The sequence below is a fragment of the Pseudarthrobacter woesei genome (genome assembly GCF_055412745.1).
The window spans coordinates 115,344-171,298 of record NZ_JBVAYU010000008.1 but is presented as its reverse complement, the minus strand read 5'-3'; the positions used below and the strand labels follow the sequence as shown (position 1 = coordinate 171,298).

Genomic DNA, 55,955 nt, shown 5'->3' with positions numbered 1-55,955 from the left:
GCTTCGGCCACTATTCCCTCCTGCACATGATCGAAGATACCTGGGGTCTGCCGCCGCTGACAGGCAATGACAGGGATGCCCCCGTTATGGGTGATCTGCTGAAATAGGGCGCCAAGTGCCGTCTAGGTGTTTCTTCACCGTCGGGCAAGTAGCGGCTACTCGTTCCATCCCGTCCCCAGCCCGCTACTCTGATCGCCAACAGCACCAGCAACGAGCGTTGCGCAAGCATGTCCAGGCAAAATCCGATGCTTCCGGGGAGAAAATACAATGAAGAGTATTGTGCGGGTGGCCGGTGCCGGTCTGGCTCTGGCACTGGGAATCGCAGGAAGCGTGGCCGGCACGGCCGGGGCCGCGACAATCTATAGCTTCGCGGTCATCGGTGACACGCCGTACGGCAGCTCGCAGCTGAGCCTGTTTCCGAAACGGATTGCCCAGATCAACGCAGACGCCGATGTCCGGATGGTGGGACACCTTGGCGACATCGGTGCGGGTAACTGCTCCACCACGTACTACGAGAAGATCAAAGCGAACTTCAACAAGTTTGCCGACCCGCTCGTCTACACCCCGGGTGACAACGAATGGGCGGACTGCCACCGGGCGAGCGTCGGCAAGGCCAATCCCCTGGAGCGGCTGTCTGCCATCCGGTCCGTCTTTTTCCCGACAGCCGGCCGGACCCTGGGCCAGAACCCGATCTCCGTAACCCCCCAGTCCGGTTACAAGGAGAACGTGAGGTTCGCCGCAGGCGGCCTGACCATCTCGACGCTGCACATTGTTGGTTCTGAGAACGACCTCAGGCCGTGGAGCGGACTGGGCTTTACTAAGGCCACTGCGGAACAGAAGTCCGAAGAGGCTGCCCGGGTGAACGCCGCCGTCGCGCAGGTCCGCGGCGCCTTCGCCGCGGCAACGGCAAACAACAGCAGGGCCGTGGTCCTGATGACCCAGGCGGACATGTTCGCCCCCGGAACCCAGAACACGGGCTACCGGAACGCCTTCCAGGCAATCGTTCGGACCATTGCCACTGAGAGCAAGGTCTTCAAGAAGCCGGTGTTCCTGTTCAACGGCGATTCCCACAGCTATGCCAAGGACACACCACTGACGCAATCGAAGTGGCTGTCCTTCTACGGTATCTCCGGCGGCGTATCCAACCTCACCCGGGTGACCGTCGAGGGCGAAGCCAGCGTGAATGAATATGTCAGGGTGAATGTCGTGTCGACCTCCGCGGTGCTGCAGATACAGCGGATCGCCTACAAGTAGGCAGGCCAGCACAATCGAAAGGCCCGGAAATCCGTGACGTGGATTTCCGGGCCTCTCTCTTGTTATTCCTTCGTTTCAACGCCTGCGGCTACTTGTACACGGGGGTTTCCGGGAAGTAGCTGTTGCAGCCCTGGAGCCCGCTGCTGTAACCGTTCAACAGTGAGTTGGCCCGCTCCTGCAGGGCTGACGGATCCGGTGCGGCCGGGGGCGCTCCCGGCTCGCCGGTGTCGACGGCGATGGCGGCCAGGACGGTTTTCACATCACCGAGATCGGCGGGGTACTCCAGCAGTCCGGCCGTGGCGGCATGGTTCACCCACGCGCCGGCGATGCAGTCAGCCTGGTTTTCCAGGAGGGTGTTCTGCTCTTCGGTCTCCGGCGCCGGAACCCCCATGATGCCCTGGATGTGGTGCCCCCACTCATGGGCGTAGCCGACAGCCGGGGCTGCGTCGCCGATGTTCGCGTAGAGATTCCAGAGGGCGTCCTGCCCGGTGTAGATCGCCCGGTCCTCCGTGCAGTAGGAGAAGTCCTGGCTGCTGTAGGGATCGGGCGTACCGTCATCCTTGAGGCATGCTGTGGGTCCCGTCAGTCCTGCTGCCACGTAATTGAGAGCGGCTGGGCGGTTCGCCACCCCATATTGTTCATCGAACACCGGCGCAACCAGCGCCAGCACGTGGCCGAGATAGCTCTGCATCTCGGCGTAGCTGTGGCAGCCCTCCTTGGACCCGGTCTGGCAGTAGATCCGCCCGCTGTTGGCTGCAAATTCCTCCGCCGTGGCCGGTGCGACCGCCACCAGCTGTGTCGGCGCCGGCACGGGAGCGGGGCTGGCGGGCGCCGTCGTGGGTGCCGGGGCCGGCGTCGACTCTGCCGAGGCGGTCCCCGGGGTGCCGGCCGTTGTTGCCGCGCCCGGCGGCGTACCGCCGGAACTGCAGGAGGCCAACAGCAATGCGGCTGCGAGCAATGCGATCGGTGCGGATGGTCGACGGTTCATGGGGCACTCCTTGGTCATCGATGAGACCACAGGCCATGCCGTGTCCGACGCGACTCGATTGAGTCATCCCCCTCAGGCCATAAGGATAGGAGTGTTGCCCTGTGGTGTCCACGCCTCGCGGGTCGGCGCCGGCGGCCAAAGTCGGCGCCCGGCAACCCGGCATGGCCCTGAGCCCGAGAGAAGACCAGTGGGAAGACCAGTGTGCGGGAAATCACGTCCCGCACCGCGGCCGCGCGCACAAAAAAGGCCCCGGAATCCGTGGATTCCGGGGCCTCTTTGTGTTGTGCGCGGAGGGGGACTTGAACCCCCACCCCCTTTCGAGGACTAGCACCTCAAGCTAGCGCGTCTGCCATTCCGCCACCCGCGCAGGTGGTGATTCGGGTAACCTTTTCGCCTTTCAGCGTTTCGGTTTTCTCCGAAGCAGCGAGAAAGACTCTAGCATGAGTTTTCACCAAACAAATAATCGGGGCTTGTGGGTAGGCTGAAGCCAGAAATTGAGCCGCCGCCACGAGGAGTGAAATATGACTGAAGTACGCCCCGAGGATGAAGTCGTCAGGATCTGCCAGGAACTGATCCGGATCGATACTTCCAACTACGGCGACGGCACGGGGCCGGGGGAGCGCGCGGCTGCCGAGTACACCGCGGGGCTGATGGCCGAGGTGGGCCTGGACGCCGAAATCTTCGAGTCGGCTCCCGGCCGGGCAAACGTTGTCACCAGGCTGGCGGGGGAGGACCCCTCCGCCAGCGCCCTCGTGGTCCACGGACACCTGGATGTGGTCCCGGCACTCCGCGATCAGTGGTCGGTTGACCCCTTCGGTGCCGAGCTCCGGGACGGCATGATTTGGGGCCGTGGAGCCGTGGATATGAAGGATATGGACGCGATGATCCTGTCCGTTCTGCGGAATTTCGCCCGGACCGGACGCAAACCCAAGCGGGACCTGATTTTTGCGTTCTTCGCCGACGAGGAAGCCGGCGGCACCTACGGCGCCCGCTACGCCGTCGAGAAACGGCCCGAGCTCTTCGATGGTGCCACTGAAGCGATCTCCGAAGTCGGCGGCTTCTCCGCCACCATCGGCGGCCAGCGCACCTACCTGCTCCAGACCGCCGAGAAGGGCCTCTCATGGCTCCGGCTCGTGGCCCATGGCCGCGCAGGCCACGGCTCCCAGATCAACACGGACAATGCAGTCACGCGGCTCGCCAGCGCCGTCTCCCGCATCGGGGACTACCGGTGGCCGGTGGAGCTCACCCCCACCACCCGGCAGTTCCTCGACGGCGTGACCGAACTTACGGGCGTCGAGTTCGATCCGGACGATCCGGACAAGATCCTCAAGGAGCTCGGCACGGTGGCCCGCTTCGTCGGTGCCACCCTGCAGAACACCACCAACCCGACCCTGCTCAAGGGCGGCTACAAGCACAACGTCATCCCCGAATCGGCCGAGGCCCTCATCGACTGCCGGACGCTGCCCGGCCAGGAAGAGCACGTCCTGGAAGTGGTCCGGGAACTGGCCGGCAAGGGTGTGGACGTCAGCTACGTCCACAATGACGTCTCGCTCGAGGTCCCCTTCGCCGGCAATCTGGTCGATTCGATGATCGATGCCCTGCACACCGAAGATCCGGGCGCCAAGGTCCTGCCGTACACCCTCTCCGGCGGCACCGACAACAAATCGCTGAGCCGGCTGGGCATCACCGGCTACGGCTTTGCCCCGCTGCAACTGCCTGACGAGCTGGACTTCACCGGCATGTTCCACGGCGTGGACGAACGCGTCCCCACCGATTCGCTGAAATTCGGTGCACGGGTGCTGGATACCCTCCTCACCAACTACTAAGACCGAAACGGCAACGACACGATGACCCCTGAAGACATCCTTCCCGATGCTTTGCTGGAGCGGATCCGCGGCCGTGCCGCCGGCTACGACCGCGACAACGCGTTTTGCCAGGAGGATCTGGCGGAGCTGGCGGCGGCCGGCTACCTCAAGGCCTTTGTGCCGGAGTCCGACGGCGGCCTGGGACTTGGGCTCGCGGCGGCAGCCCGGCTGCAGCGCAGGCTCGCGACGGCGGCCCCGGCAACCGCATTGGCCATCAACATGCACCTGGTGTGGACCGGCGTCGCGCATGTCCTCGGCGCCCGGGGCGATTCCTCGCTGGACTTCGTCCTCCGGGAGGCCGCGCAGGGGGAAATCTTCGCGTTCGGCAACTCGGAGGCCGGAAACGACTCGGTGCTCTTTGATTCCCGCACCACGGCCGATCCGCAGCCGGACGGCGGCTATTCCTTCACCGGCCGGAAGATCTTCACGAGTCTCTCCCCGGCGTGGACCCGGCTGGGAATCTTCGGCAAGGACTCCTCGGCCGGGGACGGCGAGGGGCAACTGGTGCACGGCTTCATCACCAGGGACACCCCCGGCTACGAGATCCTGGCCGACTGGGACACGCTGGGCATGCGGGCCAGCCAGTCAAACACCACGGTCCTGGCCGGCGCTGTCGTGCCGGCGGAGCGGATCTTCCGGAAGCTGCCGGTCGGCCCGAACTCGGACCCGCTGATCTTCGCCATCTTCGCCTGCTTCGAAACGCTGCTGGCCGCCGTGTACACGGGTATCGGCGAACGGGCCCTCGCCCTGGGCGTTGAGGCCGTGAAGCGGCGGACATCGTTCAAAAACGGCGGCCGTAGCTACGCCCAGGATCCCGACATCCGCTGGAAGGTGGCAGACGCGGCGATGGCGATGGACGCACTGTACCCCCAGCTGGCCAGCGTGGCCGCGGACGTCGACGGGCTGACTGAGCATGGCGGCCAGTGGTTCCCGAAGCTGGTCGGCCTGAAAGCCAGTGCGACCGAGACTGCCCGGACGGTGGTGGACCTGGCAATCCGGGTGTCCGGGGGATCAAGCTACTTCCGCGGCTCCGAACTGGAGCGGCTGTACCGGGATGTGCTGGCGGGAATGTTCCATCCCTCCGACGACGAATCGGCGCACAACACCGTGGCCAATGCCTGGCTGGGACCGCTGGAGACGCCCTGACGGCCGTGACCCGACGCCGGCTGGTGACGGCATGGTCCGCCGGCGCCTATATCTACACTGTCCGCTGGACCTGGGTGACTTTGCGGCGGAGCCAGAAGCGGCGGCCGCCGCCCAGATAAAGGATGCTGCGCTCCAGTTCCCACTTGCCGTACTCGGAATGTTCCACCAGGCGGCGGCGGGCATCGGGCAGGGAATCTTCAGGGCTCACCGTCAATACGAGGTACTCGTACTGCCTTAGGTAGTCCCGCTCCCGCCGGACTGAACTACTCAGAAAATGTTCCTTCATCGCTCTCCATTTTCGTCCTTTTCCGGCTAACGTGAAGTCATGAGCATCGATCCGCGTGTCGCGCTTCAGTCCCTAACTGCCGCCCTGGAAGAACACCTCTCTACCGTCGCCGCACGCAGGGGCGACGGGGACCCGGCGGTAGAAGCGGCGTTTTTTGCCGTTGCTGATGCCTTTGAAGTCTACGACGACTCGCTCTACGAAGCGTATGGGGAAGTGACACCGCTTCAGGTGATCGAGGACGACAGCGATGACGACGAGGACGAGGACGTCGACGACGAGGAAGACCTCGAGATCCTCCGGGACTGATCCCTCAAAAACTATGCACCCGCCGCAGCGGAGGATACTGCCCGCTCAGGCAGGGGCGGACACGTCCTCCAACGCCTGGGCAATCTCCGGCGGCAGCACTGCCAGCGTCGAATCCAAGACTTCCTTAAGCTGCACGGGCGTCCGTGCGCCCACAATCGCGGTGGCCACGCCGTGCTGGGACAGCAGCCAACTCAATGAAACGTCCAGGGCGGTCCGCCCGAGCCCCTTCGCTGCCATCGCCACGGCCTCGACAACGCTCGATGCGGCACCCTCAAGGTACGGCTCCACGTAGCTGGCCAGCCGCGAATGGGCGGCCCGGGAATCCGCCGGGATGTGCCCGCGGTACTTTCCGCTCAGCACTCCGCGGCCCACCGGCCCCCACGCCATCAGGCCCAGTCCAGCGTCCTCGACGGCAGGAATCAGCTCGGCTTCGGCCGTGCGGTTTACCAGGGAGTACTCAGACTGGTTCGCGACCAGCGGGAAACCCGCGGTCGCGGCGGCCTTGGCGGTCTGCCAGCCGTTGAAGTTGGAGACACCCGCATACCGTGCCCGGCCGGAACGGACCGCGTACTCTAGCGCGGACAGGGTTTCCTCCAGCGGCACGTTGGGATCCCAGGCGTGGGCGAGCCAGAGGTCCACATAGTCGGTGCCGAGCCTGGCCAGGCTCGCGTCCAGGCCCGAGAGCATCCCGCTCCGGGAGGTGTCGACGCTACGGCGGCCCTCCGACGTCGTCAGCCCCGCTTTCGTGGAAATCACCACTTCGGAGCGCGCGACGACGTCGCCGAGCATCCCGCCCAGCATCGCCTCGGCCTGGCCGTCGGCGTAGGACGCCGCGGTATCGATCAGGGTCCCGCCGCCATCCACGAAGAGGCGGAGCAGCCCGGAGGCATCCTGCTCATCGGTTTCCCGGGCCCAGGACATGGTGCCAAGGGAAAGGGCGGACACACGCAACCCACTGTTGCCGACATAACGCTGCTGCATGTCAGCAAGCTTACGGGGATTCGGAAAGCTTCATGACGTAGGGTCTATGAACGTGAACTGGTTTGAAGCGGCCCTGCTGGGCCTTGTGCAGGGACTGACCGAATTCCTCCCTATTTCCTCAAGCGCCCATCTGAGGATCGTCGGATCCTTCCTGCCGAACGCCGCCGACCCCGGCGCGGCGTTCACCGCCATCACGCAACTGGGCACCGAAACCGCGGTGATCGTGTACTTCTGGCACGACATCGTGCGGATCGTTAAGGCGTGGGCCGGTTCACTCACCGGCAAGGTCTCCCGGCAGGATCCGGACGCCCGGATGGGCTGGCTTGTGATCCTCGGCAGCCTCCCGATCATCGTCCTCGGCCTCCTCTTCCAGGACCAGATCGAGTCCGTGCTCCGCAACCTGTGGATCGTCGCCACCACCCTGATCGTCTTCGGCATGATCCTGGCAGTGGCCGACGCCGTCGGGCGCCAGGAGCGCGACCTCACGCAACTGACCTACAAACACGGCATCTTCTACGGGCTGGCCCAGGCCATGGCCCTCATTCCCGGCGTGTCCCGCTCCGGCGGCACGATCACGGCCGGCCTGCTGATGGGCTACACCAGGGAAGCGGCCGCCCGCTACTCGTTCCTGCTGGCCATCCCCGCGGTGTTCGGCAGCGGGCTGTACCAGCTCTACAAGGTCCTCTCCAAGGACGGCCTCACCGGCCCCTACGGCCTGCCGGAAACGGCCCTCGCCACGGTCATCGCGTTTGTCGTGGGCTACATCATCATCGGCTGGTTCCTGAAGTATGTCTCAACCCGCGGCTACAGCCTGTTCGTCTGGTACCGGATCTTCCTGGGTCTCGCCCTGTACCTGCTGCTCGGTTTCAATGTCATCAGCGCCTAGCGGGCATTGTCGTTAGCCGCCGGGGCCCAGGTCCAGGGCGTGGGATGGCCGGGCTCAAGGACATGCCCCGCGCCGGGGACAGCGGGCGGACATAGTCCGGATATGCCCGGTCCCGGGTGCGAAGAATGAGCATGTCCTCCCGCCCGGCAGCCCGGCTCCCCGCCGCCGGACCCACCCAACGCCTGATTCCCCGCCGCCGGACCCACCCAACGCCTGATTCCCCGCCGCCGGACCCACCCAACGCCTGATTCCCCGCCGCCGGACCCACCCAACGCCTGACCGGGCCAGCCCCACGCGCCCCTGCCGTCACGGTCCTCCCCGGTCGCTTCGGCGCCCGGCGCCAAACGCGCGCGGGATTCCGGGCTTTGCCCGGGCCGGCAGGTGGCCGGACGGCGGGCAACCGGGAAGGAGCGCGCCCGCTGGCTGCCTGCGCCCGGCCATGTAAACGAAACTGCCCACGGGACATGCCCCGCGCCGGGGCCGGCGGGTGGACATAGTCCGGTTATGCCCTGTCCCGGGTGCGGAGAATGGACATGTCCTTCCGGCGCGAAAAGGTCCTGGCCCCGCCCAAAACCCCGACGAATTAGCGAAAATGACCACTAGCACTAGGCTTGGGCTGTGAAATCCTGGATCTCCCGCCCCGTCCCCCAGCTCCCCGGCAGCATGCCTGCCCTCCGCCTCTTCGACACCGTCAAGGGCGCCGCCGTTTCGCTGGAGGCAACGGGCCAACAGTCCCTTTATGTCTGTGGAATCACCCCCTATGACGCCACCCACATGGGCCACGCAGCCAGTTACGTCGCCTTCGACCTGCTCAACCGCGCCTGGCGGGACGGCAGGCAGCAGGTCGCCTACGTGCAGAACGTGACCGACGTCGACGACCCCCTGCTGGAGCGGGCGACGGCGACCGGCGTGGACTGGCGCGAACTCGCGGCCAGCCAGATCGCACTGTTCCGGACCGATATGGAAGCACTCAATGTGCTGGCGCCGGATCACTACGTGGGCGCCGTCGAAGCCATCCCGATGATCGTGCCCGCGATCGAGCGGCTTGTGCAGCGAGGCCTGGCATACCGCGTGGCCGGCGGCGCCGGGGAGCCCGACGGCGATGTGTACTACGACGTCGAGGCCGCCGGCAAGCATTCCGCCGAGGCGCGTGACGCCTGGACGCTGGGTGCCGTCTCCGGCCTGTCCGACGCCGAGATGCTTGAGCTCTTTGCCGAGCGCGGCGGCGATCCGGGCCGCGCGGGCAAACGCCAGGCGCTGGATCCGCTGCTATGGCGCGTTGCCCGGGACGGTGAGCCCAGCTGGCCCGGCGGCGAATTAGGGGAGGGCCGGCCCGGCTGGCACATCGAATGTACCGTCATCGCCCAGAAGTACCTGCCCGCGCCGTTTACCGTGCAGGGCGGCGGCTCGGACCTGATCTTCCCCCATCATGAGATGGGCGCCGGCCATGCCTATTCGCTGTCCGGTGTGCCGCTGGCCCGTCATTTCGCCCACGCCGGAATGGTGGGGCTGGACGGCGAGAAGATGAGCAAGTCCAAGGGCAACCTGGTCCTGGTCTCCAGGCTCCGGGCCGCCGGCGAGGAACCGGCGGCGATCCGGCTGGCAATCCTGGCCCACCACTACCGCAGCGACTGGTCCTGGACCGACGCCGGCTTTGCCGAGGCCAACGAGCGGCTGCGTTCCTGGCGTGAGGCCCTCGCGGTTGCCCCGGAAGGCTCAGCCGCTCCGCTGGTGGCGCGGCTGCGTGCCGAACTCTGCAATGACCTGAATGCCCCCGGCGCCCTCACTGCCGTCGACGGCTGGGCCAAGGCTGCAATCGAAGCAGGCGGTACCGCAGCTGCCACTGATGCGGCGCTCGTGAGCGACGCCGTCAACGCGATCCTCGGCGTCGAGCTCTAGGGCTTTTCCTTTCCCCTGCGCTTGAGGTAGCGCTCAAACTCCCGTGCGATTGATTCGCCGCTGGCCTCGGGGAGGTCGGCGGTGTCCTTCGCTTCCTCCAGCTGGCGCACATACGCCGCGATCTCGGGGTCTTCGGTGGCGAGCTCGTCAACGCCGCGTTCCCATGCATCGGACTCCTCGACCAGATCCTGGGTGCTCAGCGGAACCTGCAGGAGCTCTTCGATCCGGTGCAGGAGCGCCAGCTGGGCCTTGGGGGAGGGAGCCTGCGCCACATAGTGCGGCACGGCGGCCCAGAGCGAAACCGTCGGCAACCCGGCCAGCATGGCAACTTCCGCGAGGACGCCGACGATTCCCACCGGCCCCTCGTACTGCGAGGCCTCCAGCTCCATCCGCTCACGCAGGGCAGGGTCGTCCGTGGACGCACTCACCGGAATAGGACGGCTGTGCGGAACATCGGCGAGCAAGGCGCCGACCAGGATCACATAGTCAACATGGAGCGCCTCCGCGTGGACCAGCAGTTCAGCGGTGTAGGCACGCCATTTGTAGGACGGCTCAGTGCCCTGGACGAAGATGGCGTCCACATTCGAGCCGGGCACGCTGGCCTTGAAAATGCGGGTGGACGGCCACTTGATCTTCCGCTCACCGGAGGAGGTGCGGCGGATCGTGGGCCGGGTGAACTGGAAGTCGTAGTACTCGTCGGCGTCGATCGAACCGACCTTCTTGCCGCCCCAGAGTTTGCTCAGGTAGCGCAGGGCATCGCTCGCAGCCTCCCCGGCATCGTTCCAGCCCTCGAAGGCGGCGAGCATCACGGTGATGCGCCGGCCCTCGGGCACGGGCTGCAGCAGCCGTTCCGGCTCGGGCACGGCGCCCGTTTCCGTGGGGTTTCCCTCGAAGCTATTCATCTGTTCACCCTACGTCCAAGCACCCGGCCCCCGCAGGGAATGAAGCGCCGGAAAGGGTCGACGCGCGGGCGATATTCGCCGTAGGCGTACTATGGGGCACCCTAACGGGGCTCCCCGTAGACTGGGAGGCATGCAATCCACAGCCTCCCACCCCCTGCTCAAGGCCGCGTTATGGGACATGGACGGCACCATCGTCGACACCGAGCCGTACTGGATTGAAGCCGAACACGCCCTGGTCGCGGCCCACGGCGGACAGTGGTCGCACGAAAAGGCCATGCAGCTCGTCGGCCAGTCCCTCGTCTTCTCCGCCGGGATCCTGCAGGAGGCCGGCGTCGAGCTGGAGCGCCGGGAGATCATCGACATCCTCACCGCCCATGTCATCAGCATGGTCCGGACCTCCGTGCCGTGGCGGCCCGGAGCGCGCGAGCTGCTGGATGAGCTGCACACCGCGGGCATCCGCTGCGCCCTCGTGACCATGTCCGAGGCCCCGCTGGCCCGGGAGATCGTGGCCAGCCTCCCGAAGCCCTACTTCGATTTCCTCGTTACCGGTGACACCGTCACGCAGGGAAAACCGCACCCCGAGGCCTACCTGAAGGCCGTGGAACTGCTCCGGCAGCAGGATCCGGAGCTGGGCGTCCGGCACTGTGTGGCCCTCGAAGACTCCATACCGGGCGTGGCCGCCGCCGTGGCCTCCGGCGTCGTGACCGTGGCCATCCCGCACATCATGCCGCTGCCGCACGATCCGCGCCGCGCCACCTGGGAGACCCTGGCGGGACGCACCGTGGCCGATCTTGAAGAGCTTGTGGCCCTGCGGCATGAGTTCCCGGACGCGACCTTCGGCCTGGACGGCGGGCCGGACAGCGCCGCCGCAAGGAGCCTGGCCAATGACTGACACCGAGACCCAGGGCCCCAAGGCCCAGACCCGCAAGGAAGGCATCCCGCTGGGGCGCATCGCCGGCATCCGGGTGATCCTCGCCTACTCGTGGTTCATCATCGCGGCATTCACCGTCGTCGTGTACGGACCGGTGCTTGAATCCAGGAACCCCGAGCTGGGCATCACCGCCTACTTCGTGGCGTTCGCCTATGCGGTCCTGCTGCTCATCTCGGTGCTGGTGCACGAGCTCGCCCACGCCCTGACGGCCAAGATCTATCACTGGCCCACCCAGAAGATCGTGCTCAACCTGTGGGGCGGCCACACCCAGTTCGAGAGCTTCACCGCGTCGCCGGGCCGTTCCGTCCTGGTCGCCCTGGCCGGTCCTGCTGCCAACTTCGTCCTGGCCGCCGCCGGCTGGCTCCTGCTGACCGGAGGCGAACTGACCGGAGTCGCCGGCATCCTCACCAACATCTTTGTCTGGGCCAACCTGCTGATCGGCATCTTCAACGTGCTGCCCGGCCTTCCGCTGGACGGCGGCCGGCTGGTGGAATCCGCAGTATGGAAGGCCACCGGAAGCCAGGAGAAGGGAACCGTAGCGGCCGGCTGGAGCGGCCGGATCATCGTGATCGCCCTCGTTGGCTGGTTTGTGGCCCTGCCCCTGCTCAGCGGCGGCCGCCCCGACTTCTCCCTCATGCTCATCACCCTCCTGGTCTGCGGTTTCCTCTGGATGGGCGCGACGGCCGCGATCCAGCAGGCACGGCTGCGGGGCCGCCTTCACCTGCTGAACGCCGGGACCCTCGCCGAGCCCGCCGTCGGCCTGCCGGAATCCGCCACAGTCGCCGAGGTGCTGCGCCTTCCACGGGACGTCGCCACCGGCGCAAGCCCCGCCGTGGTGCTGTGCCGCACGGACGGGCATCCGGTCGCCGTGGTCGACGCCGGCGCCGTCGCCACGGTCCCGCCACACGCGGCCGGGGCCACCCCGCTCACCGCCGTCTCCTACGCCCTCGGCGCCGGCGCCTATGTGCCCGAATGGTCCACGGGACAGGAGCTGATCCAGTACCTCGCCCAGCTCGACGGTCAGGAATACGCCGTCGTGGACCGTGACGGAGCCGTCACCGGACTGCTCCGGCAATCAGCCGTGCTGAATGCCCTCACGGGCAAGAATCCCGGCGGCGGCAGGCAGATGTAAGGCCAAAGCCGGTAGAGTTACCTGCCGGTCGTGTATTTCCGGCCCTGGGCGCAAGGCCCCGGGCACCAGCAGCCGGACCGCCGGCAACTCCGCGGCCACACAGCTTTACAGGAGCGAGGAACATTCTTATGAGCAGCGACACCGCCGCCAACACCAGCCCGGCCGATCTCACGGCCGGCAGCAGTACGCCTGCCAGCCCCACCACTGCCGCCCCCACCGCTGCCACCACGACGCCGGTCGGTGCCGCACGCCGCCGCGGACCGTTCCGTGAAGGTGAGCGCGTGCAGCTCACCGATGAGCGCGGCCGGATGAACACCATCAGCCTCGAAGTGGGCGGGGCTTTCCACACCCACCGCGGCTTCCTGAACCATGACGAGATCATCGGCCGGCCGGACGGCTCCGTCGTGGTCAACAACGTCGGCCAGCAGTACCAGACCCTGCGTCCGCTGCTCTCCGACTTCGTGCTCTCGATGCCCCGCGGCGCTGCCGTGGTCTATCCCAAGGATGCCGGCCAGATCGTTACCATGGCGGACATTTTCCCCGGCGCCCGCGTCGTCGAAGCCGGCGTCGGCTCGGGTGCGTTGTCCATCTCGCTGCTGCGCGCGGTGGGGGACAACGGCTACCTGCACTCCTTCGAGCGCCGGGAAGAATTCGCAGACATCGCCCGGGGCAACGTCGAGACCATCTTCGGCGGCCCGCACCCGGCCTGGCAGATTTCCCTCGGCGATTTCCAGGAGGAAGTGGTCCGCACCGAGGCACCCGGCTCCGTGGACCGCGTCGTCCTGGACATGCTGGCACCCTGGGAGTGCCTCGACGCCGTCGCCACCGTCCTGGCCCCGGGTGGTGTCTGGATCAGCTATGTCGCGACTGTGACGCAGCTGTCCAGGACCGCCGAAGCCATCCGCGCCGACGGACGGTTCACCGAACCCGATGCCTGGGAATCCATGGTCCGCGGCTGGCACCTGGAAGGGCTCGCCGTGCGCCCGGACCACCGGATGGTGGCCCACACCGGCTTCCTCCTGGTGACCCGCCGGCTGGCCGACGGCGTCACCGGCATCTCGGTGAAGCGCCGCCCGTCCAAGACGGATTTCAACGCAGAGGACGTTAATGCCTGGACGCCGGGCGCCGTGGGGGAGCGCGCCGTCTCGGACAAGAAGCTGCGCCGCGCGGCCCGCGACGCCATCGCGGGGACCAATGTCAAGGATGTGCCGGAGATAAAGAACTAGTCCGTATTTCGGAAGTCTTCAGCGGCGCCCGGCTTCTTGGGGCTAATGTCTTAATAGAAGCGCAGGAAGGGGCTGATGCACGATGGAGACTCCGAACACCGACCCGGGCCGTACCCCGGCAGACGACGCAGCAGCACATGCGGCACTGACCGCAGGACAACCGGCGGGCACCGACGGTGACCGCTACGCCGCCAACGAAGTGTCCGTCGCCGAGCGGCAGGTCAATATCCTCCGGGACAAGCTCCGGAACATTGACCGCCAGCTCGCCGCGGCGACACAGAACAACTCCAGGCTGGTGTCCATGCTGGAGGCGGCCAAGGCCGAAATCCTCCGGCTCAAGAATGCCCTCGATCAGGAGGGCCAGCCGCCGTACAGCTTCGGCACCGTCCTGCAGCTGAATCCGAAACGCCAGCCCTCGCCGGGCAACAGCGGCCAGGCCGCCACCGAGGAATCCGTGGATATCTTCAACGCCGGCCGCAAGATGCGGGTGGGGATCAGCCCGCTGGTGAACATGAACCAGCTGGCTGTCGGTCAGGAAGTGTTGCTCAACGAGGCGCTGCTGGTCGTCGCCGGACTCGGGTACGAACGGGCCGGCGACCTCGTCACGCTCAAGGAAATGCTGGGGCCGGACCGTGCCCTTGTGGTGGGCCGCGCGGACGAGGAACGCGTCATCCGGCTGTCCGGGGCCCTGCTCGCGCAAAAACTCCGGGTCGGGGACGCCCTCTCGATCGACTCCCGCACCGGTTACGCGCTGGAGAAGATTCCGCGTTCCGAAGTGGAAAACCTCGTTCTCGAGGAAGTCCCGGACATCACCTACCAGGACATCGGCGGGCTCGGCCCGCAGATCGAGCAGATCCGCGATGCCGTCGAGCTGCCCTTCCTGCACCCGGACCTGTACCGCGAGCACGGGCTCAAGGCGCCCAAGGGCATCCTGCTCTACGGCCCACCCGGCTGCGGCAAAACGCTTATCGCCAAGGCCGTCGCGAATTCCCTTGCCGCCCGCGCCGCCGAGCGCACCGGCAAGACGGATATGAAGAGCTACTTCCTGAACATCAAGGGCCCGGAGCTCCTCGACAAATACGTCGGCGAAACCGAGCGGCACATCCGGCTGATCTTCGCCCGCGCCCGGGAAAAAGCCTCCGAGGGCAGCCCGGTGGTGGTGTTCTTCGATGAAATGGACTCGCTGTTCCGTACCCGCGGCACCGGCATCTCCTCCGACGTCGAAACCACCATCGTGCCGCAGCTGCTCAGCGAGATCGACGGCGTGGAACGGCTCGACAACGTGATCGTGATCGGCGCCTCCAACCGCGAAGACATGATCGACCCGGCCATCCTGCGGCCGGGCCGCCTCGACGTGAAGGTCAAGATCCAGCGGCCCGACGCCGAGGCCGCGGCAGACATCTTCAACAAGTACATCACCACGGACCTGCCGTTCCACGCAACCGACCTCGCGGAGCACGACGGCGACGTCCAGGCCACCGTCGACGCCATGATCCAGCGCACCGTCGAGGCGATGTACTCGACCGCCAAGTCCAACGAATACCTCGAGGTGACGTACGCCAACGGCGACACCGAGATGCTCTACTTCAAGGACTTCAACTCCGGCGCCGTCGTGCAGAATGTGGTGGACCGGGCCAAGAAGTACGCCATCAAGGACCTGCTCACCGTCGGCCAGAAGGGCATCCGGATCGACCACCTGCTGCGCGCCGTCATCGACGAGTTCCGCGAGCACGAGGACATGCCCAACACCACCAATCCGGACGACTGGGCACGTATCTCCGGCAAGAAGGGCGAACGCATCACGTACATCCGCACCATCGTCCAGGGCAAGGCGGGCCAGGAGCCCGGCAAGTCCATTGAGACGATGCCCAGCACGGGCCAGTACCTGTGACGGGACCTGTGGCCGGCCGGCCGGCCGACGTTTCCGGCGGCCTGCCCGTGGGGGGTGCCATGCGGGTGATGGGCTCGGAAACCGAATACGGCATCCACGCGCCCTCCGCGCCGGGAGCCAATGCCACCATGATGTCGGCCCGCGTGATCCAGGCCTACGCCCAGGTGACGCGGCAGCGCGCCGCCGGCGGTGCCGAAACGCGCTGGGACTACACCGATGAGGAGCCGCTGCACGACGCCCGCGGCTGGACCCTGGAACGCAGCGCGGCGCACCCGGAACAGCTGACCGACCAGCCGCCGGTCCTGGACGCGGAGGCGGTGGCCCTCGCCTACGGCCGCGAAGAGCTGGAGCACGACGGCGAGGACGAGTCCGGCACGCTGCTGATGAACATGGTGCTGGGCAACGGGGCACGGCTCTACGTCGACCATGCCCACCCCGAGTACTCGAGCCCGGAAATCACGAACCCGCGCGACGTCGTCACCTGGGACGCTGCCGGTGACCTCGTGGCCCTCGCCGCTGTCCGCCGGCTGGCCGCCGATCCGGATCTGCCGCCGATCAACCTGTACAAGAACAACACGGACAACAAGTCCGTCTCCTATGGATCCCATGAGAACTACCTCATGCCCCGCTCCGTGCCGTTCGGCGATATCGTCCGCGGGCTGACCCCGTTCTTCGTCACGCGCCAGATCATCTGCGGCTCCGGACGGGTCGGCATGGGCCAGGACGCCTCCCGCCCGGGTTACCAGATCAGCCAGCGCGCGGATTTCTTCGAGACGGAGGTGGGCCTCGAGACCACCATCCGCCGCCCCATCATCAATACCCGTGACGAGCCGCACGCCACCGCGGACAAGTACCGCCGCCTCCATGTCATCATCGGCGACGCGAATCTCAGCCAGGCGTCGAACTACCTCAAGTTCGGCACCACAGCGATGGTGCTGAGCCTGATCGAGGCCGGGCTGGCGCCCAGGCTTGAAGTCCACGAACCGGTTGCGGCGCTGCAGGCGGTCAGCCATGACACGTCCCTCACCGCCACCCTGCGGCTGCTGGACGGGCGCCGGATCACCGCCCTGGACCTGCAATGGATCTACTTCGAGGCCGCCGCGAAGCACGCCCAGGACACCGGCGTCGCCGATGCCGTAGACGGCGACGGGCACACCCACGCCGTGCTGGAACACTGGTCCGCGACGCTGACGCAGCTGGGCGGCGACCGGGCCGCGGCCGCCTCCTCGGTGGAGTGGCTGGCCAAGCTTTCCCTGCTCGAGGGGTACCGGGAACGCGACGCACTCGACTGGGGCCACGCCCGCCTGGGCCTGGTGGACCTGCAGTGGGCGGACATCCGGCCGGAGAAGGGCCTCTACCATCGGCTGCTGGCCCGGGACCGGATGCAGCGGATCGTCGACGACGCCGCGATCGCCCGGGCGGTGACCGAACCGCCGTCGGACACCCGGGCCTTCTTCCGCGGCCGCTGCGTCAGCCGCTTCGGAACCGATGTGGTCGGTGCGAGCTGGGACTCCGTGATCTTCGATGTGCCGGGCCGGGGCAGGCTGCAGCGGGTCCCGACCCGGGAGCCGCTGCGCGGAACAGAGGCCCTCACCGGGGCCCTGTTTGCCCGGCACCGCGAGGCTGGAACGTTCCTCTCGGAACTCCTGGGGCTCAGCCCCGGTTCGTAGGGACAAAGCACCCCGTCAGCGCCGCCGGCATGGCAATATTGCTTACAGGATGTCCCATAGCAAACAGGGGACGGACAAAAGGAGAAGACAATGGCAGGCCAGGAGCAGCAGCAGCCGCAGTCACGCGACACCGAGGTTGACGAGGACGTCCCCGCCGCCCCGCCAGCACCCGCCGAGGCACAGGCGTCCGCCGCCACCCAGGGCGTCGATGACCTGCTCGATGAGATTGACGGCGTCCTCGAATCAAACGCCGAAGAGTTCGTCCGGGCGTTCGTCCAGAAGGGCGGCCAGTAGGGCCGCGGCACCGCCGCAGGTCGAAGGCGGCCCAGGCCTGGGACCGCCCGGGGCCGGGGGTCCGGAAGTCGTTGATCCACTACGTTGAGGGAGTGCACCAGTGCAGGAAACCACGGCCAACCAGGTAGCGGCAAACGCGACGTCCTCATTCACCGCGCACCTGCAGCGGGAACGCCCCGACTTAATGCCTTTCGGCCAGTTGCCGTTCCACCAGCTGCCCCCCGCACTCACAGGGCATGCCGCCGCTCAACTCCAGGTGCCCCACGGGACCACGATCGTCGCGCTGACGTACGCCGGGGGAGTGCTGATGGCGGGGGACCGCCGCGCCACCATGGGCAACGTCATTGCCAGCCGCCACATCGAAAAGGTGTTCCCCGCGGACCAATATTCCTTGCTCGGCATCGCCGGAACGGCCGGCATCGCCCTTGACATCACGAGGCTGTTCCAGGTGGAACTCGAACACTACGAAAAGATTGAAGGAACCCTGCTGAGCCTGGACGGCAAGGCCAACCGGCTCGGCGCCATGATCCGGGGCAACCTGCCGATGGCCATGCAGGGCCTGGCCGTGGTTCCGCTCTTTGCCGGCTTCGACCGCCCCGCCGGGCTCGGCCGGCTCTTCTCCTACGACGTCACCGGCGGCCGCTACGAGGAGCAGGAACACCACACGGTGGGCTCCGGCTCCATGTTCGCCCGCGGCGCCCTCAAGAAGCTCTGGCGGCCCAACCTTTCCGAACAGGACGCCGTCTCCGTCGCCGTCGAGGCGCTCTATGACGCCGCCGACGACGATTCCGCCACGGGCGGCCCGGATCCGGTCCGGCAGCTCTGGCCGGTGGTCTACCTCGTCAACCGCACCGGCGCCATCCGGGTCCCGGAACGCGAGCTCGCGGCGGTGGCCGGCACCATCATAGAATCCAGGGCCGTGGCCCAGCGGGAGGCCTGAAATGACCCAGCAGTTTTATGTTTCGCCCGAACAGCTGATGAAGGACCGTGCGGACTTCGCACGGAAAGGCATTGCGCGGGGGCGTTCGGTGGTGGTCATCAGCTGCCGGGAGGGGATAGCCCTCGTGGCGGAAAACCCCTCGCCGTCCCTGCACAAAATCGGCGAGATCTACGACAAGATCGCCTTCGCGGCCGTCGGGAAGTACAACGAATTCGAAAGCCTGCGCCAGGCCGGCGTGCGCTACGCGGATGTGCGCGGCTACTCCTACGACCGCGAGGACGTCACGGCCCGGGGACTGGCCAGCGTCTATGCACAGAGCCTCGGCGCCGTGTTCACGGCGGAGCAGAAACCGTTCGAAGTGGAACTGGCCGTGGCCGAGGTCGGCCCTGTCCCGGAAGCGGACCACCTCTACCGGCTGACCTTCGACGGATCCATCGCGGATGAGAAAGGGTTCATCGTGATGGGCGGCCAGGCGGACAAGGTGTCCGAGGCCGTCGCCGCAGGCTGGCAGGGCGAACTCGACTTCGCCGGTGCCATCCGGCTCGCCCTGGCCGGGCTCGTGGCGGACAAGGAAACCGCCACGCTGCCGCCGTCGGCCGTGGAAGTCGCGGTGCTGGACCGCGGCTCGGAAAGCAGCCGCGGTGCACGACGGGCCTTCCGCAGGCTCGAGGACGCGGACATCGTGGCATTGCTGGCTGAGGAGAACTGAGATGGACAAGCGCATTTTCGGCATCGAAACCGAATTCGGCATTTCCTATTCGAGTCCGGAGTCCCGGCCGCTGGCACCCGAGGAGGTGGCCCGTTACCTCTTCCGCAAGGTAGTCAGTTGGGGCCGGTCCTCCAATGTGTTCCTGACCAACGGTTCACGCCTCTACCTCGACGTCGGATCACACCCCGAGTACGCCACGGCCGAATGCGACGACCTCAGCCAGCTCATCGCGCACGACAAGGCCGGGGAGCTGATCCTGGACGACCTCGTGGACGAGGCGCAGGAACGGCTGGCGGCCGAAGGTTTCAACGGTACGGTGTACCTCTTCAAGAACAACACCGACTCCGCCGGCAACTCCTACGGCAGCCACGAGAACTACCTGATCCCGCGGCGCGGAGAGTTTTCCCGGCTCGCCGAAATCCTGATCCCGTTCCTCGTGACGCGCCAACTCATTGCCGGCGCCGGCAAGATCCTAAAGACCCCGCACGGCGCCACCTTCGCCTTCTCACAGCGGGCGGACCATATCTGGGAGGGTGTCTCGTCGGCCACCACGCGGTCCCGGCCCATCATCAACACCCGCGATGAGCCGCACGCCGACGCCGAGTTCTACCGCCGGCTGCACGTGATTGTCGGGGACTCCAACATGTCCGAAACCACCGCCCTTCTCAAGGTCGGAACGGTGGACCTGATCCTTCGGATGATCGAATCCGGCGTCATCATGCGCGACATGCGGATGGAGAACCCCATCCGCAGCATCCGTGAAATTTCCCACGACCTCACGGGCCGCGCCCTGGTCCGGCTCGCCAACGGCCGGCAGCTCACCGCGCTGGAGATCCAGCGCGAGTACCTGGGCAAGGTCACAGCCTTCGTGGCGGAGAACGGCGCCCACAACGCCCATGTTCCGCTGATCCTGGACCTGTGGGAGCGCACCCTGGACGCGATCGAAAGCGGCGACACGAGTACGATCGACACCGAGGTGGACTGGGCGATCAAGAAGAAGCTGATGGACAGCTACCGCGAACGCCACGGCCTGGGGCTCGATGCCCCGCGGATCGCGCAGCTGGACCTGACCTACCACGACATTTCGCGCACCCGGGGGCTCTACTACCTGCTGCAGAACCGCGGTGCGGTGCGCCGGCTGGTGGATGACACGGCGGTCAAGGATGCGGTGGACGCCCCGCCGCAAACCACCCGGGCCAAACTCCGCGGAGACTTTGTCCGCCGGGCCCAGGAACTCGGCCGCGATTACACCGTGGACTGGGTGCACCTGAAGCTCAACGACCGCGCGCACCAGACGCTGCTGTGCAAGGACCCGTTCCGCAGCGTTGACGAGCGGGTGGATGCACTGCTGGACTCTATGGGCTGATACCCAGCTTTCCGCGTTATTCTGGTAGAGGCCGCCCTGCGGCCACCGCTTTCCTTGCCGCGGGAAACCGCGCGCATTGCGTCCACCCTGCCTCGACGAAAGTTTCTACGTGCGCCGACTACTAGCAATTCTTCTTCCCGGGCTGCTGCTGCTGACCGCTTGCGGCGGTGGCGAGCCTGCCGCTCCGGAGCCCACCAGCCAGTCCGCCGGCGAGACCGCCAAACTGGACTCCCTCGAACTCACCGAGAACGGCGACAAGACGGCGCCCGGCGTGAAGTTCACCCAGCCCCTTGAGGTCAAGGAACCCACCATCAAGGTGATCAAGGAGGGCGGCGGCGACCGGGTCAAGGCCAACCAGATCGCGTCGATCTCGATCATTGCCTTCAATGGCAAGGACGGTGCCACTCTGGAAGACACCTTCCCGAAGGACCCGGAGCAGCTTGAGCTGAACGAGGAACTCAAGACCAGCAGCGGTGCCATCTACAACGCCTTCGTCGGCGCCAAGATTGGCTCCCACATTGCCCTTGCCGTTCCCGGCCAGGCCGCCGCCGAGGGCGCCGAAGCGCAGCCGTCCCAGCTCCTCGTGGTGAAAGTGCTCGCTGCCAAGGATGCGCCCAAGGTCCTCGACAAGCCCGAGGGCGACGCCGTCACCCCGCCGGCGGGCCTGCCCACCGTGAAGGAAAACGATAAGGGCGTCCCCGAGATCTCCGTCGAAGGCGTCGCCGCCCCGACCGCCCTCATCTCCCAGGACCTCATCAAGGGCAAGGGCCCCGAGGTCAAGGAAACCGACACCCTCACCGTCAACTACGTCGGGGTGGCACTGGCCGGCGGCAAGGTCTTCGATTCCAGCTTCGACAAAGGCGAGAAGGCTTCCTTCCCGCTCAGCGGAGTCATCAAGGGCTGGACCCAGGGCCTGAGCGGCAAGACCGTCGGCTCCCGCGTCCTCCTGGTCATCCCCAAGGACCTCGCCTACGGTGAAGAGGGCCAGGGTGACGCCAAGGGCGACCTCGTCTTCGTCGTCGACATCCTCGGCGTCAAGTAACCCGCCGCTCACCCGCACCACCGCACCCCAAGCCACGCAAAGAGGAGTAACCATGTCATTTGGACAGCGCGATCTTGACCGCCAGAAGCCGGAAATCGACTTCCCGCAGGGCGACGTTCCCACCGAACTCGTTATCACCGAGCTGATCGAGGGCGACGGCGCCGAAGCCAAGGCCGGCGACACCGTTTCCACCCACTACGTCGGCGTGGCCTGGTCCACCGGCGAAGAATTCGACGCCTCCTGGGGCCGCGGCGCACCGCTGGACTTCCGTGTCGGCGTCGGCCAGGTCATCCAGGGCTGGGACCAGGGCCTGCTGGGCATGAAGGTCGGCGGCCGCCGCCGACTGGAGATCCCCTCCGAGCTCGCCTACGGCTCCCGCGGGGCCGGCGGGGCGATCGGCCCGAACGAGGCCCTGATCTTCGTCGTCGACCTCGTCGGCGTCCGCTAGTCCCCACCCGCCCCCTATCCCCGCAAACTCGGACAGGGAACCCGGCGGTCGTGGGCCCTCCCCGGGCCACTGTATGAGCGGGCGCGGTAACAATCGGAATAGTTCTTCCGGTTGTTGCCGCGCTTTCGTCATTTTCGCGCAGGGACTTTAGTAGCCTTGCGGGGTGTCCGCCTCACGTACAGAACGCCTCCTGAACCTGCTCATCGCCCTGCTCAACACGAAGTACGGGCTGCGCCGCAGCGAACTGCGGGAAAAGGTCTACCGCGACGCCACCAGCAGCGACGGTGCCTTCGGCCGGATGTTCGAACGCGACAAGGGCGAGCTGCGCCAGTTCGGCTTCGACGTCGAAACGGTGATGGATAAAGGCTGGGGCTCGGACGACCCTGCCACCACCCGGTACCGCATCGGCAGGGAATCCAACCGGCTGCCCGAGGTCAGCCTCACCGCCGCGGAGTGCACGGTCCTCATCCTCGCGGCGCAGCTCTGGGAGCAGGCCGCCCTCGGTTCAGCGGCCGTGAACGCGATGCGCAAGCTGCAGGCGGCCGGCGGCCTGGTCGACGCTGAGCTCCCGGCCGGGGTCCAGCCGCGCATCAGGCCGGCGGGCCAGGCCTTCGAGGACCTCGTTGCCGCGATGCATGCCCAGCACCCGGTCCGCTTCGGCTACCTGGCCGGGAGCACCGGCAAGGAGGAGGATCGCCTGGTGGAGCCGTGGGGTCTCGGCAGCCGCTTCGGGCAGTGGTATCTCGTGGGCCATGACCGGACCCGCGGCGACAGGCGCTTCTTCCGGCTCTCCCGCATCACCTCCGCCGTGACCGTGCTCGAGAAGCAATCCTTCACCCCGCCTACCGCGTTCAACGTCCGCGCCGAGCTCGCGGGACTGGCGGAACTGCCGGTCCAGACCGCCGTCGTCGACGTCGAGCAGGGCCGGCTTCTGGGGCTCCGCAAGCGCGCCCTGACGGACCCCGACGCCGAACCCGGGGCTGCGCGGCCCGGCACCGGCCGGGACCGGCTCGGCGTGCCGTACCGCGACGCCGAGACCCTCGGCGAGGAACTGGCCTCCTACGGGCCGAAGGCGGCCGTTGTGGCCCCGCCGGAGCTCGTCACGGCTGTGCGGCGCCGGCTGGCCGCCGCCGCGGCCTTCGCCGCCACGCCCGCCCCTCCGGTCGCCTTCCCGGCTGCCGCCGCGGGTAACGCCAAGCACCGGCGAAAACGCACCTCCGAGGACCAGCTCAAGCGGATGCTCCAGCTGGTCCCGTTCCTGGTCCATAACCAGGGCCTGCACATCCGCGACGTCGCCGCGAGGTTCGGCATCAGCCGCAAGGAGCTCGAGGATGACCTGCGCATCCTGATCTGCTCGGGACTGCCGGAGGGCTACCCGGATGACCTGCTGGACATCCGGTGGGACGACGACCACGTCTACATCATCCAGGACCTGGAGCTGAACCGGCCGGTGCGCTTCGCCGTGGACGAGGCCTGCGCCCTGCTGACCGGGTTGGAGACCCTGAACGGCCTGCCGGAGCTGGCCGAGGGGAACGCGCTGGAATCGGTGACGCTCAAACTTATGGCCGCGGCGGGGGAGCAGGGCCGGCAGGCGGCGCAGCTCTCCGGCCCCGCGGTTGCTCCAGGCAACTCGGCCACCCTGGAAACGGCCCGCGACGCCATCACCAACGGTGCACAGCTGCGGCTCCGCTACTTCTCGCCGCAGCGGGACACCGTCTCCGAACGCAACGTGGACCCGCTCCGGCTCTACTCACTGGACAACACCTGGTACCTCGAGGCGTACTGCCATTCGGCGCAGGGCCTGCGCAACTTCCGGCTGGACCGGATCGAGGAGCTGCAGCCAACCGGCCTGCCGGTGTCCGCCGCGGCCAAGCCGGCGGACAGTTTCCCGGTGAAACTTTTCACCCCGAACGACGACGACACTGTCGTCGTCGTCGAACTGACCCGCCGCGGCATCGGGCTCGCCGACGACTACTACGCAGAACGCACCGCACCGCTTCCCGGCGGCGGAATGCTGGCCGAAATCCGTTTCGGCAGCACGGACCGGCTGCCCATGTTCGTGGCCCAGCACGGCGGGACCGCCCGGGTTGTGCAGCCGGAAGCCCTCGCGGCGGCTTCCCGGGCCTGGCTCGACGCGGCCCTGGCCCAATATGAAGTCTGACCGGCACCCCGGCTAGACTACTCAGCATGCCTTGGTGGTCCTGGATCGTAATCTGGATAGCGCTCGTCGCGCTGTCATTGTTGTTATTCGTTGTGCTCGGCGTCCGGTTGTTCCGGCAGTTCATGACCACGGTGAGGGAGCTCGGCGAGGCGGGGGAGCGGTTCTCCAGCTTCCCGTCCGCACCCGCCGGGCCCGGTTCAGCCGCTGTTCATATTGACGCCGTAGACTTCGACGGCGCCGGCACGGATGCAGCGTCCGGTGCGCACGCTGCGCCGGGATCCGCCGTTTTCGCCCCGCCCGCCCGGATGCGGCACGAATACGACGCGTCCAAGCTGGCCCGGCAGGAAGCCCGGCGGTTGCGGCGCGTCCGGCGCAAGACGGACCGGGGCCAGCCCCAGGCGCTGGGCGACATTGAATTCAGTTAGACATAGGATGTATTCAAACGAAAGGACCTCCTGACATGAGGCTTGAAGGCTGGCATCTCATCATCATCATCGTTCTGGCATTGGTGCTTTTCGCCGCACCGAAGCTGCCCGGCATGGCACGCAGCCTTGGCCAGTCGATGCGTATTTTCAAGTCGGAAGTCCGGGAAATGAAGAAGGACGGCGCCACCGACGCCAAGGATGACTCCGAAGCAGTCGAGGGCCGGGTCGTGAACCACCCGAAGTCCGCCGGCACGGAATCCCGCACGGCCGACGGAACCGACGTTCCGCCTCCGAACCGCGCCTAAGACCACATGGCAGTAACCATGGGCCGTCGATCGAACCCCGAGGGGAGGATGGCGCTCCTCGACCACCTGAAAGAGCTGCGGAACCGCCTCTTCAAGTCGGCGATCGCGGTCATTGTGGGCACCGGCGTCGGCTTCTTCGTCTACCAGCCGATGCTCGCCGCCCTGATTCAACCGATCCGTGACCTGAACGGGCACGAGGGCCGGCAGGCGACGCTGAACTTCGACGGTGTGGCCAGCTCCTTCGACCTGATGATCCAGGTCTCGGTGTTCCTCGGCCTCATCGCCGCCAGCCCGGTCTGGCTCTACCAGCTCTGGGCGTTTATCGTCCCGGGCCTGCACAAGAAGGAACGGCGGCTCGCGCTGTCCTTTGTCGCCGCGGCCGTGCCGCTCTTTGTTGGCGGCGTTCTGCTCGCCTGGCTCGTACTCCCCAACGCGGTGCGGGTCTTGACCGACTTCACGCCTTCCGGCGGTTCAAACTTCATCAGCGCCCAGATCTACCTGTCCTTCGTGCTCAGGCTGCTGCTGGCCTTTGGCATCGCCTTCCTGCTGCCGGTCGTCCTCGTCGGGCTCAACCTGGCCGGGATCATCAAGGGCAAGCAGCTCCTCAAGAGCTGGCGGATCACGGTGTTCCTCGTCTGCCTGTTCGCCGCCATGGCCGCGCCGGGGGCCGATGCCATGAGCATGTTCTACCTTGCCGGTCCCATGCTGGTCCTTTTCTTCGCGGCCATCGGGCTGTGCCTGCTGAACGACCGCCGCCGTGAGCGCCGCGCCATCAAGCGAACCGCGGAAACCGAGGCCACGGCGGACAACGCGACCCCCAGCTCCGAGCTGGAGAATCTCTAGCCGTTCGCGCACTAGGCTGGAAGCATGTCCATACTCCCCGGGCCGGAATCTCCGTCCGAACGCTACCGTGCCAGTGCCGAGCGGGCCGCCGAAGCCAAGACGTATCTGGGCGGTTTCATCCGGACTCTCGAATTCGAACTCGATGACTTCCAGCGCGAGGCGTGCCTCTCGCTGCAGGCCGGCCGCGGAGTCCTCGTGGCCGCCCCCACGGGTGCGGGCAAGACGATCGTGGGGGAGTTCGCCATCTATCTGGCCCTCCAGCGCGGCCTCAAGGCCTTCTACACCACCCCGATCAAGGCCCTGAGCAACCAGAAGTACTCCGAACTCGCCGAGAAGTACGGTGCCGCGCAGGTGGGGCTGCTGACGGGCGACACCAGCATCAACGGCGACGCACCCGTCGTCGTGATGACCACCGAGGTGCTCCGGAACATGCTCTACGCGGACTCCGACACCCTCGATGACCTCGGCTTCGTCGTGATGGACGAGGTCCACTATCTGGCCGACCGTTTCCGCGGCGCCGTCTGGGAAGAGGTCATTATCCACCTGCCCAGCGAGGTTCAGGTCGCCTCGCTGAGCGCCACGGTGTCCAACGCCGAGGAATTCGGTGCCTGGCTGGACACCGTGCGCGGACAAACCGATGTGATCGTCTCCGAACACCGCCCCGTACCGCTTTGGCAGCACGTCATGGTGGGCCGGAAAATCGTAGACCTCTTCGCCGGTGACATGAGCTTCGACGAGATCGCCCCCGCCGGCGAAGCCAATGCTGCGGTGACCGCTTCCACGGCCGACCTCAGCACCCGTCCGGGTTTTGAGGTCAACCCGGAGCTGCTCTCGATGGCCCGGGCCGAGAGCCAGATGAATTTCCGCGGGCGCTTCGGCCACGGCGGGCGCAACCAGCGGCGTCAGCGAAACCAACACAGCCAGCACGACGAGCCGCAGGGCGGCCCGCGCAGCGCGGTCCGCAAGGCCAGCCGCCCCCAGGTCATCGACAGCCTCGACCGGCAGGATCTCCTGCCCGCGATCACGTTCATCTTCTCCCGCGCCGGCTGCGACGCCGCCGTCGCCCAGTGCGTCGCCGCCGGGTTGTGGCTGACCACCGAGAAGGAACAGGTCGCGATCGCACGGCGCGTCGACGAGGCCGCGCAGGACATCCCCTCCGACGACCTGGATGTCCTCGGCTTCTGGAGCTGGCGCGACGGCCTGCTCCGGGGCCTCGCAGCGCACCACGCGGGCATGCTCCCCACCTTCAAAGAAGTCGTGGAAAAACTCTTCGTCGGCGGCCTGGTCAAGGCGGTGTTCGCCACCGAGACGCTGGCGCTCGGCGTCAACATGCCGGCGCGGTGCGTTGTGCTGGAGAAGCTGGACAAGTTCAACGGCGAGGCGCACGTGAACATTACGGCAGGGGAGTACACCCAGCTGACCGGCCGGGCCGGCCGCCGCGGGATCGACGTCGAGGGCCATGCCGTGGTCCTGTGGCAGCCCGGCACCGACCCGGCCTCGGTTGCCGGCCTTGCCTCGCGGCGCACCTACCCGCTGAACTCGAGCTTCCGGCCGACGTACAACATGTCCATCAACCTGCTGGCCCAGTTCGGCCGCTCCCGCGCCCGGGAGATCCTCGAATCCTCCTTCGCCCAGTTCCAGGCGGACCGGTCCGTGGTGGGGCTGGCGAAACAGGTGCGCAGCCGCGAGGAATCCCTGGCCGGCTTCAGCAAGGCGATGAGCTGCCACCTTGGCGACTTCACCGACTACTCCCGGCTGCGTCGGGCGCTTTCCGATGCGGAGAAGAATGCCTCCAAGACCACGTCCCGGGCCAGGAAGTCCCTCACCGAGGACTCCCTGAGCCGCCTGCTGCCCGGCGATGTCGTGGATGTTCCCACCGGGCGGGCGCCCGGCCTCGCCGTCGTGCTCAGCTCCGACCACCACTCCCGCGAGCCGCGGCCCGCCGTGATGACCCTCGATAGCCAACTGCGGCGGATCGGCACCCAGGACGTCGAAGGCCCGCTCGCGCCCATCACCCGGATCCGGATCCCGAAGTCCTTCAACGCCAAGGTGCCCAAATCGCGGCGGGATCTGGCCTCCTCGGTCCGCAACGCCATCCGGGACAACCGCCCGCCCGCGCCGCCGGGCCGGGACGAGGACTTCGGCCGCGCAGCGGCGCTGCCTGACCACGAGAAGAGGATCACCGAGCTGGGCCGTGAGCTCCGTGCCCACCCTTGCCACGGCTGCAGCGAACGCGAGGACCACGCGCGCTGGTCCGAACGCTGGTGGAAGCTCCGCCAGGAAACGGACGGGCTGGTCCGCCAGATCCAGGGCCGCACCAACACCATCGCGAAGACCTTCGACCGGGTCTGCGGGGTGCTGGGCAACTACGGCTATCTGGAGACGTCCGACGCCGGAGTCCTCACCATCAGCCCCGACGGGCAGCGGCTGCGCCGGATCTACGGCGAGAAGGACCTGCTCATTTCACAGTCCCTGCGGATGGGTGCCTTCGCTGATCTCGACGCCGCAGAAATCGCGGCCCTCGCCAGCATCCTTGTGTTCCAGGCCAAGCGCGAGGACCGCGGGCTCCGGCCCAAGATGCCCAGCGTTTCGCTGGAATCCGCGATCGATACCGTGGTGCGTGAATGGTCCATCCTGGAGGACGTCGAGGAAGCCGCCAAGCTGCCGCTGACCGGAGAGCCCGAATTGGGCCTGGTGTGGCCCATCTTCAAGTGGGCCAAGGGACGGCACCTCCAGGAGGTCCTCAGCGGGACGGACCTGGCCGCGGGTGACTTTGTCCGCTGGGTGAAACAGGTCATCGACCTGCTGGACCAGCTCGCCAAGATCCCGACCGCGGACCCGCGCGTCTCGAGACTGTGCGCGGACGCGATCACGCTGGTCAAGCGCGGCGTCGTCGCGTATTCCTCGGTGGCCTGACGGCTGAAGGGCAACGCCGGGCCGCCCGGCACCATCCGTCCCATTCGAACACCGCCGGCGCTGCGCCGGCCCCCAGCTACAAGGAGCTCCCGCACCATGACCGATTCCCCGGCCACCCCGGCGCCGCGCAAGGTGACGCTGTACCGTAACGGCTCGGTCTACACGGCCGCCGATCCCTTTGCGACCGCGATGCTGGTCGACGGCGACACCGTCGCCTGGGTCGGCTCGGAGCAGGCTGCAACGTCGATTGCCGATTCCTCGATGAACGTCATCGACCTGCACGGGGCGCTCCTGGCCCCCGGATTCGTTGATTCCCATGTGCACCTGACGGAGACCGGGATCGCGCTGGACTCGCTGCGGCTTGGCGGTGTCCGCTCCGCCAGGGAACTGCTCGACGCCGTCTCGGCGTCCCCCGCCGAGGGCACCGTGCTGGGCCACGGCTGGGACGAGAGCCTGTGGTCCGATCCGGAGCTTCCTTCACCGGCGGAACTTGAACGCGCCGCCGGCGGCCGGATGGTTTACCTGTCCCGCGTGGATGTGCACTCGGCGCTCGTGTCCTCCTCGCTTGCGACGGCGGCAGGCCTTGCGGGCCTCGACGGGGCCTCCGCCGGAAGCCAGGTCAAGCGCGCTGCCCACACCGCCGCCCGGCTCGCGGCGCGGCGGTTGCCGTCAGCAGCGCTCCGGGGCTACCAGCAGCTGGCCCTGGCCGAAGCTGCCGCCAATGGCTATGTGGCGCTGGCCGAGATGGCCGCACCTCACATCGGCAGCATCGAGGACCTGAAGCTTGCGGCGGCCTGGAATTCCGGGCCCGACGCCGTTCCGGAGGTCCTGCCGTACTGGGGTCAGCCGGCGGCCTCCGCGGAACAGGCCCAATCCATTATCGACAGCCTGGGCGTGTCCGTGCTGGGCCTTGCCGGGGACCTGAACATCGACGGCTCGATCGGTTCGCGGACGGCGGCCCTGCGGGCGGACTACAGCGATGCTCCGGGGGAGCGCGGCAGCCTGTACCTCTCGGTGGCGGAGGCGGCCGCACACCTCGCGGCGTGCTCGCTGCTGGGGATCCAGGCGGGTTTCCACGTCATCGGTGACGCCGGGCTGGATGCGGCGCTGGACGCCCTGGACCAGGCGGCGGCCGAAGTCGGCGCGCAGAAGGTCCGCGCCGCAGGCCACCGCTTCGAGCACGTCGAACTGGCCGACGCGGACGCCATCAACCGGCTGGCCGGCTACTCCGTGACCGTCAGCGCGCAGCCGTGCTTCGACTCCGCCTGGGGAGGCGGGGGCAGCCTCTACGAGCAGCGCCTCGGCGCCCGCCGCACCGGCATGAACCCGTTCGGTTCCTTCTACGCCGCCGGGGTGCCCATCTGCTTCGGCAGCGACAGCCCGGTAACTCCGCTCCGGCCGTGGTCCAGCGTGCGGGCCTGCCTGCAGCACAGCAACCCCTCCGAGCAGATCTCCGCCCGCGCAGCGTTTCTGGGCCACACCAGGGCCGGCTGGCGGGCCGCCCGCTACCGGAACCCGATGGCCGGCCAACTGGTTCCCGGGGCACCGGCCAGCTTCGCCGTCTGGGAGGTCGAGGAACTTATGGTCCAGGTCGCCGACGGCCGCGTCCAGTCCTGGAGCACCGACCCCCGGGCCCGGACGCCCCTGCTGCCGGCCCTCGACACGGGGTCCGATCCGGCCTGCCTGCTGACCGTCGGGGACGGGCGCGAACTGTTTTCCAACGGTACCTTCGGCGCGTGACGGCACCGAAAGTTTGCCGGCCCGACGGCGGTCCTGACCTGCGGCGTTGAATGAAACGGCAGGTCACGGTCCGGTTGACAGATCATGGCGTCCCCGTAGCATTGAGGGTCAACGGAGGGTTGCGCTAAGCGCAGGCTCCGGACGTCCCCCGGTCAGTTCCAGGTTGCCGCAAGCGCGGCGGCCGCTTCGGTTGTGGCCATGGGTGTTCCCAGGGGGCGGGTCCATTTCGCAGCAGAAAACGGTCCCGGCGGCGCTTCTCGCGCTTTGCCGGAACTGGCCCGTGGCGGGTGGACCTGCCCACGGAACCGATTGCGGCCTCGAAGGGTCCGGCGACTCCCTATAATGGGAAGTTGCGCCTGCTCCCTGCTATTGGCAGACCGGCCGGCGCTCTGACCGCTCCCTTCAAGGAAAGGCCTCGCTGTGCGTGTCCTCACGATCATCCCGACCTACAACGAGCTGGAATCGTTGCCCAAGACCCTCGGGCGACTGCGCACGGCCGTGCCTGGCTCCGATGTGCTGGTGGTCGACGACAACAGCCCCGACGGCACCGGGCAGCTCGCGGACCGCATCGCCGCAGAGGACAACCAGGTCCACGTCCTGCACCGTGAAGGCAAGGCCGGCCTGGGCGCCGCCTACATCGCCGGCTTCCGGTGGGGCCTCGACGCCGGGTACGACATCCTCGTCGAGATGGACGCGGACGGCTCCCACCAGCCGGAACAGCTCCCGCAGCTGATCGAGGCCGTGGAGCAGGGCGCCGACCTCGCCATGGGTTCGCGCTGGGTTCCCGGCGGAAGCGTCGTCAACTGGCCCCTGTACCGCCAGGCGATCTCCCGGGTCGGAAGCACGTACGCCCGGATCATGCTCGGCGTCAAGATCAAGGACGTCACGGGAGGCTTCCGCGCGTTCCGCCGGACTACCCTGGAGAAGCTGAACCTCGACGCCGTCGACTCTGTCGGCTACGGCTTCCAGGTGGACCTCGCCTGGCGCGTGGCCAGGCTCGGACTGAACATCGTGGAACGCCCCATCACCTTTGTGGAGCGCGAACTCGGCGCCTCCAAGATGAGTGGAAACATCGTGGTCGAAGCCATGGTCAACGTCACCAAGTGGGGCCTCACTGCCCGCTGGAACACCCTCTCCGCCAAGCTCGGCGGAAAGCTCGGCGCCAAGAAGGCCAGCAAGTAGGGCCACCAAAGAAAAAGCAACGCGGGGTCACTTCCAGCCCATCCGGTGCATCAGGATGGGCTGGAAGTGACCCCGCGTTGCTCGAAATGCGGGTGCGCCGGCTGCTTAGGCCGAGCGGCGTTCGCCGCGGCGTTCACGCAGGATCGTGAGGCGATCTTTAAGGATCTGCTCCAGCTCGGGCAGGGAGCGTCGTTCCAGGAGCATGTCCCAGTGCGTGCGGACGGCCTTCTCGTTGCTGTTCACGGGGCGTTCGCCGTCGACGAGCAAGGCTTCCTTGCCTGTCTTCGACACCCAGACCGGAGGGATCTCCGCTTCGGAGGAGAAGGTCACGAATACCTGCTCGCCGTCCTCGCAACGGTACTCAACCCGCTGGCGCGGAGCCGGTTCGACACCGGATTCGGTCTCCATGCTCTGTGCGCCAAGGCGCATACCCCGCAGGCTGCGATCGCTCATTTTTTCTCCACTCTGTTCGGTTCGCAGGGTCAGACCCTGCGTTAGCCGGGGGCTGTACGGCCTCGCCGGACTACTGTTTGCATCGCGCTGCATCGCTGGAAAGAACCGGCGTGATCCCGGCAAATCGTCACTGGATTAAACGCTTTGCGAAGCTTAATTGTTCCAGCCGGTTGAACCAGCCGGACAAATATTTGAGTATACGCGAACAGCACACCCCGGGTAAAGCCTGTCGGGGCTGTTTCGGCGGCTGCCGGGCACGGAAAAGGGGAGGCGCCCGCCTGTGCGGGTGCGTCCCCTTTCCCTAGAAGATCAGGAATCCGGCTTGGCCGGGAAGGCTGCTGCGCTTGCCGCGCCGGCTGCCGGCGTGGCTGCCGGACTCACCGGAGCCTTCTGCTGCGCGGCGTCCGAGTCCGGACCGAACAGTCCATCCGCGGGCTGACCGGGCCTGGTGCCGCCAATGGCGTTGCCGATGCCCTTGAGTGCTTCGCCGACCTCGCTCGGAATGATCCAGAGCTTGTTCGCCGATCCTTCGGCGATCTTCGGCAGCACCTGCAGGTACTGGTAGGCGAGGAGCTTCTGGTCCGGATTGCCCTTATGGATGGCGTCGAACACCTTCTGGATGGCCTGGGCCTCGCCGTCGGCCCGGAGGATGGCGGCCTTGGCGTCGCCTTCGGCCTTAAGGATCGAAGACTGCCGCTGGCCTTCGGCGGTGAGGATGGCGGACTGCTTGGTGCCTTCCGCGGTGAGGATGGCGGCACGTCGGTCACGTTCGGCCCGCATCTGCTTTTCCATCGAGTCCTGGATGGAGTGGGGCGGATCGATCGCTTTGAGTTCCACCCGGGAAACACGAATGCCCCAGCGGCCTGTCGCTTCGTCCAGCACACCGCGGAGCTGCCCGTTGATCTGGTCACGGGAGGTGAGGGCCTCTTCAAGGTTCAGGCCACCGACGACGTTACGGAGGGTCGTGGTGGTGAGCTGTTCGACCGCCTGGATGTAGTTGGCAATCTCGTAGGTTGCCGCCCGGGCATCGGTGACCTGAAAGTACACCACGGTGTCAATGGAGACCACTAGGTTGTCCTCGGTAATCACCGGCTGCGGCGGGAATGAAACCACCTGTTCACGCAGGTCAAGCAACGGCAACAGCCGGTCCACGAACGGGATCAGGATCGTGAGGCCGGGGTTCAGCGTGCGCTGGTACTTGCCCAGCCGTTCGACGACGCCGGCCCGCGCCTGCGGGACAATCCGCACCGAGCGGACCAGCACGATTATTACGAACGCAACGAGAACCAGCAGCACGATTGCGACTGCGATATCCATACATCACCTTTTCCCCAGATATGTGGTCTTGCTATGCTTTGCGGCGGTGTCCCGCCGCGTGTCCGGTGCCGGTGGCGGCCGCCGGAAAAATAGCGCGCACTATTGGACGGCGGTCTCGGGCTGTGGGGCAACGACGGCGGTGGCGCCGTCGATCGAGCTGACCACGGCGTGCTGGCCGGGGGCAAGGACTCCGGTTTCCGAGCGGGCACTCCAGATGTCGCCGCCGATCTTGACCAGACCGCCGCTTGCGCTGACAGGTTCCATAACGAGGGCGGATTCACCGATCAGCCGCTCGATGTTGCTGCGCTGTTCCGCCGGTCCCTTGTGCAGGTGCTTGAGCGCGACGGGCCGGACGAAACCGATCATCAGGAGGGCGACTACGCAGAAGGCGACAATCTGGAGCCAGAAGTCCGCGCCGGCGAAGTCGGCCAGCAACCCGGCCAGGGCGCCGCCGCCGAGCATGATGAAGAAAAGGTCGAGGGTGAGCATCTCCACCACGGCGAACATCAGGAAGACGGTGAGCCAGAACGCCCACAAGTTTTCGGCCAGCCATTCAAACATCTGTGCCCCCTTCGCTCCCGGGAGCTGCCGGCGCAGACCCTCAGTAACTGTGAGTCCATCCTAAGCCGAAGGGCAAGGCCTGCCGAGGGCGGGAGAATCCAAGCGGCCAATGTGGCCAAGTCGTTACCTTTCAGGGCAGCGCAAGCTCAGTGGCGCGGCTGGAAGACACTGATCCGGAAGCGGGCTGACACCCCGGTCAGCGGCGGCAGGCCCGCTGCGAGGGAGGCCAGGGTTCCGCGGTCCAGGTGGTGGCCGGCCGGCCCCATCAGGGCCAGTCTGGCCACGTCGTTGGGATTCAGAGAAAGCTGCAGATCCAGGTCACGGGCGGCCAGGGCCGAGAAAGGCCCCCCGAGTGCGGCCCCGAGGCGCTCGTCCTTGGCGGGCTCAATCCCGAGCATGCCAGTCTGTCCTGCGATCTCCCCAAGGTGGCCGGGCCGGGGCGTGACCACGATCAGGCGCCCGCCGGGGCGGAGCACACGGGCGAACTCCGCAGCGTTGCGGGGTGCGAAGACCACAGTGGCGACGTCCACGGCCTCGTCGGCGACCGGCAACGGCTGCCACACGTCGGCGACGACGTTTACCGCCTCCGGGTTCAACCTGGCAGCCCGGCGGAGCGCAAATTTCGAGATGTCCAGTCCTATGGCCGCGGCCGGCCTGCCGCCCTCCAGCATCCGGTCCAGGACGGCCCGGAGGTAGTGGCCGGTTCCGGTTCCGGCGTCGAGTACCAGCGAACCGGGCCCGGCCAGGGCCGGCGCCGCGAGTGCCGCCACGGCTTCAGCCAGGGGACGGTAGTGGCCGGCGGAGAGGAAATCGAAGCGCGCCGCGACCATGTCGGCCGCGTCCGCTTCGAAGACCGTGCCCTTACCCACCAGGAAGTTGAAGTATCCCTGCCTTGCGGAATCGAAACTGTGGCCGGCCGGGCAGACCAGCGTGCGGCCCCCGCCGTCGCTGAGCCTAAGGCTCATGCGGCAGACCGGGCACAGCAGGGAGTCAGCGGAAGCGGGGAGCATACTGTCCATCCTAGGGCGGCCGCCGGGCGGGCCGAGCGGCCGCGGGGGCCAGTCCGCGGACGTGAGCTATTTCACTGCCGGGGAAACTGGGGCTAGGCTCGCACACGTGAAATCCGAACATCTGCCGTTGCTGAATTCCGTGTCCACTCCCGCCATGCATCCGGACGGTTCCCGGGCCGTTGTGTCCGTGACCCGCCCCGATTTCGACGCCGACGCCTATGTGGGCCAGCTATGGAATGTTCCGCTGGACCCGGACAGCAGACCGCGCCGCCTGACGCGGGGATTCCGGGACACAGCGCCGGACTTCTCGCCGGATGGGCTGGTACTCGCTTTCCTGCGCGCAGCCGCCGGCGGCAAACCCCAGCTTTATGTCGTCGAGGCAGCCGGCGGCGAGCCGCAGCCGGTGTCCCACGCCCCGCTGGGGGTTTCAGCGTTCGCGTGGTCACCGGGCTCGCGCAGCATTGTATTCAGCGCCCGGACTCCGGAGGAGGGACGGTACGGCACTATCGACGGAGTCTCCGCCGGCGCCGAGAACGCCCGGTTGATCACGGACTACCAGTACCGGATGAACGGCGTCGGCTACACCGCAGACAAGCCGCTTCAGCTCTTCCTCGTGGAGATTCCGGACCTCGACGCGGAACCGAAGGTCGCGCCGAGGGGCAGGGCGCTCAAGGCCCGCAGCGCCGCGGCCGCCGGCGAACCGGGGGACGCTGACAGCGCAGGCCTGCTGCCGGCCGCGACACAGCTGACAACCGCCGCGACGGACCACAACGGCGCCAGCTTCAGCACGGACGGGCGGAGAATCTACTTCACCGCCGCGCTGCACGAGGGCAGGGACTCGGATCTGGCCAGCGGCGTCTACAGCATCCCGGTGGGGCACGATGCCGGGGCGGGGGAGCCCCGGCCGGTCTCCCCGCCAAACACCGGCCGGCAGAGCGTCAACGCGGTGCGCCAGTCCCGCGACGGACAGTGGCTGTACTTCCTTGCCCAGGAGCTCGGCGAGTCCGGCCAGGACTTCGTCGCACGAAACACCGCCCTGTATGTAATGCCGGCCGCGGGCGGGGATGCCATGCTGCTGAGCGACGTCGAAAGCATGGACCTGAGCGCACCCGGCCTGATCGGGCTGCACGGACCGGACGGCGTCCTGCTGCTGAACACGGCGCAAGGAACGGTGGAGCTTCATGAGTTCGGCGCCACCGGGAACCATGCCGTGCTCGTAAACGGAGACCGCGTGGTCACCGGTGCCGCCGCAGGTGGCGGGTCGCTGGTGCTCAGCTTCAGTGATGCTGCGACAGCCGGGGACGTGGCCGTACTCGACGGCGGCGGGCCGCGCCCGCTGACTGATTTCTCCGCGCCGCTGCGCTCCGTGGCCGGGGTCATCGAGCCAGAGGAGCTGACCTTCCCCTCCGCTGACGGCTATCCCGTCCATGGCTGGCTCGTGAAGCCGGCAGGCAGGGGCCCGCATCCGGTCCTGCTGAACATCCATGGCGGCCCGTTTGCGCAGTTCACCGGGGCACTCTTCGACGAAGCGCAGGTTTATGCCGGGGCGGGCTACGCGGTGCTGATGTGCAATCCGCGCGGATCGGCCGGCTACGGCCAGGCACACGGGCGGGCGATCAAGCAGCAGATGGGCACCCTGGACCTGCAGGACGTCCTCGCGTTCCTGGACGGCGCCCTCGGGAAATTCGCCGAGCTCGACGCCGGCGCCATGGGCATCATGGGCGGCTCCTACGGCGGCTACCTCACAGCCTGGACCATCAGCCACGACCACCGCTTCCAGGCGGCCATCGTGGAGCGCGGATTCCTGGATCCCGTAAGTTTCACCGGTTCCTCTGACATCGGCTGGTTCTTCGGCGGCGAATACACCGGCCGGTCTGCGGAACAGATCCAGGCCCAGAGCCCCATGTCGCGGGTGGATCAGGTGCGCACCCCCGCCCTGGTCATCCACAGCGAGGAGGACCTGCGTTGCCCGGTGGAGCAGGGCCAGCGGTACTTCACTGCGCTCAAGCAGCAGGGTGTGGAGGCCGCGTTCCTCGTCTTCCCGGGCGAAAACCATGAGCTGTCACGGTCCGGAACCCCGCACCACCGGATGCAGCGCTTCGACCAAATCCTGCAGTGGTGGGCCCGCTATCTCCCGACGGCGGCGAATCCGGCGCCTGCCCCGCAGGCCTGAGACGCGGGCTGCTCGGCTGCTACACACCCGGGGCGTCGGGCAGGAACCCCAGTTCTTGCCGGGCATGGTTGATGTCCGGCTGGGCCCAGCGGGCGGAGTACTCGGCGTTGTTGCTGATGGAGCGCAGCTCGGCCCGGTCCAGGTAGAGGATCCCGTGCAGGTGGTCCGTCTCGTGCTGGACGATCCGCGCCTGCCAGCCGGTGAAGTCGCGCCGGGTCCGGGTTCCGTCGGCGGCGGTGTAGTCGAGCCGGACGGACTCGGGCCGGGACACGGCCGCCTGCAGGCCGTTCAGGGACAGGCATCCTTCGTAGAACGCCGCAGTCGAGCCGCCCAGAGGCTGGTAGCCGGGGTTCAGCATCGCGAAGAACGCGAGCGGTGACCTGCCCCGAACGGCCGCGACATCGGCGTCGACGTCGAACTGGTCCTCCAGGACGGCAAGCTGCAGCGGAATGCCAAGCTGCGGGGCGGCCAGGCCAACGCCCGGCGCCTTATGCATCACGCTGCGCATCAGGTCGATCAGCTGCCCCAGTTCCGCGCCGCTCAACTGGCCGGAGAACGGAGCGGCGATGCGCCGGAGGACCGGATGGCCGGCCTGGACAATCGGCGGAAGCACCCCGGCCGTGAGAATCTGCTGGACGGTTTCGTGGATCCGGGCGGCGCTGAAGTCCGTGGGCCTGGCGTCTGATGACATGGCATCAGACTACGGGCGTCCGCAGGCCGCGGTGACAAACTCGTAAATGCGTCCCCGTAACAGTGCGCCCGCGTCGACCTTCAGGATGCCTTCCCTCCCGCCGACATGCACCCGGAGCGGCAGTAGCGTCCCGACCTTGTCCTCAGCAACGGAATGCGGGTCGCAGCGCGCCGGCCGGATCCCCAGCCGCAGTTCCTGGCTTGCCCCGCCCGCCCCCAACGAAACGGAGCGCGGCCACGGGGCAGCCGGATCTTCTTCCAGCAGGGTGGTGCCGTCGATCCGGTCGATCGTCAGTGTGCCGGTCGAGCCCGGGTTCACGGCGCCGGGCGTGCTCCGGGGCGCAAGGATGAGACGCACGACGGCGCTCTGCGCGTCGGCGGAAACCTCGAGTTCCGGTTCCAGCCGGATTGCGGCGACGGCGGCTGCCGCCTGTGCCAGGCACATTTCCGCGTTGTTCCGGGTGAGCACACCGTAGGGGTCGGCGGCGGGCAGGGTCATGGCGGGTTCCGTTCCCGGGGCCGCCGCCATACGGAGGGTCACCGTTATGCCCTCCGGCGATTGGGCTGTCCGGGTTCCGCACTCCGGCGCGGCGAGCTGCGCCGGGACGATCTTGGTCTGGCCGGGCGGGAGGTCGATTCCGCCCGCCGGAGGCTGCCAGGCGATGGTGTCGGCGAAGAGTACGCTGCGCAGCTCCGCTCCCAGTACCGTGAGTGGACCGGGTGTGTTGTTGGTGAGCTGGATAGCGACTATCTGCTTGCCGTAGTTGTCACGGAGCTGGTTGATCTCCGCGCTGACGGCGGCAACTGCCGCTGTCGCCGGTGCCCCTGCGCTGCGGGTTCCGGAGCTTTCACCGGTCCCTGCGCTGCAGGAGGCCGTCACAGCAAGGAGAGCCAGGGCGGCGGCAGTTCTGAATGCCGCCGCCCTGACTGCTGTGGCTCTGACCGCTGGGGGACGGCGAACCGGGTGTCGTGCTATCCGCTGTCGGACGTTCTGGACGCAGCTGCCCATGCGGCCAGTGTATTCCCGGTGCTGGCCCTCCGGTGCGGTTCCGGGGCCATCGGCTAGTCTCGTTCCATGACTCCACAGACACCCCTGGACTGCGTGCTCGGCCTGCTGCGCGCCATCGAAGCGGGCGGCGGAGCGGAGATCGCTGCCTTCCTCGCCGATGACTTCATCCTGACCGAGGCTCCCCACCTGCTGGCCCCGCAAGGGTCAACTCGCAACCGCACTGAGGCCCTGGCGGGAGCGGATGCGGGAGGGCAGGTCGTTTCCGGGCAGCGCTTCGAGGTGCGGCGGACAAGCTGTGACGGCGGCCGCGTTGTGCTGGAGGCCGAGTGGTCCGCGACGCTGTTGATGGATCTTCCGCACTGGGACGCGGGCGATGAGATCCGGGCCAGGACCGCGTCGGTCTTTGAGGTGCGGGACGGCAGGATCGTCAGCCAGGACAGCTACGACTGCTACTACACGGCGGGCTGAGGCTGCCGGCCGTTGGTCACTGCATGGTGAACCGGCGGGCCGCGAATGCGTTGACGGCAGGAACCGCGGCGGCCGCCGCAATGGCGCGGTTTCGCACCCGCAGCGGCCCTCCCGCCAGGGGCCGGCCCAGCGCCATATTGATCTCGGACTGGCCTGCGGCCCTGGCAGCCGCGCGCCGCCGGCTCCCCTCGAAAGCCCGCAACTCGGCGCCCACAGCGGCCCCGTGCAGCCCGGCGCACACGAGCGGGGCCAGCGCGACGGCGTCGAGCAAGCCCAGATTCATGCCCTGGCCGCCGATGGGGCTGACCTCGTGCGCGGCGTCGCCGATCAGCACCGTGCGGCCGGTCACCATCTGCCGGACCAGCCGCGACCGGACACCGAAGCCGCTGAGCATGCTGTTACTGCCCGGGTCGACGTCGAGTCCCGTCCGTTCCCGGATACGCTCCGTCAGCCACCGCGCGTCCGCGCCGGATCCGTCCCCGCGGCCGCCGGGAGGGCTACCGTCCAGCCGGACCACCCAGCGGCGCAGCTTCCCGGGCAGGGGAAACGACTCCACGATGCCGCCGGGTGCCAGGAACAGCGCAGCGTCCGGACCAAAGCCGGTGCCATCGGCGAAGTCGCCCATCAGGTAGCTGTCCGGATAGTCCCTGGCCCGCACTGCCGTGCCCTGCAGGGTCCGAACCGCGGAGCGGACCCCGTCGGCGGCGATCACCAGAGCCGCCGAATACCGGACCGGACCAGCGGATGAACTGCCTTCCACCGTGACCCGTCCGCTGTCCTCACGCATGCCGGTGAACCTGACACCACGGTGCACGGCCCCGGGATCGAGCTCCCGGACGCATTGTTCGAGGACCGCCTCGGTTCGCGTCTGCGGGAGGGACAGGACGAACGGAAAGCTTTCCGACACACCGGCAAAAGCCATTTCGGCCAGCACGTCACCACCGCCGACGGCGACACCGCGTCGGATGGCGACGCCCTCGCCGACCAGTTCCTGGGCAACGCCGATCCGCTGCAGCGCCTCGAGCGCCGGCGGATGGATGCCGATGGCCCGGGAGTGCAGCTCACGCCCGGTGCGTTGTTCGAGCACCCGGACGCTCACTCCGCTCTGCAGCAGCAGGGCCGCCATGAACAGTCCCACCGGTCCGCCGCCGATGATCAGTACTTCAGTCACCGGGGGCGTCCGTATCGGTGCTCTTGTCGAGGATCAGCAGGTTCCGGTAGGGGGAGCTGCGGGCGACGATCCAGCCCGGGGGAGCGGCCGTCCGCAGCTCGGCCGCGGTGTAGCTGCGTCGGATCGAGGTGAGCCCGTCCTGCCGGATATAGGATCCGGTGAATGGCCAGGATGCCGCGAAAAACATCGCATAGGCAACCGGACTGCGCCGGAGGTCGTTGTGGATGATGCGGCCATGGCAGAGCGCCGCAGACTCGGCGAGGAACGCCGGCAGCTCGGCGGCAGCCAGATGGTGCAGCACATGGTTTGAGACGACGAAGTCATAGCTGCGGCCTTCGCGGGCGAGCTCGGACGACGTCGCCCGCCGGAAGACCACGTCTGTGGCGGAATTCCGCTTCGCGGCGAAGCGGCTGGCGCGCGCGTCCGGGTCGATGGCCGTGATCTCGAGCCGGAGTCCGTCCCTGGCAGCCCAGCGGGACAGCAGAACCGGCACGTCCCCGCCGCCGCAGCCGATGTCCAGCAAAGTGGTCGCGGCGCCGTCGCGGAGCCGCGGCCGCAGCTGGCTCAGGTAGATGCCCCGCCAGCCGGACACAGCCCGGTTGACCAGCCCGAACTGCGCATAGGTGCGTTCCAGCCGGACCGGATCGCAGCCGGGCCGGTCCATTTCCTCGACGGCGTCCGCCGCGCGTTCCCGCAGGAGTTCCACGTTCTGAGGTTCTTAGGCCAGCGCGGATTCCGGCTGGGCCGGGGCCTCCGCTGCAGGAACAGAGCCGGCGTCGATGTGTGCGGGGTCTCTTTGTACGGCGTCGGCGCCGCGCGGACTGCTGATTCTGGCAAACAGGGCCGTTTCCACGGTCAGTCCTGGCCCGAACGCCATGGAACAGATCCGTTCTTCCCCGCCATCGCCGCCTTCCGCGGGAGGCAGGTCCAGGATGTGCCGGAGGACGAAGAGGACGGTGGCGCTACTCATGTTCCCGAAGTTGCGGAGGGTTTCCCGAGCCGGGACCAACTGCTCGTCGCTCAGATCCAGCCTGGTCTGCACCTTGTCAAGGATGCTGCGCCCGCCGGGATGGATGGCCCAGTGCCGGATGTCGCGGTAGGGGAGTCCGCGGAGGGAGATTTCCCGGGAGAGCAAGGGTTCCAGTGCGCCGATAATGTGGTCATCGATGATGTGGGGGACGTAGTTGCCGAGGACCATCTCGAATCCTTCGTCACCGATATTCCACGCCATGGATTCCTCGCCGACCGGCGTGAGGACCGTCTCGAAGTGGTCCAGCCGCATGAGCGCCGGTTCATTCGGGACGTCCCGTGCCGTGATGACGGCCGCAGCGGCGCCGTCGGCGAACAGGGCCGATCCCATGATGGTGTCCGGATCGTTTGAGGTCCTGACATGGAGGGAGCAGAGTTCCGCGCAAACCACCAGCACGACGGCGTCCGGGTCCGCCTCGCAGAAGGACTTTGCGGCGCGCAATGCAGGGAACGCGGCGTAGCAGCCCATAAAGCCGAGGTGGTAGCGCTGCACAGCGGGGTTCAGGCCCAGGGCCCGGACAATTTTGTAGTCAGGTCCGGGGTTGAAGAATCCGGTGCAGGAGACCGTCACGAGGTGAGTTATGTCAAGTATATCGATTCCCGGGCAGGCATCCAGCGCCTTCCCGGCGGCTTCGATGAAGAGCTTCGTGGCCTCGGTAGCGAAGATATCATTGCGGACCTTCGTGCTGGGGCTGAGCAGCAGGCCCGTGCCGGAATCAAAGAACCGTGGATTCTCCGCCCGGCTGTCCCTGGTCAGTTCCTCGACGGCCGTGTAACGGGTGTCGATGGCAGCCGAGTCAAAGCAGGTGGCAACGAGGCGCGTTCCCAGCCTGGTGAGACCAGGTTGCGCCGCAAACACGTCCCGGGCTTCGGTTTGGATCAGGACAGTTGGCGGAACAGCAGTTTCCAGGGACCTCAGGTAGACCGTCATGGTTCATTCTCAGTGAGGCAGCCGATTAAGACAATGGATCGGGCGGCACAATGGCTGCGCCAAGTCGCGGGATGGCCCTGGCGAAACCCGGGGTTCGCGGCCCTTCCCGCCCGCTGTCCTAAAACGCCGATAATCAACATTATGTAAAGTTGAGAATATTTGGCTGGACCAGCCGTCTCATCACAATTAAGGCCCACAACTGCAACCCGGCTGGTCAAGGTCCTTTGCGAGTCAAGGTCCTTTGCTAGGCTGACCGGCCCGAAAGCATCATCGCGTGGAAACGATCCCCCTGCGATGCTGGACGGCTGGCGCAACAAGTCGCTCCCGCGCACCTCCAGTTCGCCAAGGCCTCGCCCGGCGGCGGCACGAATGCGATCATTGAATTGTCGCCGTGGGTCCCATACTCCATAGATCGGAGAGGATCATGCTTCAGGCCCTGCTGTGCAAGCTGAACATCCGCCATGAATGGCATGTCGAACACACCGAAGACGGCAGTCTATATAAGCGCTGCATACGTTGTGGCAGAGATGACGACCGCGGTGGTGGCGGGACCGGCGCCCCGGGTGCGTGGGCCGGGCCTGCAGGCATGGGCTAATCGCGTCCCGGAGAAACCATGGCCCGGCGCTGCGAGGAGTCGGCGAAGATGGCTGGCGCGTTGCGCTGTGTCTGCGCCCCGTTAACGAACAGGCGCCCCACCCCGGACTGGGCCCGGACGCCTTCCCGATTCGTGTCCTCGAAGGAGTCGCTGAAAGTCTTGTGCACCAACGGCTCCGGCTTCTGAGGTGCCAGTTCCGGCACGTACTGCCAGCCTCACTCCCCCGCTCCAGTTGCTCGTCGAAATGCTGGACCCCAATGATCGGGATACCGTCTTCACGGGTCTGTCGACGGGCGCGCCAGAGTTGGCGATGACTGCCTCGGGCTGCTGTATCCCGGCGACGCCGACGTTCTGGACGTCGCAGGATTTCACCTGCGCAGCCAGTCGAGAGGTCGAAGAAGTCCGCGCCTGGCCGGGACAGCGGAACTGCCAGGACATCGAGGTGCTCGAACCAGGCGTTTCCAAAGAGGTCCGAGACGTCCTCCCCCGTCGAGATGAAGGTCCTTGCGGAGCGAGCCGGCCGATGGCGAGGCCATGGACTTCTTCAGGCATGCCGGGACAATAGCAGGGCGTCCACGGTCGTCGTCGCGGCCTTCCCTGCAGCCAGGGTCACCACGAGGACAACGGTCGACGTCGGACGCGTCGCCCGGCGCTTGCTGGCGATCGGTACGCCGGTGCTGCTGCAGAAGTACCCCCGCGTTCTGGAGCTGGTATCCCGCGAGGCATGGCCCATGCGCAGACCATGGCCGAACCGCTCGCTGCTCCTCATGGCTTCGTCGCGCCACCGGCGGCGCCCGGCGGGACCTGTTCGTGCCGAAGGTAGCTCCGGGTGAAGCGGCCGTTCCCGGAGGTCAGGGCGCGGAACTCGATCGCGTAGCGCAGGAGCTCCTGGTCCCGAACTTCGGCACTGATTTCGGTCAGGCCTCCCCCGGGAGTGGTCGTTCCGGTCACGCCTGCCCGGCAGCCTGAAATGCCGTGTCCGAGGAGTCCACGCTGCGCGCCTTGCCGCCGCGGAGTGTTACCCGTGGCGGCAGGGCGGCAGGGCGTCGGATCCCGGCCGCGCCGCGTCCGGCAACCTTGGCCGGGACCCTGGGGTCCTTCGTAGGCACGAGTATCTCCAGGCGTTGGCTGTATTACAAGACGCCGGGCCCGTCACGAATAGTCGGGGAGCCCCATCCAGTCCCGGCTTAGCGGCCGTCGTAGGCGTTCTGCAGCGCGGCGATATCGAGCTTCCGCATCCCCAGCATCGCCTGCATGGCCCGCTGGGTGCCGGCGGGATCGGGGCCGCCGATCAGCTGGCCCAGCACGGAAGGAACGACCTGCCACGACACGCCGTACTTGTCCTTCAGCCAGCCGCATTGGCTCTCTGATCCGCCGTCAGTCAACTCCGACCAGTAACGGTCCACTTCCTCCTGCGAGGAACAGTCGATCACAAAGGAAACGGACTCGTTGAAAGTGAACGCCGGTCCCCCGTTCAGCGCCGTGAAGGTCCTGCCGCCAATTTCAAAGCGGACGCTGATGGCCTGGCCGGCCGGCCCGGGACCGCCCTCGCCGTAGCGGGAGACGTCCAGTACCCCGGATCCGCCAAAGACGGACACATAGAATCCGGCAGCTTCCTCCGCCTGATTGTCGAACCACAGGCAGGTGGTGATCTTTTCGGCCATTGCACACCGTCTTCCGTTCGGCCCGTGCCGCAAGGCGGTAGCCGGCGGCGATCCGGGGTTTGAGGCCGAGCCTAGTCCCGTGGGTTTACCGGCACAACGGCACGGCGCACGGTCCCGGCCCATGGCCCTGTGAAGCGTGGGATACGACCGTCGTCGACGCCGCATTGCCGGCGTCGTTCTGGTTGGCATCGCCGCGGAAACCACGACGACGAACGCCGGATCCGCTGCGTCCGGCCAGCGCGGCTACGCTTGGAAGCATGCCTTCGTCTTCGCCGCCGCTCCCCCGGCCGTCCGCAACCGGATCCGGTTCCCTCAACGGGTCCACCCCGGTAGCCGGAAGGCGTGCAGTTATTCTGGCCGCCATAGCCGACGCGGTGCTGATCCTCACCTTTGCGGCGATCGGCCGGGACGCCCACCAGCGCGGCGAGATCATCGCGGGAGTCCTCTCGACCGCGTGGCCGTTCCTCGCAGGGGCGGCGGTGGCCTGGTTCTCCCTGCGCGTCTGGCGCGCACCGCTCGCGCCCTGGCCGGCCGGCGTCGCCGTCTGGCTCGGGACGGTGACCGTCGGTATGCTGCTGCGCGCCGCCACCGGGCAGACGGTAGTCCTGCCCTTCGTGATCGTGGCCCTGCTTGCGGTGGGTCTCTTCCTGCTCGGGTACCGCCTTCTGGCCGCCGGAGTGCGGCGGTTCAGGACACGCCTCGTGAAGGCCTGATGCACTAGGCTTGCAAGGACACGGCCGGGCCCGCAGGGGCAAGCAGCCGGCCGGCAACGGCGCAACAGATCCGGAAAGGTTCACACGTGGTCACCGCTTTTGTCCTGATTAAGACAGACGCTTCCCGCATCCCCGAGACGGCGGAAGAAATCTCCGCGATCCAGGGCATCAGCGAGGTCTATTCCGTCACCGGTGAATGGGATCTCATCGCCATTGCCAGGGTTGCCAAGCACGAGGACCTCGCGGACGTCATCGCCGACAAGCTCTCCAAGGTCCCCGCCGTGGTGCACACAACCACCCACATCGCCTTCCGCGCCTACTCGCAGCACGACCTCGACGCCGCCTTCGCCCTCGGCTTCGAGCAGTAGGGCGCTAGGCAGCAGGGCTCTGCACCGGACCAGATCGCACCTTCGCTGCGGTCGCGTCAGCTGCGGGACAGCGCGACCCACCGGTCCAGCACAGCCGCTGCCGCACCCGATTCGATGGACTCTTCGGCGCGCTTCATCGCGGCGGCCATACGCTCGACCAGCAGGCCAGTCGCGTCCAGGTCGAAAGCCACCAGTCCGGCGGCGGCATTGAGCAGTGCGGCATCGCGCGCCGGGCCGTGCCCGCCGGCAAGGACCGACCGCACGACGGCGGCATTGGCCTCGGCGTCCCCGCCGCGAAGCTCCTCCAGCGTCGCCTGGCGGATCCCCAGTTCGCGGGGATCAAAACCCTCTTCCGTGACCACACCGTTCCGGATTTCCCAGACGCGGGAAGGCCCGGTTGTGGTCAGCTCATCCAGTCCGTCATTGCCGCGGAACACCAGTCCGCGGCTTCCGCGTTTGGCCAGCACACCCGCCACCAGCGGGGCCATCCGCTCGTTGGCGACACCCACCGCCGAGGCCTGGACGTTGGCAGGGTTGGTCATGGGGCCGAGGAAGTTGAAGGCAGTCGGCACCCCCAGCTCGCGGCGGGCGACGGCGGCGTGACGCATGGAGGGATGGAACACCTGGGCGAAGCAGAAAGTGATGCCGGCTTCCTCTGCGTTGAGGGCAACGCGAGGAATCGGCAGGTCCAGCCGAACGCCGAGGGCTTCGAGGACGTCGGCGGAGCCGGAGGTGGAAGATGCCGCACGGTTGCCGTGCTTAACCACCTTCGCGCCTGCGCCTGCGGAGATAAGGGCGGCCATTGTGGAGATGTTGACGGTGTTCTGCTGGTCTCCGCCGGTGCCGACGATGTCCAGCTTCTCGCCGGCGATATCTATGGGGCTCGCGTTGCTGATCATCGCCTCGACCAGGCCGGCCAGCTCATCCACCGTCTCCCCTTTGGAGCGCAGCGCCACCAGGAATCCGGCCACCTGCGCGGGGGTGGCCTCCCCGGACATGATCGAGTTCATCGCCCACTCCGTATTGCCGGTAGTAAGGTCCGTACCGCCGATGAGTGCGTTGATGAGCCGCGGCCAGGTGTTGCCTGCCGCCTGTGCAGATGCCTGAGAAGTCACCTCCTGATGCTATCGAGGTGCGCCTCGCTATGACCAATATGAACGGGTCCGGGAACTTTTCCGCGCGAATTCGCGTCTTTGTAGAAAAAGTCCTCCGAAAACGCGGTTTGCGTTGGGCAGGACGAACTTTTATAGACATAATGTCTATGTGACATCTGCGACCCATGCCCCCAGTACCCCGGCGCACCCGACGCTGAATCGCCCGAACATGGTTTCTGTTGGAACCGTAGTCTGGCTATCCAGTGAGTTGATGTTCTTCGCCGGTCTCTTCGCCATGTACTTCACACTCCGTTCCACTTCGGGACAGATGTGGGCCGAGGAGACAGCCAAGCTCAACTTCCCCTTTGCGCTCGTCAACACGATCGTCCTCGTGGCAAGTTCGTTTACTTGCCAGATGGGCGTCTTCGCCGCCGAGCGGCTTCAGCCGCGTCGAAGCGGCGGCCCCCTCAGCTTCACCCGCTGGGGAATGAACGAATGGTTCACCGTGACGTTCATCATGGGAGCCGTCTTCGTGGCCGGCCAGGCGACCGAGTACGCGATGCTCGTTTCCGAGCACGTCTCGCTCTCCTCCAACGCCTACGGCTCTGCGTTCTACATCACCACAGGCTTCCACGGCCTGCACGTTATCGGCGGCCTGGTTGCCTTCCTCCTCATCATCGGCCGCTCCTTCGCCGCGAAGAAGTTCGGCCACTTTGAAGCGACCTCCGCGATCGTCACCTCGTACTACTGGCACTTCGTCGACGTCGTGTGGATCGGCCTCTTCCTGGTCATCTACGTCCTCAAGTAGCCCAGACTTGACTCTTTTTCTACAAGAGGCAGAATTTCTAGAAGCGGCTCCCGGAGCCACCGCAGGATCGAAAAAAGGAACCACCACGTGAAGGCACTCTCGCAGAAGCGACGTCACCCACTGGCAGCAATTGCACTGCTGCTGATGGGCCTCCTGGTCACTGGTGGGCTGTACGCCGTTGCCACCACCGTCAACCAGGCCAAGGCCGCCACCACAAGCTTCACGGCAAGTGACGCGGAAGAAGGCGGCAAGCTTTTCGCCGCCAACTGCGCCACCTGCCACGGCATGGGCGCCAGCGGGTCCAAAGACGGACCCTCCCTGGTCGGAGTCGGTGCAGCTGCCGTTGACTTCCAGGTCGGCACCGGCCGTATGCCCATGCAGATGAACGGACCGCAGGCCTACAAGAAGCCGGCCCAGTTCAACGACGCCCAGACCCACCAGCTGTCCGCCTATGTTGCCTCGCTCGGCCCCGGCCCGTCCATCCCCGAGGAAGGTGTCCTCGACGAAAAGGGCGACGCCGCCGCGGGCGGCGAGCTGTTCCGCGTGAACTGCGCCATGTGCCACAATGCTGCCGCCGCCGGCGGTGCGCTGACCCGGGGCAAATTTGCTCCGGCCCTCGCGGACGTCTCCGGTAAGCACATCTACGAAGCCATGGTCACCGGCCCGCAGAACATGCCGGTCTTCAGCGACGCGAACGTTACCCCCGAAGGCAAGCGAGACATCATCACCTTCCTGAAGCAGATTGAAGCCAATGGGTCCCCCGGCGGCGCCGATCTCGGTGCGTTGGGACCGGTATCCGAAGGTCTGTTCGTCTGGATCGCAGGCCTGGGCGTCATCGTCGCCTTCACTATCTGGCTGACGTCCCGGACGTCCTAACCGGACCTGCACTACCTGTAAGAGTTTTTCTGCTGACCCGTCAGCAGTTTGAATTGAAAGCTAACCCGGCATTCGCCGGGACGAGAGAGGGATGAGGCGAATTATGGGCAACCATAGTGACGGCAGTCCGAACCACTCGGGCACCGTAGCTACGGCTGGTCAGAATGAGGTGGAGAAGTTCCAGGATCCTGGAATTCCCCCGCATCGTTTGCGCCTGGCTGACACGGACCCGAGGGCCGCAAAGCGAGCAGAACGGCAGGTAGCCCTACTTTTCGGGTCTTCGGTCGTTGGCACCCTGATATTTCTGGTGGCCTACTTTGCTATCGATCTGGGAGATGACTCCACGATCGCCACCATCCGGTTGCAGAACGCCCTGCTGGGCATCGGCACGGCCTTTGCCATGCTCGGCATCGGCACCGGCATCGTGCATTGGGCCAAGGCCCTTATGCCGGATCATGAAGTCTCGGAAGAGCGTCATCCGATCCGCACCGAGGAAGACCGCCTGGCCGCCGTGCGCATCGTCGACGACATCGTCGAGGAAACCGGCATCAAGCGCCGGCCGCTCATCCGCAACACCCTTCTGGGCGCCGTCGCGCTGGCTCCCCTGCCGGCCCTTGCCGTCTTCGGTGACCTGGGTCCCCGCCCGGACGACAAGCTGGCCCACACCATGTGGGCTCCGCAGGAGGGCAAGCTCAAGCGCCTGGCCCGCGATCCTGACGGAACCCCCATCAAGGCCGCGGACGTCACCATCGGCTCTGCCTTCCACGTTATTCCGGAAGGCCTTAATGAGTTGGTCGAAGGCAAACTGAACGAGAAGGCCAAAGCCGTCGTTCTGCTGATTCGTCTGAACCCCGAGTCCCTCAAGCCTTCCGCAGGCCGCGAAGACTGGAGCTACAACGGGATCGTTGCATACTCCAAGATCTGCACCCATGTTGGTTGCCCTGTCGCTCTTTACGAGCAGCAGACCCACCACCTGCTGTGCCCGTGCCACCAGTCAACCTTCGACCTGACCCAGGAATGCAAGGTTATCTTTGGCCCGGCCAGCCGGCCACTCCCGCAGCTGCCGATCGCAGTTGACTCCGAGGGCTACCTTGTCGCTACCAGCGACTTCAAAGAACCTGTTGGACCTAGCTATTGGGAGCGTGATGAGCATGAGCGCAACATCACCAGCTAATGCCCCCACCTTCGTCGCCAAGACCAAGGGCGGCCGCATCACTGACTTTGTTGACGAGCGCGTTGGCGGATCCGGTATCCTCCGTGAATTCGGCCGCAAGGTCTTCCCGGACCACTGGTCCTTTATGTTCGGTGAAGTGGCGTTGTATTCCTTCGTCATCCTGCTGCTCTCCGGCACGTTCCTGACCTTCTTCTTCGATCCGTCCATGGCGGAAACGCACTACACGGGCTCCTACACGCCGCTGAAGAACGTCGAAATGTCGGTGGCCTACAGCTCCTCGCTGGATATCTCCTTCGATGTCCGCGGTGGTCTGTTCATGCGCCAGGTCCACCATTGGTCCGCGCTGCTCTTCGTGGCTTCGGTGTCCGTGCACATGCTGCGCGTGTTCTTCACCGGAGCCTTCCGCAAGCCCCGCGAAATGAACTGGGTGGTGGGCGGCGTCCTGCTCATCCTGTCGATGGCCGCGGGCTTCACCGGCTACTCACTCCCCGATGACCTGCTCTCCGGCAACGGCCTGCGCATCATTGACGGCGTCATCAAGTCCATCCCGGTGGTCGGCACATACATCTCGTTCTTCCTCTTCGGCGGCGAATTCCCCGGCACCGTCATCATCGGCCGCCTGTACATGCTCCACATCCTGCTGGTGCCGGCGCTCATCCTCCTGATGATCGTGATGCACCTGTTCATGGTTGTCGTGCACAAGCACACCCAGTACCCCGGTCCGGGACGCAACGACGGCAACGTCGTCGGCTACCCCCTCGGACCGGTCTACGCGGCGAAGGCCGGCGGCTTCTTCTTCATCGTCTTCGGCGTCGTCGCCCTCATGGCGGGCTTCTTCACCATCAACCCGATCTGGAACTACGGCCCCTATGACCCCTCCCCCGTATCGGCAGGCACTCAGCCTGACTGGTACATCGGTTTCGTTGACGGCGCACTGCGCCTGATGCCGGGCGTCATCGGGAGCTTCCCCCTCGAGTATGTGATCTTCGGCCAGGTGCTGACCCTGAACGTGCTGCTGCCGGCCCTTGTGCCTGCGGGAATCATCTTCACCGTCCTCTTCACTTACCCGTGGATCGAACGCTGGATCACCAAGGACAACCGCGAGCACCATGTCCTGGACCGCCCGCGTAACGCCCCGACCCGTACCGCCATCGGTATGGCCGGCTTCGTCTGGTACTGCGTCATGTGGGCAGCGGCCGGCTCGGACCTCATCGCCACACACTTCCACGTGTCGCTGAACGACGTGACCTATTGGCTCCGCGCACTGTTCTTCATTGGCCCGGTCATCGCCTTCATCGTGACGAAGCGCGTGGCCCTGGCCCTGCAGCGCAAGGACCGCGAAATTGCGCTCCACGGACGCGAAACAGGCCGCATTGTGCGCCTGCCGCATGGTGAGTTCATCGAAGTTCACGCCCCGCTGGACGAGTACAAGCGCTACAAGCTGGTCGGCTTCGAGTCCCCCTCGCCGCTCCCGGCCGAACCGAACGCTCACGGCGTCGTCGACAAGAAGGAGAAGCGCCGCGCCAAGCTCTCCCAGTTGTTCTTCGAGGACCGTGTTGCACCCGCAACGCCGGCTGAGCTTGAGGCGGCCCATGGCCACCACGGCGGCCACGAGGCTATCGGGACTGAAGAGTCCCGGAAGACCCTCAGCCACTAGCTCCAAGGCAAAGCAGAAAGGCCCGGCCCACCAGGACCGGGCCTTTCTGCGTACCCGCCGCGAACCGCAACGCGGGGTCACTTCGGGCCCATCCCGCTGAGGATCATGGGCTTGAAGTGACCCCGCGTTGCTTACTGGCGGTAGCCCGAGGTGTAATTGCGGGTCGGGCGGACACCCGGACGCTGCAGCGGCACCCACAGCTTGTACCGGTCGGCCCGGTAGTAGGAGACCGAGTAGTCGACCATCGCCCTGGCCACAAAGGCGTGGCGCTGGATCTTCAGCAGCGGGGAACCCACCTCGACGTTGAGCAGCCGGGCGGTGGACGGCGAGGCGGCCGTTGCCTCGATCATGTCCTCACCCCACTCCATGACGAGCCCGTAGCGTTCGCTCAGCACGTTGTAGAGCGAGGTGGGCGGTTCGCCGTCGAGCAATCCTGGCACCCTGTGGGCCGGGATGAAGTTTTCGTCGACGCTCATGGGCTCATTGTCGGCCAGCAGCAGGCGCCGGAACCGCACAAGCGGCGTCCCCTCCTCCAGCTGCAGCTCGCGGGCCAGGAAGGCGCTGGCGCCAATTTGTTCGAAACTGAGGACCTTTGCCGCCGGGACCATGCCGCGGCGCTGCATTTCCTCGCTGTACGAGGTCAGCTTGACCTGAAGGTCGAGCTTGGGTTTGCGGACGAACGTGCCCAGACCCACTACGCGCTCGATGACCTCCTCGCCCACGAGGGCGTCGATGGCCTGGCGGACCGTCATCCGGGCCAGTCCGAAGCGTTCGGCCAGATCCCGCTCGGACGGCAGCGCCGAACCCGGCGGGCAGGCGCTCACAATGTGGGTCCGGAGGATTTCACGCAGCTGGACATAGATGGGAGTGCCGCTTTGCCGGTCGATTTCGCCGGCCATTGTTGACGCGTTAGAACCCATGGCCCCGCCTGGTGCATTCGTTCATGCATTAAGCGTAGGCCAATCCGGGGACAGGTCTAGACCACTCCCGGCCCGGTTCGCCCGGAACCTCGCCCCCGGCTAGGCTTTATAGGCACGTGCGGAATACGTCCGTGCAAACGAAGCTTGCAGAACAAGGGAGTCCCGTTGCCGGTACGCAAGGCAATCGTCACGGCGGCCATCGGCCTCCATGCACGGCCGGCCGCCGTGTTTGTCCGGGCCGTCACCGAAACCGGGCTTCCGGTCACCATCAGCAGGGACGGCAACCCCGGTGTGGACGCGCGGTCCCTGCTTGAGGTCATGACCGAGGACTTCACCTGCGGCTGCGAGGTGGAGCTCGCCGTCGCGGCGGACGCAATCCCCGCCAGCTATAGCCTCCGGGACGTCGAGAACGCCCTGGAGGGCCTGCGTACGCTGCTGGAGTCGGCCCGGCCCCGATAACGGCCGCCCGGAGCCTGCCAAACGCGGTTCCCCCACTCAACGCGAACGACGGCGGGCCCCACCTTTGTGGTGGGGCCCGCCGTCGTTATGCCGTAAGAGCACCGACAGGTGCCTAGTGCGCGTGGTCTCCGCGGCTGTATTCGTAGACCCAGCCGACCAAACCGACGAGTGCAAGACCTGCTGCAATGTAGACAATCCAGAATCCAACAGCCATGCCGAGGAATCCGCCGGCGCAGGCCAGGCCGAGGACCAGCGGCCACCAGCTCCAGGGACTGAAGTGACCCTGTTCACCGGCGCCTTCGTGGATCTCGGCGTCGCTGCGGTCCTCGGGACGCATCCCAACACGTTTTCCGGTGAAGGCGAGGTAGGCGCCGACCATGCCCGAGAGCCCGCCGAGCAGCAGCACGCCGAGGGCTCCAACCCATTCCGTCCAGTTGGTCAGGAATCCGTAGATGACCGCGACCGGGACGAAGAAGAATGCTCCGTAACCAAAAATCCTTGATTCGATCTTCACTGGGCGGTGTCCTTCTGGTCGGCGTTACCGAGCGCTGCTGCTGCCGGGGCAGGAGAGTCGACGGTGTATGACTGGGAAAGCTCGGGGTGGTGAAGGTCCAGGGCAGGACGTTCCGAGCGGATCCGCGGCAGCGAGGTGAAGTTGTGGCGCGGGGGCGGGCACGAGGTTGCCCATTCGAGGGAGGCCCCGAAGCCCCAGGGATCATCCACCGTGACTCGTTCGTTGCTGCGCCAGGTGATGTAGACGTTCCAGAAGAACGGGATCAGCGAGGCGCCGAGCAGGAAGGACGCGTAGGTGGAGAACTGGTTCATCCAGGTGAAGTTGTCCTGCGGCATGTAGTCCGCGTACCGGCGGGGCATACCCTCGACGCCGAGCCAGTGCTGGATCAGGAAGGTGCCGTGGAAGCCCAGGAACAGCATCCAGAAGTGGATCTTGCCGAGGCGCTCGTTGAGCATCTTTCCCGTCCACTTCGGCCACCAGAAGTAGAAGCCGGCGAACATGGCGAACACCACGGTGCCGAACACCACGTAATGGAAGTGGGCAACGACGAAGTAGGAGTCCGAGACGTGGAAGTCCAGCGGCGGGGAGGCCAGGATGATGCCGGTGAGTCCGCCGAAGAGGAACGTCGCGAGGAAGCCGATGCTCCACAGCATGGGGGTTTCGAACGTGATGGATCCCCGCCACATGGTGCCGATCCAGTTGAAGAACTTCACCCCGGTCGGAACGGCGATCAGCATGGTCATAAAGGAGAAGAACGGCAGCAGGACCGAGCCGGTGACGTACATGTGGTGGGCCCACACGGTCACGGACAGTGCCGCGATGGATATCGTTGCGTAGACCAGGCCCTTGTAGCCGAAGATCGGCTTGCGGCTGAAGACCGGGAAGATCTCCGAGACGATGCCGAAGAACGGCAGGGCGATGATGTAGACCTCGGGGTGTCCGAAGAACCAGAACAGGTGCTGCCAGAGGACGGCACCGCCGTTCTCCGGGTCGAAGATATGGGCACCGAAGCGGCGGTCCGCGCCGAGGGCGAAGAGGGCGGCGGCCAGCGGCGGGAACGCCATCAGGACCAGGATGGACGTGACGAGGATGTTCCAGGTGAAGATCGGCATACGCCACATGGTCATGCCAGGGGCACGCATGCAGATGATCGTGGTGATGAAGTTGACCGCACCGAGGATGGTGCCGAAGCCGGTGAGCGCCAGGCCGAAGACCCAGAGGTCACCGCCCACGCCCGGGCTGAACGTCGTGTTGGACAGCGGCGCGTAGGCGAACCAGCCAAACGACGCCGCACCCTGCGGGGTGATGAAGCCGGACACGGCGATCGTCGAACCGAAGAGGAAGAACCAGAAGGCCAGTGCGTTCAGCCGCGGAAAGGCAACGTCCGGGGCCCCGATCTGGAGCGGCATGATGACGTTGGCGAAGCCGGCGAACAGCGGCGTCGCGAACATCAGCAGCATGACGGTGCCGTGCATCGTGAAGAGCTGGTTGTACTGCTCTTTGGTCTGCAGGATCTGCATGCCGGGCTCGAACAGTTCGGCGCGGATCAGCAGTGCCATGACTCCGCCGAAGCAGAAGAATACAAAGGACGCAATCAGGTACATGTACCCGATGGTCTTGTGGTCGGTCGAGGTGATCCAGTTGACGACGATGCGTCCCTTGGATTTCGGTACTACGGGAGCCTCAAGGATCCCGGTGGGCTGAGAATAGGTGGTTGCCACGTCGCTCCCCTTACTTGGTTTCGGTCGGGGCCGGGTTGCGGTCGTACTCTTCGCCGAGGAGTCCCGTGTTGCCGTCCTGGCGCAGCTTCTCCAGGTGGGCCTGGAACTCGGCGTCGGAAACGACCTTTACGCGGAACAGCATTTCGGAGTGGTACTCGCCACACAGTTCGGCGCATTTGCCGTCGTAGGTTCCCTCCTTGGTGGGGGTGAACCGGATGTAGTTGGTCTTTCCGGGGATCATGTCGCGCTTCTGCAGGAAGGCGGGGACCCAGAAGGAGTGGATGACGTCGCGGGCGTTCAGCTCGACGTCGACAGACTTGTTCACCGGGAGGTAGAGCGTGGGCAGCTTTTCCTTGTCCACGGCTTCACCGGTCAGGTGCGCCTGGACACCGGCTTCGTGGACGTCCTCGCGGATGACGTCGCCCTTTTTGTAGTTGAAGTCCCAGGACCACTGCTTGCCGCGTACGTCAACGACTACGTCGGCGGGCTGGGCGCGGTTATCGATCGCCTGCTGGTCTCGGTCGGTGAAGTAGAAGAACACCAGGACCATGAACAGCGGGATCGTGAGGTAAAAGACCTCGAGGGGCAGGTTGAAGCTGTTCTGCCGGGGGAAGCCTACGGTGCCCTTACGCCGCCGGTAGGCGACGATGCACCAGATCATCAGGCCCCAGGTAATGACGCCCACGGCCAGTGCGGCAATCCATGAGTTGACCCAGAGGTCCATGATGCGGTCAGTGTGGTTGGTGGTGCCACGTTCAGTGGGCAGCCACCCTTTCTGTACCTCTGGTGAACATCCAGTCAAAGCCAACGCGCCGGCGAGTGCCAAGCCAGTGATCGTAGTGATCT

Annotated in this window: 57 protein-coding genes, 1 tRNA gene and 1 pseudogene (2 of these 59 cut by a window edge); 34 read left to right on the top strand and 25 right to left on the bottom strand. The window is 66.5% G+C overall.

Annotated elements, in window-relative coordinates; genetic code table 11:
• Both ACZYZE_RS13290 and ACZYZE_RS13285 read left to right on the top strand, forming a co-directional pair.
• Window positions 1-107 carry the 3' portion of a hypothetical protein gene (locus ACZYZE_RS13290; protein WP_459319092.1) on the top strand. It extends 55 nt beyond the left edge of the window, so only the last 107 of its 162 coding nucleotides appear in the window; its start codon lies beyond the left edge, outside the window; it ends in the stop codon at window positions 105-107.
• 160 nt (window positions 108-267) lie between these two features.
• Window positions 268-1,254 carry a hypothetical protein gene (locus ACZYZE_RS13285; RefSeq protein ID WP_459319091.1) on the top strand — a complete coding sequence of 329 codons (987 nt, stop codon included), beginning with the start codon at window positions 268-270 and terminating at the stop codon, window positions 1,252-1,254.
• An 88-nt stretch (window positions 1,255-1,342) separates the two neighbouring features.
• Here ACZYZE_RS13285 and ACZYZE_RS13280 read toward each other — a convergent pair whose 3' ends face one another.
• Both ACZYZE_RS13280 and ACZYZE_RS13275 read right to left on the bottom strand, forming a co-directional pair.
• Window positions 1,343-2,242 (bottom strand): neutral zinc metallopeptidase, encoded by a 900-nt coding sequence (locus ACZYZE_RS13280; protein ID WP_463908125.1) that lies wholly within the window; start codon window positions 2,240-2,242, stop codon window positions 1,343-1,345.
• Between the two features lie 284 nt (window positions 2,243-2,526).
• Window positions 2,527-2,609: transfer RNA gene (locus ACZYZE_RS13275), tRNA-Leu, on the bottom strand.
• A 154-nt stretch (window positions 2,610-2,763) separates the two neighbouring features.
• On the opposite strand from ACZYZE_RS13275, the gene ACZYZE_RS13270 reads away from it, so the two are divergent.
• Together ACZYZE_RS13270 and ACZYZE_RS13265 are read left to right on the top strand one after the other, a co-directional pair.
• Entirely contained in the window at window positions 2,764-4,068 is a 1,305-nt protein-coding gene (locus tag ACZYZE_RS13270; RefSeq protein WP_463908123.1) for a M20/M25/M40 family metallo-hydrolase, read from the top strand.
• A 21-nt stretch (window positions 4,069-4,089) separates the two neighbouring features.
• Complete coding sequence (locus tag ACZYZE_RS13265) at window positions 4,090-5,253, top strand: acyl-CoA dehydrogenase family protein (RefSeq protein ID WP_463908121.1); 1,164 nt, start codon at window positions 4,090-4,092, stop codon at window positions 5,251-5,253.
• A gap of 52 nt (window positions 5,254-5,305) precedes the next feature.
• Here the strand turns inward: ACZYZE_RS13265 and ACZYZE_RS13260 are convergent, their stop codons facing one another.
• Entirely contained in the window at window positions 5,306-5,539 is a 234-nt protein-coding gene (locus ACZYZE_RS13260; RefSeq protein WP_459319087.1) for a DUF5703 family protein, read from the bottom strand.
• Between the two features lie 39 nt (window positions 5,540-5,578).
• Here ACZYZE_RS13260 and ACZYZE_RS13255 point away from each other — a divergent pair, with 39 nt between their 5' ends.
• On the top strand, window positions 5,579-5,845 hold the full coding sequence (locus ACZYZE_RS13255) for a hypothetical protein (RefSeq protein WP_459319086.1): 267 nt from the start codon (window positions 5,579-5,581) through the stop codon (window positions 5,843-5,845).
• Between the two features lie 45 nt (window positions 5,846-5,890).
• Here the strand turns inward: ACZYZE_RS13255 and ACZYZE_RS13250 are convergent, their stop codons facing one another.
• Entirely contained in the window at window positions 5,891-6,826 is a 936-nt protein-coding gene (locus ACZYZE_RS13250; RefSeq protein WP_459319085.1) for an aldo/keto reductase, read from the bottom strand.
• A 52-nt stretch (window positions 6,827-6,878) separates the two neighbouring features.
• Between ACZYZE_RS13250 and ACZYZE_RS13245 the strand changes: the two genes are divergently transcribed.
• The gene (locus tag ACZYZE_RS13245; RefSeq protein WP_463908118.1) at window positions 6,879-7,712 is read left to right on the top strand and encodes an undecaprenyl-diphosphate phosphatase; all 834 of its coding nucleotides are present in this window, start codon (window positions 6,879-6,881) and stop codon (window positions 7,710-7,712) included.
• A 618-nt stretch (window positions 7,713-8,330) separates the two neighbouring features.
• Entirely contained in the window at window positions 8,331-9,611 is a 1,281-nt protein-coding gene (gene mshC / locus ACZYZE_RS13240) for a cysteine--1-D-myo-inosityl 2-amino-2-deoxy-alpha-D-glucopyranoside ligase (RefSeq protein ID WP_463908117.1), read from the top strand.
• Here the strand turns inward: mshC and ACZYZE_RS13235 are convergent.
• Window positions 9,608-10,513 (bottom strand): PAC2 family protein, encoded by a 906-nt coding sequence (locus tag ACZYZE_RS13235; RefSeq protein WP_459319082.1) that lies wholly within the window; start codon window positions 10,511-10,513, stop codon window positions 9,608-9,610. The two genes, mshC and ACZYZE_RS13235, sit on opposite strands and share 4 nt — an antisense overlap.
• A 130-nt stretch (window positions 10,514-10,643) precedes the next feature.
• On the opposite strand from ACZYZE_RS13235, the gene ACZYZE_RS13230 reads away from it, so the two are divergent.
• The 18 genes from ACZYZE_RS13230 to ACZYZE_RS13145 all read left to right on the top strand — a co-directional run bounded on the left by ACZYZE_RS13230 (window position 10,644) and on the right by ACZYZE_RS13145 (window position 31,734).
• Window positions 10,644-11,405, top strand: coding sequence for an HAD family hydrolase (locus ACZYZE_RS13230; RefSeq protein WP_463908116.1), 762 nt, complete (start codon window positions 10,644-10,646; stop codon window positions 11,403-11,405).
• A complete protein-coding gene (locus ACZYZE_RS13225; protein WP_459319080.1) occupies window positions 11,398-12,576 on the top strand; it encodes a site-2 protease family protein in 1,179 nt (392 codons plus the stop codon). Before ACZYZE_RS13230 ends, ACZYZE_RS13225 begins: the two co-directional genes overlap by 8 nt.
• A gap of 128 nt (window positions 12,577-12,704) precedes the next feature.
• Window positions 12,705-13,802: a tRNA (adenine-N1)-methyltransferase gene (locus tag ACZYZE_RS13220; protein WP_463908114.1), complete on the top strand. Its 1,098-nt coding sequence runs from the start codon at window positions 12,705-12,707 to the stop codon at window positions 13,800-13,802.
• Window positions 13,803-13,884: 82 nt separating this feature from the next.
• Window positions 13,885-15,693, top strand: coding sequence for a proteasome ATPase (arc, locus tag ACZYZE_RS13215; protein WP_459319078.1), 1,809 nt, complete (start codon window positions 13,885-13,887; stop codon window positions 15,691-15,693).
• A 59-nt stretch (window positions 15,694-15,752) separates the two neighbouring features.
• Window positions 15,753-17,363 (top strand): depupylase/deamidase Dop, encoded by a 1,611-nt coding sequence (dop, locus tag ACZYZE_RS13210; RefSeq protein ID WP_459319111.1) that lies wholly within the window; start codon window positions 15,753-15,755, stop codon window positions 17,361-17,363.
• A gap of 90 nt (window positions 17,364-17,453) precedes the next feature.
• A complete protein-coding gene (locus ACZYZE_RS13205) occupies window positions 17,454-17,657 on the top strand; it encodes a ubiquitin-like protein Pup (RefSeq protein ID WP_211881074.1) in 204 nt (67 codons plus the stop codon).
• A 100-nt stretch (window positions 17,658-17,757) separates the two neighbouring features.
• Window positions 17,758-18,597 (top strand): proteasome subunit beta, encoded by an 840-nt coding sequence (prcB, locus tag ACZYZE_RS13200; protein WP_459319077.1) that lies wholly within the window; start codon window positions 17,758-17,760, stop codon window positions 18,595-18,597.
• Window position 18,598: 1 nt separating this feature from the next.
• Entirely contained in the window at window positions 18,599-19,306 is a 708-nt protein-coding gene (gene prcA / locus ACZYZE_RS13195; protein ID WP_459319076.1) for a proteasome subunit alpha, read from the top strand.
• Window position 19,307: 1 nt separating this feature from the next.
• On the top strand, window positions 19,308-20,672 hold the full coding sequence (pafA, locus tag ACZYZE_RS13190) for a Pup--protein ligase (protein ID WP_459319075.1): 1,365 nt from the start codon (window positions 19,308-19,310) through the stop codon (window positions 20,670-20,672).
• Between the two features lie 109 nt (window positions 20,673-20,781).
• On the top strand, window positions 20,782-21,714 hold the full coding sequence (locus ACZYZE_RS13185) for an FKBP-type peptidyl-prolyl cis-trans isomerase (protein ID WP_459319074.1): 933 nt from the start codon (window positions 20,782-20,784) through the stop codon (window positions 21,712-21,714).
• Window positions 21,715-21,766: 52 nt separating this feature from the next.
• Window positions 21,767-22,162, top strand: a complete 396-nt coding sequence (locus ACZYZE_RS13180; protein WP_459319073.1) for an FKBP-type peptidyl-prolyl cis-trans isomerase — start codon at window positions 21,767-21,769, stop codon at window positions 22,160-22,162.
• Window positions 22,163-22,325: 163 nt separating this feature from the next.
• Window positions 22,326-24,323 (top strand): helix-turn-helix transcriptional regulator, encoded by a 1,998-nt coding sequence (locus ACZYZE_RS13175; RefSeq protein WP_459319072.1) that lies wholly within the window; start codon window positions 22,326-22,328, stop codon window positions 24,321-24,323.
• 26 nt (window positions 24,324-24,349) lie between these two features.
• Window positions 24,350-24,748, top strand: a complete 399-nt coding sequence (locus tag ACZYZE_RS13170; protein ID WP_463908110.1) for a hypothetical protein — start codon at window positions 24,350-24,352, stop codon at window positions 24,746-24,748.
• Window positions 24,749-24,783: 35 nt separating this feature from the next.
• Window positions 24,784-25,053 (top strand): Sec-independent protein translocase subunit TatA, encoded by a 270-nt coding sequence (gene tatA, locus ACZYZE_RS13165; protein ID WP_459319070.1) that lies wholly within the window; start codon window positions 24,784-24,786, stop codon window positions 25,051-25,053.
• 6 nt (window positions 25,054-25,059) lie between these two features.
• Entirely contained in the window at window positions 25,060-25,896 is an 837-nt protein-coding gene (gene tatC / locus ACZYZE_RS13160) for a twin-arginine translocase subunit TatC (RefSeq protein ID WP_459319069.1), read from the top strand.
• Window positions 25,897-25,920: 24 nt separating this feature from the next.
• A complete protein-coding gene (locus tag ACZYZE_RS13155; RefSeq protein ID WP_463908107.1) occupies window positions 25,921-28,812 on the top strand; it encodes a DEAD/DEAH box helicase in 2,892 nt (963 codons plus the stop codon).
• Window positions 28,813-28,908: 96 nt separating this feature from the next.
• Window positions 28,909-30,552, top strand: a complete 1,644-nt coding sequence (locus ACZYZE_RS13150; protein WP_463908105.1) for an amidohydrolase — start codon at window positions 28,909-28,911, stop codon at window positions 30,550-30,552.
• A 420-nt stretch (window positions 30,553-30,972) separates the two neighbouring features.
• Window positions 30,973-31,734, top strand: a complete 762-nt coding sequence (locus ACZYZE_RS13145) for a polyprenol monophosphomannose synthase (protein ID WP_459319066.1) — start codon at window positions 30,973-30,975, stop codon at window positions 31,732-31,734.
• Between the two features lie 105 nt (window positions 31,735-31,839).
• On the opposite strand, the gene ACZYZE_RS13140 is transcribed toward ACZYZE_RS13145, so the two are convergent.
• The 4 genes from ACZYZE_RS13140 to ACZYZE_RS13125 form a co-directional block, all read right to left on the bottom strand.
• Window positions 31,840-32,187: an RNA polymerase-binding protein RbpA gene (locus ACZYZE_RS13140; protein WP_459319065.1), complete on the bottom strand. Its 348-nt coding sequence runs from the start codon at window positions 32,185-32,187 to the stop codon at window positions 31,840-31,842.
• Between the two features lie 309 nt (window positions 32,188-32,496).
• Window positions 32,497-33,504, bottom strand: a complete 1,008-nt coding sequence (locus ACZYZE_RS13135; RefSeq protein ID WP_459319064.1) for an SPFH domain-containing protein — start codon at window positions 33,502-33,504, stop codon at window positions 32,497-32,499.
• Between the two features lie 99 nt (window positions 33,505-33,603).
• Window positions 33,604-34,065 (bottom strand): NfeD family protein, encoded by a 462-nt coding sequence (locus ACZYZE_RS13130; RefSeq protein WP_463908102.1) that lies wholly within the window; start codon window positions 34,063-34,065, stop codon window positions 33,604-33,606.
• A 146-nt stretch (window positions 34,066-34,211) separates the two neighbouring features.
• Window positions 34,212-35,075, bottom strand: a complete 864-nt coding sequence (locus tag ACZYZE_RS13125; protein ID WP_463908100.1) for a methyltransferase domain-containing protein — start codon at window positions 35,073-35,075, stop codon at window positions 34,212-34,214.
• A 106-nt stretch (window positions 35,076-35,181) separates the two neighbouring features.
• On the opposite strand from ACZYZE_RS13125, the gene ACZYZE_RS13120 reads away from it, so the two are divergent.
• Window positions 35,182-37,248, top strand: coding sequence for a S9 family peptidase (locus ACZYZE_RS13120; protein ID WP_463908098.1), 2,067 nt, complete (start codon window positions 35,182-35,184; stop codon window positions 37,246-37,248).
• A gap of 19 nt (window positions 37,249-37,267) precedes the next feature.
• Here the strand turns inward: ACZYZE_RS13120 and ACZYZE_RS13115 are convergent, their stop codons facing one another.
• Window positions 37,268-37,939 (bottom strand): peptide deformylase, encoded by a 672-nt coding sequence (locus ACZYZE_RS13115; RefSeq protein ID WP_459319060.1) that lies wholly within the window; start codon window positions 37,937-37,939, stop codon window positions 37,268-37,270.
• A 9-nt stretch (window positions 37,940-37,948) separates the two neighbouring features.
• Complete coding sequence (locus ACZYZE_RS13110) at window positions 37,949-38,818, bottom strand: hypothetical protein (RefSeq protein ID WP_459319059.1); 870 nt, start codon at window positions 38,816-38,818, stop codon at window positions 37,949-37,951.
• A gap of 195 nt (window positions 38,819-39,013) precedes the next feature.
• Here ACZYZE_RS13110 and ACZYZE_RS13105 point away from each other — a divergent pair, with 195 nt between their 5' ends.
• Window positions 39,014-39,415, top strand: coding sequence for a nuclear transport factor 2 family protein (locus tag ACZYZE_RS13105; RefSeq protein ID WP_459319058.1), 402 nt, complete (start codon window positions 39,014-39,016; stop codon window positions 39,413-39,415).
• Between the two features lie 16 nt (window positions 39,416-39,431).
• Here ACZYZE_RS13105 and ACZYZE_RS13100 read toward each other — a convergent pair whose 3' ends face one another.
• The 9 genes and pseudogenes from ACZYZE_RS13100 to ACZYZE_RS13060 form a co-directional block, all read right to left on the bottom strand.
• Window positions 39,432-40,586 (bottom strand): FAD-dependent oxidoreductase, encoded by a 1,155-nt coding sequence (locus ACZYZE_RS13100; protein ID WP_459319057.1) that lies wholly within the window; start codon window positions 40,584-40,586, stop codon window positions 39,432-39,434.
• Window positions 40,579-41,292 carry a class I SAM-dependent methyltransferase gene (locus tag ACZYZE_RS13095; RefSeq protein ID WP_463908095.1) on the bottom strand — a complete coding sequence of 238 codons (714 nt, stop codon included), beginning with the start codon at window positions 41,290-41,292 and terminating at the stop codon, window positions 40,579-40,581. The genes ACZYZE_RS13100 and ACZYZE_RS13095 overlap by 8 nt, the downstream gene beginning before the upstream one ends.
• A 12-nt stretch (window positions 41,293-41,304) precedes the next feature.
• A complete protein-coding gene (locus ACZYZE_RS13090; protein ID WP_459319055.1) occupies window positions 41,305-42,546 on the bottom strand; it encodes a type III polyketide synthase in 1,242 nt (413 codons plus the stop codon).
• 591 nt (window positions 42,547-43,137) lie between these two features.
• Window positions 43,138-43,308, bottom strand: coding sequence for a hypothetical protein (locus ACZYZE_RS13085; RefSeq protein ID WP_459319054.1), 171 nt, complete (start codon window positions 43,306-43,308; stop codon window positions 43,138-43,140).
• A gap of 203 nt (window positions 43,309-43,511) precedes the next feature.
• Window positions 43,512-43,640 (bottom strand): annotated as a pseudogene (locus ACZYZE_RS13080) (DUF4180 domain-containing protein); the annotation flags it as partial.
• A gap of 45 nt (window positions 43,641-43,685) precedes the next feature.
• Window positions 43,686-43,910 carry a hypothetical protein gene (locus ACZYZE_RS13075; protein WP_463908093.1) on the bottom strand — a complete coding sequence of 75 codons (225 nt, stop codon included), beginning with the start codon at window positions 43,908-43,910 and terminating at the stop codon, window positions 43,686-43,688.
• Window positions 43,907-44,092 (bottom strand): hypothetical protein, encoded by a 186-nt coding sequence (locus tag ACZYZE_RS13070; RefSeq protein ID WP_459319052.1) that lies wholly within the window; start codon window positions 44,090-44,092, stop codon window positions 43,907-43,909. Before ACZYZE_RS13070 ends, ACZYZE_RS13075 begins: the two co-directional genes overlap by 4 nt.
• The gene (locus ACZYZE_RS13065; protein WP_459319051.1) at window positions 44,089-44,250 is read right to left on the bottom strand and encodes a hypothetical protein; all 162 of its coding nucleotides are present in this window, start codon (window positions 44,248-44,250) and stop codon (window positions 44,089-44,091) included. The genes ACZYZE_RS13070 and ACZYZE_RS13065 overlap by 4 nt, the downstream gene beginning before the upstream one ends.
• 78 nt (window positions 44,251-44,328) lie before the next feature.
• Window positions 44,329-44,805 carry a VOC family protein gene (locus ACZYZE_RS13060; protein ID WP_459319050.1) on the bottom strand — a complete coding sequence of 159 codons (477 nt, stop codon included), beginning with the start codon at window positions 44,803-44,805 and terminating at the stop codon, window positions 44,329-44,331.
• A 257-nt stretch (window positions 44,806-45,062) separates the two neighbouring features.
• On the opposite strand from ACZYZE_RS13060, the gene ACZYZE_RS13055 reads away from it, so the two are divergent.
• Window positions 45,063-45,518, top strand: a complete 456-nt coding sequence (locus tag ACZYZE_RS13055) for a DUF3054 domain-containing protein (RefSeq protein ID WP_463908090.1) — start codon at window positions 45,063-45,065, stop codon at window positions 45,516-45,518.
• Window positions 45,519-45,604: 86 nt separating this feature from the next.
• Window positions 45,605-45,886 carry an Lrp/AsnC family transcriptional regulator gene (locus tag ACZYZE_RS13050; protein ID WP_459319048.1) on the top strand — a complete coding sequence of 94 codons (282 nt, stop codon included), beginning with the start codon at window positions 45,605-45,607 and terminating at the stop codon, window positions 45,884-45,886.
• A 56-nt stretch (window positions 45,887-45,942) separates the two neighbouring features.
• On the opposite strand, the gene trpD is transcribed toward ACZYZE_RS13050, so the two are convergent.
• A complete protein-coding gene (gene trpD, locus ACZYZE_RS13045) occupies window positions 45,943-47,001 on the bottom strand; it encodes an anthranilate phosphoribosyltransferase (protein WP_463908087.1) in 1,059 nt (352 codons plus the stop codon).
• Between the two features lie 112 nt (window positions 47,002-47,113).
• Between trpD and ctaE the strand changes: the two genes are divergently transcribed.
• The 4 genes from ctaE (at window position 47,114) to qcrB (ending at window position 51,495) form a co-directional block, all read left to right on the top strand.
• On the top strand, window positions 47,114-47,788 hold the full coding sequence (gene ctaE, locus ACZYZE_RS13040) for an aa3-type cytochrome oxidase subunit III (protein ID WP_459319046.1): 675 nt from the start codon (window positions 47,114-47,116) through the stop codon (window positions 47,786-47,788).
• 87 nt (window positions 47,789-47,875) lie between these two features.
• A complete protein-coding gene (qcrC, locus tag ACZYZE_RS13035; protein ID WP_459319045.1) occupies window positions 47,876-48,664 on the top strand; it encodes a cytochrome bc1 complex diheme cytochrome c subunit in 789 nt (262 codons plus the stop codon).
• Window positions 48,665-48,767: 103 nt separating this feature from the next.
• Window positions 48,768-49,838: a cytochrome bc1 complex Rieske iron-sulfur subunit gene (qcrA, locus tag ACZYZE_RS13030; RefSeq protein WP_459319044.1), complete on the top strand. Its 1,071-nt coding sequence runs from the start codon at window positions 48,768-48,770 to the stop codon at window positions 49,836-49,838.
• On the top strand, window positions 49,816-51,495 hold the full coding sequence (gene qcrB / locus ACZYZE_RS13025) for a cytochrome bc1 complex cytochrome b subunit (RefSeq protein WP_459319043.1): 1,680 nt from the start codon (window positions 49,816-49,818) through the stop codon (window positions 51,493-51,495). Before qcrA ends, qcrB begins: the two co-directional genes overlap by 23 nt.
• A gap of 131 nt (window positions 51,496-51,626) precedes the next feature.
• Here qcrB and ACZYZE_RS13020 read toward each other — a convergent pair whose 3' ends face one another.
• Window positions 51,627-52,415: a GntR family transcriptional regulator gene (locus ACZYZE_RS13020; RefSeq protein WP_459319042.1), complete on the bottom strand. Its 789-nt coding sequence runs from the start codon at window positions 52,413-52,415 to the stop codon at window positions 51,627-51,629.
• Between the two features lie 165 nt (window positions 52,416-52,580).
• Here ACZYZE_RS13020 and ACZYZE_RS13015 point away from each other — a divergent pair, with 165 nt between their 5' ends.
• Window positions 52,581-52,874 (top strand): HPr family phosphocarrier protein, encoded by a 294-nt coding sequence (locus ACZYZE_RS13015; RefSeq protein ID WP_463908084.1) that lies wholly within the window; start codon window positions 52,581-52,583, stop codon window positions 52,872-52,874.
• A 112-nt stretch (window positions 52,875-52,986) separates the two neighbouring features.
• Here ACZYZE_RS13015 and ACZYZE_RS13010 read toward each other — a convergent pair whose 3' ends face one another.
• The 3 genes in view from ACZYZE_RS13010 to ctaC are tightly spaced (at most 10 nt apart) and all read right to left on the bottom strand, a layout consistent with a single transcriptional unit that may run on beyond the window.
• Window positions 52,987-53,388 carry a cytochrome c oxidase subunit 4 gene (locus tag ACZYZE_RS13010; protein WP_459319040.1) on the bottom strand — a complete coding sequence of 134 codons (402 nt, stop codon included), beginning with the start codon at window positions 53,386-53,388 and terminating at the stop codon, window positions 52,987-52,989.
• Window positions 53,385-55,109: an aa3-type cytochrome oxidase subunit I gene (ctaD, locus tag ACZYZE_RS13005; protein ID WP_463908083.1), complete on the bottom strand. Its 1,725-nt coding sequence runs from the start codon at window positions 55,107-55,109 to the stop codon at window positions 53,385-53,387. The genes ACZYZE_RS13010 and ctaD overlap by 4 nt, the downstream gene beginning before the upstream one ends.
• Before the next feature lie 10 nt (window positions 55,110-55,119).
• Window positions 55,120-55,955, bottom strand: the 3' portion of a protein-coding gene (ctaC, locus tag ACZYZE_RS13000) for an aa3-type cytochrome oxidase subunit II (RefSeq protein WP_459319038.1). It continues 37 nt past the right edge of the window; the window shows 836 of its 873 coding nt (coding positions 38-873); its start codon lies beyond the right edge, outside the window; the stop codon is at window positions 55,120-55,122.

What these genes read in the sequence shown, in the direction of transcription:
- ACZYZE_RS13235 (WP_459319082.1), bottom strand. Translation starts at nt 10,513, where the DNA reads ATGAATAGCTTCGAGGGAAACCCCACGGAAACGGGCGCCGTGCCCGAG.
- ACZYZE_RS13260 (WP_459319087.1), bottom strand. Translation starts at nt 5,539, where the DNA reads ATGAAGGAACATTTTCTGAGTAGTTCAGTCCGGCGGGAGCGGGACTAC.
- ACZYZE_RS13155 (WP_463908107.1), top strand. Translation starts at nt 25,921, where the DNA reads ATGTCCATACTCCCCGGGCCGGAATCTCCGTCCGAACGCTACCGTGCC.
- ACZYZE_RS13170 (WP_463908110.1), top strand. Translation starts at nt 24,350, where the DNA reads ATGCCTTGGTGGTCCTGGATCGTAATCTGGATAGCGCTCGTCGCGCTG.
- prcA (WP_459319076.1), top strand. Translation starts at nt 18,599, where the DNA reads ATGACCCAGCAGTTTTATGTTTCGCCCGAACAGCTGATGAAGGACCGT.
- ACZYZE_RS13090 (WP_459319055.1), bottom strand. Translation starts at nt 42,546, where the DNA reads ATGACGGTCTACCTGAGGTCCCTGGAAACTGCTGTTCCGCCAACTGTC.
- ACZYZE_RS13055 (WP_463908090.1), top strand. Translation starts at nt 45,063, where the DNA reads ATGCCTTCGTCTTCGCCGCCGCTCCCCCGGCCGTCCGCAACCGGATCC.
- ACZYZE_RS13280 (WP_463908125.1), bottom strand. Translation starts at nt 2,242, where the DNA reads ATGAACCGTCGACCATCCGCACCGATCGCATTGCTCGCAGCCGCATTG.
- ACZYZE_RS13255 (WP_459319086.1), top strand. Translation starts at nt 5,579, where the DNA reads ATGAGCATCGATCCGCGTGTCGCGCTTCAGTCCCTAACTGCCGCCCTG.
- arc (WP_459319078.1), top strand. Translation starts at nt 13,885, where the DNA reads ATGGAGACTCCGAACACCGACCCGGGCCGTACCCCGGCAGACGACGCA.
- dop (WP_459319111.1), top strand. Translation starts at nt 15,753, where the DNA reads ATGCGGGTGATGGGCTCGGAAACCGAATACGGCATCCACGCGCCCTCC.
- ACZYZE_RS13265 (WP_463908121.1), top strand. Translation starts at nt 4,090, where the DNA reads ATGACCCCTGAAGACATCCTTCCCGATGCTTTGCTGGAGCGGATCCGC.
- ACZYZE_RS13105 (WP_459319058.1), top strand. Translation starts at nt 39,014, where the DNA reads ATGACTCCACAGACACCCCTGGACTGCGTGCTCGGCCTGCTGCGCGCC.
- ACZYZE_RS13180 (WP_459319073.1), top strand. Translation starts at nt 21,767, where the DNA reads ATGTCATTTGGACAGCGCGATCTTGACCGCCAGAAGCCGGAAATCGAC.
- ACZYZE_RS13060 (WP_459319050.1), bottom strand. Translation starts at nt 44,805, where the DNA reads ATGGCCGAAAAGATCACCACCTGCCTGTGGTTCGACAATCAGGCGGAG.
- tatC (WP_459319069.1), top strand. Translation starts at nt 25,060, where the DNA reads ATGGCAGTAACCATGGGCCGTCGATCGAACCCCGAGGGGAGGATGGCG.
- ACZYZE_RS13220 (WP_463908114.1), top strand. Translation starts at nt 12,705, where the DNA reads ATGAGCAGCGACACCGCCGCCAACACCAGCCCGGCCGATCTCACGGCC.
- ACZYZE_RS13270 (WP_463908123.1), top strand. Translation starts at nt 2,764, where the DNA reads ATGACTGAAGTACGCCCCGAGGATGAAGTCGTCAGGATCTGCCAGGAA.
- ACZYZE_RS13140 (WP_459319065.1), bottom strand. Translation starts at nt 32,187, where the DNA reads ATGAGCGATCGCAGCCTGCGGGGTATGCGCCTTGGCGCACAGAGCATG.
- ACZYZE_RS13020 (WP_459319042.1), bottom strand. Translation starts at nt 52,415, where the DNA reads ATGGGTTCTAACGCGTCAACAATGGCCGGCGAAATCGACCGGCAAAGC.
- ACZYZE_RS13230 (WP_463908116.1), top strand. Translation starts at nt 10,644, where the DNA reads ATGCAATCCACAGCCTCCCACCCCCTGCTCAAGGCCGCGTTATGGGAC.
- qcrB (WP_459319043.1), top strand. Translation starts at nt 49,816, where the DNA reads ATGAGCGCAACATCACCAGCTAATGCCCCCACCTTCGTCGCCAAGACC.
- tatA (WP_459319070.1), top strand. Translation starts at nt 24,784, where the DNA reads ATGAGGCTTGAAGGCTGGCATCTCATCATCATCATCGTTCTGGCATTG.
- ACZYZE_RS13250 (WP_459319085.1), bottom strand. Translation starts at nt 6,826, where the DNA reads ATGCAGCAGCGTTATGTCGGCAACAGTGGGTTGCGTGTGTCCGCCCTT.
- pafA (WP_459319075.1), top strand. Translation starts at nt 19,308, where the DNA reads ATGGACAAGCGCATTTTCGGCATCGAAACCGAATTCGGCATTTCCTAT.
- ACZYZE_RS13225 (WP_459319080.1), top strand. Translation starts at nt 11,398, where the DNA reads ATGACTGACACCGAGACCCAGGGCCCCAAGGCCCAGACCCGCAAGGAA.
- ACZYZE_RS13115 (WP_459319060.1), bottom strand. Translation starts at nt 37,939, where the DNA reads ATGTCATCAGACGCCAGGCCCACGGACTTCAGCGCCGCCCGGATCCAC.
- ACZYZE_RS13135 (WP_459319064.1), bottom strand. Translation starts at nt 33,504, where the DNA reads ATGGATATCGCAGTCGCAATCGTGCTGCTGGTTCTCGTTGCGTTCGTA.
- ACZYZE_RS13285 (WP_459319091.1), top strand. Translation starts at nt 268, where the DNA reads ATGAAGAGTATTGTGCGGGTGGCCGGTGCCGGTCTGGCTCTGGCACTG.
- ACZYZE_RS13125 (WP_463908100.1), bottom strand. Translation starts at nt 35,075, where the DNA reads ATGCTCCCCGCTTCCGCTGACTCCCTGCTGTGCCCGGTCTGCCGCATG.
- qcrA (WP_459319044.1), top strand. Translation starts at nt 48,768, where the DNA reads ATGGGCAACCATAGTGACGGCAGTCCGAACCACTCGGGCACCGTAGCT.
- ACZYZE_RS13205 (WP_211881074.1), top strand. Translation starts at nt 17,454, where the DNA reads ATGGCAGGCCAGGAGCAGCAGCAGCCGCAGTCACGCGACACCGAGGTT.
- ACZYZE_RS13130 (WP_463908102.1), bottom strand. Translation starts at nt 34,065, where the DNA reads ATGTTTGAATGGCTGGCCGAAAACTTGTGGGCGTTCTGGCTCACCGTC.
- ACZYZE_RS13150 (WP_463908105.1), top strand. Translation starts at nt 28,909, where the DNA reads ATGACCGATTCCCCGGCCACCCCGGCGCCGCGCAAGGTGACGCTGTAC.
- ACZYZE_RS13075 (WP_463908093.1), bottom strand. Translation starts at nt 43,910, where the DNA reads ATGAGGAGCAGCGAGCGGTTCGGCCATGGTCTGCGCATGGGCCATGCC.